General features: G+C 64.3%; 54 protein-coding genes and 1 pseudogene. 25 read left to right on the top strand and 30 right to left on the bottom strand.

What is annotated here, in order from left to right; genetic code table 11:
- Window positions 1–11: 11 nt before the first annotated feature.
- The 3 genes and pseudogenes from RBB42_RS22395 to RBB42_RS22400 form a co-directional block, all read right to left on the bottom strand.
- Window positions 12–455, bottom strand: a complete 444-nt coding sequence (locus RBB42_RS22395) for a MaoC family dehydratase (protein ID WP_305968835.1) — start codon at window positions 453–455, stop codon at window positions 12–14.
- On the bottom strand, window positions 445–825 hold the full coding sequence (locus tag RBB42_RS28165; protein ID WP_371932226.1) for an AMP-binding enzyme: 381 nt from the start codon (window positions 823–825) through the stop codon (window positions 445–447). Before RBB42_RS28165 ends, RBB42_RS22395 begins: the two co-directional genes overlap by 11 nt.
- Before the next feature lie 72 nt (window positions 826–897).
- Window positions 898–2265: pseudogene (locus RBB42_RS22400) on the bottom strand (AMP-binding protein); the annotation flags it as partial.
- Between RBB42_RS22400 and RBB42_RS22405 the strand changes: the two are divergent.
- Window positions 2177–3196 carry an NADP-dependent oxidoreductase gene (locus RBB42_RS22405; protein ID WP_305968833.1) on the top strand — a complete coding sequence of 340 codons (1020 nt, stop codon included), beginning with the start codon at window positions 2177–2179 and terminating at the stop codon, window positions 3194–3196. The pseudogene RBB42_RS22400 and the gene RBB42_RS22405 overlap by 89 nt on opposite strands.
- A gap of 53 nt (window positions 3197–3249) precedes the next feature.
- On the opposite strand, the gene RBB42_RS22410 is transcribed toward RBB42_RS22405, so the two are convergent.
- The 6 genes from RBB42_RS22410 to RBB42_RS22435 all read right to left on the bottom strand — a co-directional run bounded on the left by RBB42_RS22410 (window position 3250) and on the right by RBB42_RS22435 (window position 9666).
- Window positions 3250–4785 (bottom strand): ATP-dependent DNA helicase, encoded by a 1536-nt coding sequence (locus RBB42_RS22410; protein WP_305968832.1) that lies wholly within the window; start codon window positions 4783–4785, stop codon window positions 3250–3252.
- Between the two features lie 173 nt (window positions 4786–4958).
- Window positions 4959–5600 (bottom strand): acyl-homoserine-lactone synthase, encoded by a 642-nt coding sequence (locus tag RBB42_RS22415; RefSeq protein ID WP_305968831.1) that lies wholly within the window; start codon window positions 5598–5600, stop codon window positions 4959–4961.
- Window positions 5601–5712: 112 nt separating this feature from the next.
- Window positions 5713–6450 (bottom strand): helix-turn-helix transcriptional regulator, encoded by a 738-nt coding sequence (locus RBB42_RS22420; protein ID WP_305968830.1) that lies wholly within the window; start codon window positions 6448–6450, stop codon window positions 5713–5715.
- Window positions 6380–6589, bottom strand: coding sequence for a hypothetical protein (locus tag RBB42_RS22425; RefSeq protein ID WP_219512572.1), 210 nt, complete (start codon window positions 6587–6589; stop codon window positions 6380–6382). The genes RBB42_RS22420 and RBB42_RS22425 overlap by 71 nt, the downstream gene beginning before the upstream one ends.
- A 215-nt stretch (window positions 6590–6804) precedes the next feature.
- On the bottom strand, window positions 6805–8091 hold the full coding sequence (ccrA, locus tag RBB42_RS22430) for a crotonyl-CoA carboxylase/reductase (protein WP_305968829.1): 1287 nt from the start codon (window positions 8089–8091) through the stop codon (window positions 6805–6807).
- Between the two features lie 231 nt (window positions 8092–8322).
- The gene (locus RBB42_RS22435) at window positions 8323–9666 is read right to left on the bottom strand and encodes a 1-acyl-sn-glycerol-3-phosphate acyltransferase (RefSeq protein ID WP_305968828.1); all 1344 of its coding nucleotides are present in this window, start codon (window positions 9664–9666) and stop codon (window positions 8323–8325) included.
- A 296-nt stretch (window positions 9667–9962) separates the two neighbouring features.
- Here RBB42_RS22435 and RBB42_RS22440 point away from each other — a divergent pair, with 296 nt between their 5' ends.
- From RBB42_RS22440 to deoD, 3 genes are all read left to right on the top strand, one after another.
- Window positions 9963–11936 (top strand): protein meaA, encoded by a 1974-nt coding sequence (locus tag RBB42_RS22440; protein ID WP_305968827.1) that lies wholly within the window; start codon window positions 9963–9965, stop codon window positions 11934–11936.
- Between the two features lie 258 nt (window positions 11937–12194).
- A complete protein-coding gene (locus tag RBB42_RS22445; RefSeq protein WP_043136375.1) occupies window positions 12195–12503 on the top strand; it encodes an H-NS histone family protein in 309 nt (102 codons plus the stop codon).
- 1 nt (window position 12504) lies between these two features.
- Window positions 12505–13209 carry a purine-nucleoside phosphorylase gene (deoD, locus tag RBB42_RS22450; RefSeq protein ID WP_305968826.1) on the top strand — a complete coding sequence of 235 codons (705 nt, stop codon included), beginning with the start codon at window positions 12505–12507 and terminating at the stop codon, window positions 13207–13209.
- 114 nt (window positions 13210–13323) lie between these two features.
- Here deoD and RBB42_RS22455 read toward each other — a convergent pair whose 3' ends face one another.
- The gene (locus tag RBB42_RS22455; RefSeq protein WP_305968825.1) at window positions 13324–14172 is read right to left on the bottom strand and encodes an urea carboxylase-associated family protein; all 849 of its coding nucleotides are present in this window, start codon (window positions 14170–14172) and stop codon (window positions 13324–13326) included.
- A gap of 79 nt (window positions 14173–14251) precedes the next feature.
- Complete coding sequence (locus RBB42_RS22460) at window positions 14252–14461, bottom strand: hypothetical protein (protein WP_305968824.1); 210 nt, start codon at window positions 14459–14461, stop codon at window positions 14252–14254.
- A 287-nt stretch (window positions 14462–14748) separates the two neighbouring features.
- On the opposite strand from RBB42_RS22460, the gene RBB42_RS22465 reads away from it, so the two are divergent.
- Window positions 14749–15912, top strand: coding sequence for a type III PLP-dependent enzyme (locus RBB42_RS22465; protein WP_305968823.1), 1164 nt, complete (start codon window positions 14749–14751; stop codon window positions 15910–15912).
- Between the two features lie 94 nt (window positions 15913–16006).
- Here RBB42_RS22465 and RBB42_RS22470 read toward each other — a convergent pair whose 3' ends face one another.
- From RBB42_RS22470 to RBB42_RS22530, 13 genes are all read right to left on the bottom strand, one after another.
- On the bottom strand, window positions 16007–16162 hold the full coding sequence (locus tag RBB42_RS22470) for a hypothetical protein (protein WP_305968822.1): 156 nt from the start codon (window positions 16160–16162) through the stop codon (window positions 16007–16009).
- Window positions 16163–16320: 158 nt separating this feature from the next.
- On the bottom strand, window positions 16321–17100 hold the full coding sequence (locus RBB42_RS22475; RefSeq protein ID WP_305968821.1) for a succinate dehydrogenase iron-sulfur subunit: 780 nt from the start codon (window positions 17098–17100) through the stop codon (window positions 16321–16323).
- A 56-nt stretch (window positions 17101–17156) separates the two neighbouring features.
- Window positions 17157–17837 carry an FkbM family methyltransferase gene (locus RBB42_RS22480; RefSeq protein WP_305968820.1) on the bottom strand — a complete coding sequence of 227 codons (681 nt, stop codon included), beginning with the start codon at window positions 17835–17837 and terminating at the stop codon, window positions 17157–17159.
- Window positions 17838–17923: 86 nt separating this feature from the next.
- Entirely contained in the window at window positions 17924–18259 is a 336-nt protein-coding gene (locus RBB42_RS22485) for a hypothetical protein (RefSeq protein WP_306043833.1), read from the bottom strand.
- Window positions 18247–18552 carry a hypothetical protein gene (locus RBB42_RS22490; RefSeq protein ID WP_305968818.1) on the bottom strand — a complete coding sequence of 102 codons (306 nt, stop codon included), beginning with the start codon at window positions 18550–18552 and terminating at the stop codon, window positions 18247–18249. Before RBB42_RS22490 ends, RBB42_RS22485 begins: the two co-directional genes overlap by 13 nt.
- Window positions 18552–20354 carry a succinate dehydrogenase flavoprotein subunit gene (gene sdhA / locus RBB42_RS22495; protein ID WP_305968817.1) on the bottom strand — a complete coding sequence of 601 codons (1803 nt, stop codon included), beginning with the start codon at window positions 20352–20354 and terminating at the stop codon, window positions 18552–18554. The genes RBB42_RS22490 and sdhA overlap by 1 nt, the downstream gene beginning before the upstream one ends.
- Window positions 20355–20433: 79 nt before the next feature.
- On the bottom strand, window positions 20434–20805 hold the full coding sequence (sdhD, locus tag RBB42_RS22500) for a succinate dehydrogenase, hydrophobic membrane anchor protein (RefSeq protein ID WP_305968816.1): 372 nt from the start codon (window positions 20803–20805) through the stop codon (window positions 20434–20436).
- A gap of 13 nt (window positions 20806–20818) precedes the next feature.
- Window positions 20819–21202 (bottom strand): succinate dehydrogenase, cytochrome b556 subunit, encoded by a 384-nt coding sequence (gene sdhC / locus RBB42_RS22505; RefSeq protein WP_305968815.1) that lies wholly within the window; start codon window positions 21200–21202, stop codon window positions 20819–20821.
- A 429-nt stretch (window positions 21203–21631) separates the two neighbouring features.
- On the bottom strand, window positions 21632–21835 hold the full coding sequence (locus RBB42_RS22510) for a hypothetical protein (RefSeq protein ID WP_305968814.1): 204 nt from the start codon (window positions 21833–21835) through the stop codon (window positions 21632–21634).
- Window positions 21836–21996: 161 nt separating this feature from the next.
- Complete coding sequence (locus tag RBB42_RS22515; protein ID WP_305968813.1) at window positions 21997–23025, bottom strand: MaoC family dehydratase; 1029 nt, start codon at window positions 23023–23025, stop codon at window positions 21997–21999.
- Window positions 23026–23028: 3 nt separating this feature from the next.
- The gene (locus RBB42_RS22520; RefSeq protein ID WP_043136354.1) at window positions 23029–23232 is read right to left on the bottom strand and encodes a DUF1737 domain-containing protein; all 204 of its coding nucleotides are present in this window, start codon (window positions 23230–23232) and stop codon (window positions 23029–23031) included.
- Between the two features lie 4 nt (window positions 23233–23236).
- Window positions 23237–23782, bottom strand: a complete 546-nt coding sequence (locus RBB42_RS22525; RefSeq protein WP_305968812.1) for an NnrU family protein — start codon at window positions 23780–23782, stop codon at window positions 23237–23239.
- Window positions 23783–23818: 36 nt separating this feature from the next.
- The gene (locus RBB42_RS22530) at window positions 23819–24667 is read right to left on the bottom strand and encodes an HpcH/HpaI aldolase/citrate lyase family protein (protein ID WP_305968811.1); all 849 of its coding nucleotides are present in this window, start codon (window positions 24665–24667) and stop codon (window positions 23819–23821) included.
- Window positions 24668–25012: 345 nt separating this feature from the next.
- Between RBB42_RS22530 and RBB42_RS22535 the strand changes: the two genes are divergently transcribed.
- Window positions 25013–25306 (top strand): hypothetical protein, encoded by a 294-nt coding sequence (locus tag RBB42_RS22535; protein ID WP_305968920.1) that lies wholly within the window; start codon window positions 25013–25015, stop codon window positions 25304–25306.
- Window positions 25307–25353: 47 nt separating this feature from the next.
- Here the strand turns inward: RBB42_RS22535 and RBB42_RS22540 are convergent, their stop codons facing one another.
- On the bottom strand, window positions 25354–26109 hold the full coding sequence (locus RBB42_RS22540; protein WP_305968810.1) for a sulfite exporter TauE/SafE family protein: 756 nt from the start codon (window positions 26107–26109) through the stop codon (window positions 25354–25356).
- A 159-nt stretch (window positions 26110–26268) separates the two neighbouring features.
- On the opposite strand from RBB42_RS22540, the gene mdh reads away from it, so the two are divergent.
- The 18 genes from mdh to RBB42_RS22630 all read left to right on the top strand — a co-directional run bounded on the left by mdh (window position 26269) and on the right by RBB42_RS22630 (window position 42348).
- A complete protein-coding gene (mdh, locus tag RBB42_RS22545) occupies window positions 26269–27231 on the top strand; it encodes a malate dehydrogenase (protein ID WP_305968809.1) in 963 nt (320 codons plus the stop codon).
- Between the two features lie 321 nt (window positions 27232–27552).
- Window positions 27553–28746: an ADP-forming succinate--CoA ligase subunit beta gene (sucC, locus tag RBB42_RS22550; RefSeq protein WP_305968808.1), complete on the top strand. Its 1194-nt coding sequence runs from the start codon at window positions 27553–27555 to the stop codon at window positions 28744–28746.
- A gap of 124 nt (window positions 28747–28870) precedes the next feature.
- Window positions 28871–29743 carry a hypothetical protein gene (locus tag RBB42_RS22555; RefSeq protein ID WP_305968807.1) on the top strand — a complete coding sequence of 291 codons (873 nt, stop codon included), beginning with the start codon at window positions 28871–28873 and terminating at the stop codon, window positions 29741–29743.
- Window positions 29744–29787: 44 nt separating this feature from the next.
- Window positions 29788–30930, top strand: a complete 1143-nt coding sequence (locus RBB42_RS22560; RefSeq protein WP_305968806.1) for a hypothetical protein — start codon at window positions 29788–29790, stop codon at window positions 30928–30930.
- An 89-nt stretch (window positions 30931–31019) separates the two neighbouring features.
- Window positions 31020–31901 (top strand): succinate--CoA ligase subunit alpha, encoded by an 882-nt coding sequence (gene sucD, locus RBB42_RS22565; protein ID WP_305968805.1) that lies wholly within the window; start codon window positions 31020–31022, stop codon window positions 31899–31901.
- Window positions 31902–32018: 117 nt separating this feature from the next.
- Complete coding sequence (locus RBB42_RS22570) at window positions 32019–32663, top strand: hypothetical protein (RefSeq protein WP_305968804.1); 645 nt, start codon at window positions 32019–32021, stop codon at window positions 32661–32663.
- Window positions 32660–32863: a hypothetical protein gene (locus RBB42_RS22575; protein ID WP_305968803.1), complete on the top strand. Its 204-nt coding sequence runs from the start codon at window positions 32660–32662 to the stop codon at window positions 32861–32863. Before RBB42_RS22570 ends, RBB42_RS22575 begins: the two co-directional genes overlap by 4 nt.
- On the top strand, window positions 32860–35832 hold the full coding sequence (locus RBB42_RS22580; protein WP_305968802.1) for a 2-oxoglutarate dehydrogenase E1 component: 2973 nt from the start codon (window positions 32860–32862) through the stop codon (window positions 35830–35832). The genes RBB42_RS22575 and RBB42_RS22580 overlap by 4 nt, the downstream gene beginning before the upstream one ends.
- A 4-nt stretch (window positions 35833–35836) precedes the next feature.
- Complete coding sequence (odhB, locus tag RBB42_RS22585) at window positions 35837–37369, top strand: 2-oxoglutarate dehydrogenase complex dihydrolipoyllysine-residue succinyltransferase (RefSeq protein ID WP_305968801.1); 1533 nt, start codon at window positions 35837–35839, stop codon at window positions 37367–37369.
- 64 nt (window positions 37370–37433) lie between these two features.
- Window positions 37434–37955 (top strand): hypothetical protein, encoded by a 522-nt coding sequence (locus RBB42_RS22590; protein WP_305968800.1) that lies wholly within the window; start codon window positions 37434–37436, stop codon window positions 37953–37955.
- Window positions 37952–38914 carry a glycosyltransferase family 2 protein gene (locus tag RBB42_RS22595; RefSeq protein ID WP_306043834.1) on the top strand — a complete coding sequence of 321 codons (963 nt, stop codon included), beginning with the start codon at window positions 37952–37954 and terminating at the stop codon, window positions 38912–38914. The genes RBB42_RS22590 and RBB42_RS22595 overlap by 4 nt, the downstream gene beginning before the upstream one ends.
- Window positions 38915–38969: 55 nt before the next feature.
- Window positions 38970–39380 carry an MAPEG family protein gene (locus RBB42_RS22600; protein ID WP_305968798.1) on the top strand — a complete coding sequence of 137 codons (411 nt, stop codon included), beginning with the start codon at window positions 38970–38972 and terminating at the stop codon, window positions 39378–39380.
- A gap of 115 nt (window positions 39381–39495) precedes the next feature.
- Window positions 39496–40890, top strand: coding sequence for a dihydrolipoyl dehydrogenase (lpdA, locus tag RBB42_RS22605; RefSeq protein WP_305968797.1), 1395 nt, complete (start codon window positions 39496–39498; stop codon window positions 40888–40890).
- 164 nt (window positions 40891–41054) lie between these two features.
- Window positions 41055–41231 (top strand): hypothetical protein, encoded by a 177-nt coding sequence (locus tag RBB42_RS22610; RefSeq protein ID WP_305968796.1) that lies wholly within the window; start codon window positions 41055–41057, stop codon window positions 41229–41231.
- A gap of 14 nt (window positions 41232–41245) precedes the next feature.
- Complete coding sequence (locus RBB42_RS22615) at window positions 41246–41542, top strand: RebB family R body protein (RefSeq protein ID WP_305968795.1); 297 nt, start codon at window positions 41246–41248, stop codon at window positions 41540–41542.
- Complete coding sequence (locus RBB42_RS22620) at window positions 41539–41760, top strand: RebB family R body protein (RefSeq protein ID WP_305968794.1); 222 nt, start codon at window positions 41539–41541, stop codon at window positions 41758–41760. The genes RBB42_RS22615 and RBB42_RS22620 overlap by 4 nt, the downstream gene beginning before the upstream one ends.
- Window positions 41761–41771: 11 nt before the next feature.
- Window positions 41772–42017 carry a RebB family R body protein gene (locus tag RBB42_RS22625; protein ID WP_305968793.1) on the top strand — a complete coding sequence of 82 codons (246 nt, stop codon included), beginning with the start codon at window positions 41772–41774 and terminating at the stop codon, window positions 42015–42017.
- Window positions 42007–42348: a hypothetical protein gene (locus RBB42_RS22630; protein ID WP_305968792.1), complete on the top strand. Its 342-nt coding sequence runs from the start codon at window positions 42007–42009 to the stop codon at window positions 42346–42348. Before RBB42_RS22625 ends, RBB42_RS22630 begins: the two co-directional genes overlap by 11 nt.
- A 39-nt stretch (window positions 42349–42387) precedes the next feature.
- On the opposite strand, the gene RBB42_RS22635 is transcribed toward RBB42_RS22630, so the two are convergent.
- The 5 genes from RBB42_RS22635 to RBB42_RS22655 form a co-directional block, all read right to left on the bottom strand.
- A complete protein-coding gene (locus RBB42_RS22635) occupies window positions 42388–43098 on the bottom strand; it encodes an intradiol ring-cleavage dioxygenase (protein WP_305968791.1) in 711 nt (236 codons plus the stop codon).
- Window positions 43099–43208: 110 nt separating this feature from the next.
- Window positions 43209–43814: a pyridoxamine 5'-phosphate oxidase family protein gene (locus RBB42_RS22640; RefSeq protein ID WP_305968790.1), complete on the bottom strand. Its 606-nt coding sequence runs from the start codon at window positions 43812–43814 to the stop codon at window positions 43209–43211.
- Complete coding sequence (locus RBB42_RS22645; RefSeq protein WP_305968789.1) at window positions 43792–44523, bottom strand: lysophospholipid acyltransferase family protein; 732 nt, start codon at window positions 44521–44523, stop codon at window positions 43792–43794. Before RBB42_RS22645 ends, RBB42_RS22640 begins: the two co-directional genes overlap by 23 nt.
- Window positions 44523–45425 (bottom strand): cell division protein FtsX, encoded by a 903-nt coding sequence (locus RBB42_RS22650; RefSeq protein WP_305968788.1) that lies wholly within the window; start codon window positions 45423–45425, stop codon window positions 44523–44525. The genes RBB42_RS22645 and RBB42_RS22650 overlap by 1 nt, the downstream gene beginning before the upstream one ends.
- Complete coding sequence (locus RBB42_RS22655) at window positions 45422–46099, bottom strand: cell division ATP-binding protein FtsE (protein WP_305968787.1); 678 nt, start codon at window positions 46097–46099, stop codon at window positions 45422–45424. The genes RBB42_RS22650 and RBB42_RS22655 overlap by 4 nt, the downstream gene beginning before the upstream one ends.
- A 171-nt stretch (window positions 46100–46270) precedes the next feature.
- On the opposite strand from RBB42_RS22655, the gene RBB42_RS22660 reads away from it, so the two are divergent.
- Window positions 46271–47114 (top strand): zinc-ribbon domain-containing protein (locus tag RBB42_RS22660; protein ID WP_306043835.1); only part of this gene is annotated, 844 nt, incomplete at its 3' end.

The raw sequence follows: 47114 nt of genomic DNA on the forward strand, positions 1-47114 counted from the left end.
CACGGGCGGCGCTACCCCTCCAGGTACAACCGCGTGATCCAGTTGGCGACGAGGGCCGGCCGCTCGGCCCCCTCGATCTCGACTTCCACGTCCCAGTGCACGTCAAGACAGCCCTCGCGTTCGTCGACACTCGCCACGGTGAAACGCCCCCGGATCCGACGCCCCACCCGGACCGGCGAAACGAAGCGGATGCGGTCAAACCCGTAGTTCACGCTGGACCTGACGCCCTCGAGCTCCTCCATGACCTCGTAGGACATCTTGGACAGCATCGACAGCGTCAGGAACCCATGCGCAACACAGCCGCCAAAGGGCGTTTCCGCAGCTGATCGTTCCTCGTCCAGGTGGATGAACTGCCAGTCCTCGGTGGCATCGGCGAACAGCCTGACCCGCGCGTCATCCAGCGTCACCCAACCGCTTGCGCACGGCGCCATGTCCCTCAGGTCGTCAGCCAGCATCGGGCAGCACGTAGTCCGAAAACCGCTTGCGCAGGGTCAGTTTCGACACTTTTCCCGTCGCCGTCAGGGGCAGGTCATCGACGCACTCCATCGCGTCCGGCAATTGCCATTTTGCCAGATGCTCCAACATCATCTCGTGGATTTCCTCAAGGTTTGGCGGATCATCGGCCTGGCGCGGGACCACCACCAGCAAGGGGCGTTCCTCCCACTTGGGATGCGATACCGCGATCACCGCGCAACTGGCGACCTTGGGATGTCCCATCGCGATGTTCTCGAGGTCCAGCGAACTGATCCACTCGCCCCCCGACTTGATCAGGTCCTTGGCCCTGTCCTGGATGGCCAGGAAACCGCGGTCGTCGATCACCGCCACATCACCCGTGCCGAACCAGCCGTCGGCATCAAAGGCGCCCTCGGTCGCCTCCTCATCCCCGAAATAACCGGATATGATCGTGTTCCCCCGGACATGCAGCTCACCGGTGGACACCCCGTCATGGGGCAATGGCTTGCCATCCTCGCCGTCGATCCGCAATTCGACCCCAAAGACCCGCCGCCCCTGCTTGGCCTTTAGCGTCATACGCTCCTCGAAGGGCAGGTCCTGCATCGGTTTGGACAATTGCCCATGTGTGCCCACCGGGCTCATCTCTGTCATGCCTCAGGCGTGGCAGACATCCACCCCGCATTTCTCGAAGAACTCGATCATCGAACGCGGGGCCGCAGAGCCGCCGATCACCAGCTGGTCCAGAGCCGAGGGTGCCGCGTCGCGCTGTTCCACCTCGGCCCGCAGGCCCAGCCAGACGGTCGGCACGCCCCAGGAAGCCGTCACCCCTTCCTCTTCCATCAGGTCGAAGACAGAGGCGCCATCCAACTTGCCACCCGGCATGACCAGAGAGGCCCCCACCAGCGGTGCGGCATATGGCAGGCCCCATGAATTGACGTGGAACATCGGCACCACCGGCAGGATGCGCGCGCCCTCATGCAGCGATCGCGGCAACGTCACCGACAGAAAAAGCGCGTGCAGCACGGTGGAGCGATGCGAATACAACGCGCCCTTGGGGTTTCCCGTGGTGCCCGAGGTATAGCAAAGCCCGGCCGCGCTGTCCTCGGGCATCACCGGCCAGTCATAGGTTTGGGGCCGCCCTTCCAGCAAGTCCTCGTAGCACAGCCAGTCCAGCTTGCTGTCGGACATATGCGCTCGGTCCGTCATCGCCACCAGCGTCAGGTTCTCGGGCAAGTGTTCCGCGAGGGCCTCGACGATCGGCACAAAGGTCAGATCCACGCAAAGCACCCGGTCCGAAGCGTGCCCGATGATGTACAACATCTGCTCGGCAGAGAGGCGCGGATTGATCGTGTGACAGACCGCGCCCATGCCGCTGATCGCGTAGTAGAGTTCGAAGTGGCGGTAGCCGTTCCAGGCTAGTGTCGCCACGCGGTCGCCGTCGCCGATCCCCAATGCGGCCAGCCCATGCGCCAGCTGCGCGACGCGGGCATAGGCCTCTGCGTAGGTTTCACGGTGAATGTCACCCTCGGTCCGGACCGAGACGATCTCTCCGCCCGGGTGCGCCTGTGCCGCGTAGTCGAGAATTTCGATGATCCTCAACGGCAAATGCATCATCATGCCCTGCATCTGGCCCTCCCTTGCCGTCTGCCTGCGTCCGGTTAGACTGCGCGCGAGCATTGCCGCCGTGCAACCGTTTTTCCAGAAAGTGACGCAAGGAGTGCCCATGTCCAGCCAGATGCGCCGCATCGCCCTCGCCCGCCGCCCTTCCGGCCTGCCCGTGCCTGAAGATTTTGCAATGAAAGATGCGCCCATGCCGGCGCCCGGCGCCGGCGAGGTCCTTGTCGAGGTCTCGCACCTTTCGCTTGACCCCTACATGCGGGGCCGGATGGACGATGCCGGCAGCTATGCCGCCTCCGTCGACATTGACGGCACGATGGTGGGACAGGGTGTTGGCCGCGTTGTTGCCTCGCGGGCCGATGCCTTCGCCGATGGTGATCTGGTCACGGGCATGACCGGTTGGGCCAGCCACGCCATCCTGCCGGCCGACGGGCTGCGCAAGCTCGACGACCGCCTGCCGCCGACCACGGCACTGGGGGTTCTCGGCATGCCGGGCTTCACCGCCTGGACGGGCCTGCGAGAGTTCGGCCGTCCGAAGGCAGGCGAAACCCTGGCCGTCGCGGCCGCGACGGGGCCGGTCGGCTCACTGGTCGGCCAACTGGCGAAGGCCGCGGGCCTGCGCACGGTTGCCATTGCAGGCGGGGCAGAAAAATGCCGGCTGGCAACAGAGCGCTTCGGCTTTGACGCCGCAATCGATCACCGCGCCTGCGTCGGCGCCAGCGCCCTGCGCGAGGCCATCGCCGCCGAGGCCCCGGGTGGCATCGACGTCTACTGGGAGAACACGGGCGGCAAGGTGCTGGAGGCGGTCATGCCGCTGATGAACACACATGGCCGTATCCCGATCTGCGGCACCATCGCCTGGTACGGCGGCACCGACGGGACAGAGGACCGCCTGCCAAAGGTCTGGCGGTCGATTCTCGTCAAGCGCCTCTCGGTCAACGGGTTCATCATATTCGACCATTGGGACGGCTACCCGGCGTTCCTTGAAGAAATGACACCCAAAGTCGCCGCCGGAGAGATCAGCTTTCTCGAAGACGTGGCGCAGGGGTTGGAGAACGCTCCGTCTGCCTTCATCTCGATGCTGACGGGCGGCAATACCGGCAAGCAGATCGTGCAACTGACCTGACACGCGCGCCCCTGCGCAAGGATCCACGCGCGGGGGCGCAAATTTGCACCGGTTCAAAGCGCCGGGTCTTCTGCCGTCAGTTCCAATGGCGCTGCCGGGGCGCTCAGATCATCGACGCGCAGCGCACCCGACGGCCGGGACAGCCGGTTGCGCACAACCCAGTAAAGCCGCGATTGCGCGCGGGTGATCGCCACATAGGCCAGCCGCTTCCACAGCGGTTGCCCGGCCTCGTTCCGCCCGGCCCGCGCCGCCGCGTAGAGGTCGGGTGCAAAAACCTGCACGTCCTCCCACTGCGAGCCCTGGGCCTTGTGGATCGTCACCGCCGCACCGTGCAGGAAGGTCGCCCCCATCCGCGCGGCAAATGGAATGAAAGGCTCTTCCTCCTCGGGCTTCTCGATCTTGACGATCGAAGCCGCCGAAACCTGTGGTTCGATCGCGCCCACGACGTGCAGTCGCGAGAACCCCGGCTTTTTACCCGGGCCGAGATAGATCACCTGCGCGCCCTTGATCAGCCCTCGCGCCTCCAGGTCCAGCCGTTTGCGCCGATGCTTGAGGGGCAGTTCGATCCCGTCGCAGATCAACGGCTCGCCCGGCAGAAGACTGTCCTCGGGCGCGTCGTGCACGCGGCGAAACGCATTGATCAGCCGTATCCGTGTGGCATTGCGCCAGACCAGCACGGGCGAACGCGCCATCAGGTCCACCTCGACCCGGTTGGCGTAGACCACGCGGTCATCCTTGCGGGCGGCCTCTTCGATCATACGCTCAAAGTCTTCGAACCCCAGAGCAGGGTCCGCCAGCGCGTGGGCGAGGTCCAGAATCGGATTGTCCGCCTCCTGCCGGTGAATGCGATGCAGTTCCCGTTTCTGGCTGTCTTTCAATCCGTCAAAGACCATCTTGCCGGACTGGTTGACCGGCGCCAGCTGCGCCGGATCGCCAAACAGGACAAGGTTGGGAAAAATCTCGCAGAGGTCGTCGAACTGACGTTCGTCCAGCATCGAGGATTCATCGACGAACCCGATATCCAGCGGCTCTTCCCGCCGTTTCCAGCCGGTGATGAAATCGCTGCCGCGCAGACCCGCCGCCGCCAGCGCTGCCGGGATCGACTTGTGCTGTTCGTAGACCGCCAGCGCCCGGTCCAGGGCGATATCGGCAAGGCCCTCTATCTCGGGACGCTCTTCCTCGTTGCCCATCAGCCACTCGGCGACGCGTTCGTACTCGGGGTCGTAGACGGGGGTATAGATGATGCGGTGAATGGTGGTCGCGGGCACGCCGCGCATCCGCAACACACTGGCCGCCTTGTTGGTCGGCGCCAACACTGCAAGCGTCCGTTTCTCGCGGGCCCTGCGGCTTTCGTAGTCGCCCGAAACCGTCTCGACCCCCAACGCTTCCAGTGCCTTGACCAGCTCGGCCAAGAGCAATGTCTTGCCGCTGCCCGCCTTGCCCATCAACGCCATGACGCGCGACCGGCCCTCCTGCGCGGGCAGACACAGGCCTTCGTCTAGGTCGACGCCCGCGCCGCGCAAGAGCTCGGTCACGCTGTCATAAGCGGCGGCCTGGTCGTCAGAGAATACAAGCGCGGGAACTGTCATGCGGCGCACCCTATCCCGCGCCACGCGCGGCCACCAGAACCCTTTGCCGCATCTTCCCGCGGAAAGTTCAAGGCGTCGTGCTCGCCAGCCGTATCGGCGGTCCGAAAAAGGAAAAGCGCGCGCGGGTCATTGGCCCACGCGCGCCGTATGGACGCAGCAATGACGCTCGTGTGTCAGGCGGCCACAAGTTGCTTGGGCTGAACGATCTGACCAAAGGACAGGGCAAACCAGCGCTTGGACATTTCCGGCGTGATGCCCGCGCTCTTCGACACCTGTGCCTGGCCCTCGGGGGTGAATTCCCACAGGCCGACGCTGATCTGTTCGCGGCCTTGGCCCTGGCTGCCCAGAACCTCGGGCGAGGAGCCGATGCGGCGGTAGATCCGCACCATGCGGGCATCGAAGACGCCGACGTAGTGTTCCACGCCGAATTCCTGCATGACCTCACCCCCGGCCAGCATCAGGGCCGCAGCAACACCCGGTGTCGCACCGCGGGACAGGCAAAAGCGGGTGCATTCCCAGATCAGCGGCGACTGGATACGCACGCCGTCGGTCAGGTGGACAAAGTGATCGTTTACCATCGTGCGGCCCGTGGTGGGCAGCAGGCGCATGGACCCGCCATGCGTTCCGTCGGCGTTCTCCCAAATGACGTAGAGCGGGTTCTCGTCATCGTATTCGTCACGCTCGTAGCCGGTCTCTTCGTCGACGCTGACGTCCCAGCCCAGGCGCGTCTTGAACTGGTCCGCGCGGTCGCGGAACATGGTTTCGGCCAGCTTCGGGAATTTGTGCAGGTCGGTGCCGTAGATGTAGCGGATCATTTCGTTTCCCCTCGGAAAGTAAATTCGATGGGGAAAGATTGCCGTTGGAATGGTTAACGGGATTCAACCTGAGCGCGCGCTGCTGGAACGCACGCTTTACCATTGGGTTTCTTCAGACCACGATCACACCCCGGCTGAGGGCCCGGGCGACAGCGTGGGTCGTGTTCATTGCGCCCAGTTTGTGTCGGGCACTTTCGACATAGACCCGAAGGGTATGCTCGGAAATCGAAAGGGTATCAGCGGCTTGCGCCCGACTATAGCCCACGGCGAGGAGGGTCATGGCTTCGATCTCGCGCGGGGACAAAGGCTGAGCGGGCTCAGGCGTGCGCCCCGGTTCGAATTCTAGTGCCTTTTGGTTGAAGTAATGCGCCACCAGGATCAGGTCGCGCCGGTTGCTTATCGTGAAATCCTCCCATTCCCCGTCGCTGCAATTGTGGGTGAGAGTGAACAGGGCGAACTGGCCATTCGGCCCGCGCAGCGGAATCGAATAGCCCTGGTTGCCGATTCCATAGGCGATGGCATCCTGCATGAGCGCGCGCGCAGCCTTGCTGGACCAGTCCAGCCGCTTCCAGTCGACCGGATGGAACCTCTGGTAACACCCTGCGACCACCGGATCGACACGCAGATAGCCCTTTTCGAGATAGCGGTTGACCCATTCCAGGTCATATGTCCCGCATCCGTATTGTTCGCCATTGCTGTTGACCCAATGGTAGACAATGTGATCGACCCCATACCTGTCGCGCAGTTCCTCGATGAGGATCTGCAGATCCTCGAGTCCCTCAGCGGATTCGAGCCGCTCGATCAGCCCGTCCAGTCGCGGTGCGTTTCCCGACAAAAAGCCCAATGCCATTACCCTCGGCCTGGGACGCGATCTCCGCCTGTGCCACGAATGCGGCATCATCCAGTTGCGCGGCCAGCGACGGCATGCCGTTGGCCCGAGCGAATGTTTTCAGGTCGGTGAGAACGTCCAAAATCCAGTCATGTCCCATGATCAGCCTCGTGCATAGATGGTTAACGCTTCATTAAGACAACTTTAGCATGCCCCGGCAGGGCGCAAAATTCACGGAATCTAACTCCCCAGAAATAGCGAGGGGGCATCGCGCCAAGTCACTGAAAGCGTTGAGGGTCGATTTTGAACGCAAAACGCCCGCGATGCCGATGGCGATTCGCGGGCGTCGGAAGGTCTTTCTGACCGGTGAGATTCTTAACTGCGCGCGTCCAGGCAATCCTCAAGCGTGCGCAGCCCGGTCTTGGGCGCCTGAACCAGGACCGACATGTTGCCGGGCTTGTGCTCATTGTTCATCATCTTGGTGTGCGCAGCCGGGATCTCGTTCCACGGGAAGACCTCGGACATGCAAGGATCAAGGCGGCGCTCGATCATCAGGCGGTTGGCCGAGGCGGCTTGTTTGAGGTTGGCAAAGTGCGACCCCTGCAGGCGCTTCTGGTGCATCCACATGTAACGCACGTCGAAGGTGCAGTTGTAGCCCGAGGTGCCCGCGCAGATGACCACGATCCCGCCCTTCTTGACCACTAGGGTGGAGACCGGGAAGGTCGCCTCGCCTGGGTGCTCAAAGACCATGTCCACGCTCACGCCCTTGCCGGTGATATCCCAGATCGCCTTGCCGAACTTGCGCGCCTCTTTCAGCCAGGTGTTGTATTCCGGTGTGTTGACCGTGGGCAGTTGACCCCAGCAGTCAAAGTCCTTGCGGTTAATGACGCCCTTGGCCCCCTGGTCCATCACGAACTGGCGCTTGCTCTCGTCCGAGATCACGCCGATGGCGTTCGCGCCCGCGGTGTTGGCCAGCTGGATCGCGTAAGAGCCAAGACCGCCCGAGGCGCCCCAGACCAGCACGTTCTGGCCGGGCTTCAGCTCATGCGGATGGTGACCGAAGAGCATCCGGTACGCGGTGGCCAGCGTCAGCGTGTAGCAGGCGCTCTCTTCCCAGGTGAGGTGCTTGGGGCGCGGCATCAACTGCTGGGCCTGGACCTTGGTGAACTGGGCAAAGGAGCCGTCGCCGGTCTCGTAACCCCAGATCCGCTGCGTGGGCGAGAACATCGGATCGCCGCCGTTGCATTCCTCGTCGTTGCCGTCGTCCTGGTTGCAGTGGATGACAACTTCGTCGCCCACTTTCCAGTTCTTCACCTTGTCCCCGACTTTCCAGACGATGCCCGATGCATCAGAGCCCGCGACGTGAAAGTCCTGGCCGTGCACGTCAAACGGCGAGATCGGAACGCCCTTGCCGGCCCAGACGCCGTTGTAGTTGACGCCGGCCGCCATCACGAGAACCAACACCTCGTGGCTGTCGATGTCCCAGACGTCGACCACTTCCTGCTGAAAGCTCTGCTCCGGATCGCCATGACGGTCGCGGCGGATCGCCCAAGCGTACATCTTCTTGGGGACGTAACCCATCGGGGGCATTTCGCCGACTTCGTAGAGGTCTTTTTCCGGTGCATCGTACTGGGCGATGCCTGTTTGCGTGTCCAGAGCCATGACGGCCTCCTGTTAAGCCAGTGTTGATGTTCGGACCGGTTCTGCGGCGCAGAATCGCGGGGCTGACCTATGGAATATTCGCCGTCACGCAACATTGCAACATCATTTGCGTCGTTTTTGTAATTTTATGACCCAGCAAGCGCAGAAATTCCTGTGCGGGTGCAGCATGACACGCCTGCGAAACCCGCAGGCCAAACCCTGCAAGGCACGCGAATGCGGAACGGAGCCGGATCAGAGCAAGTGTTCGATGGAGCGCGCGTAGTAGCTGGCCAGGGCGGCCTCGTCTGGCACGATGGCAAAGACGCCATCCACCTCCTTCACGATGCCGCGTTCGATCAGCGCGCGCAGGCCAACCTCGACCACATAGTCTCTGCTGTTGCGGGGCAGATGGACATGCGCCTGCGGGATACTGTCGAGCGCGGAGGAACAAGCGGCTTCAAGTTCGGCGCGGCTTTGCGGGCCGCGCATCAGAAGGTTGGCGACAAGCGGCACGGGCAGAACCGGAACAATACCGGCGATCCGGGACATCAGTTCCTGCGCCAGTCCCGTCGCATCCCCGGCCAGCGAGGCGTTTGCCTTCAGCGAGACGGGAGCGCCGAAACTGACCGCTGCATATCCGAAGCGATGGAAGCGCCCTGTTATCCGCAACCAGATCTGGCGAAACAAGCCACGGATTACACGGGTGACTGAGGCGTCGAAGCGACGTGTCCCGCTTTGTCCGGCCTTCGTCAGAACCTTGTCCTCGAGCACGCGATCATAGTTCAGGCCGACCGGAACAAAGACGACATCACGCGCAGACAGGTCCAGATCGTCGAGAATATAGGACAGCAAGCCGACCTTCGGCTCTGCCAGGGCGCCATCCAGGCTCAACCCGCCTTCGGGGAAGATGGCCTGGGTAACACCACCACTTGTGGCCATCTGCACATAACGCCGCAAGACCTTGCGATACAGCGCGTCACGAGACCTGCGCCGGATGAAATAGGCCCCCATCGCGCGGATCAATTGTGACAGTGGCCAGACCTGTGCCCACTCTCCGACGGCATAAGACAAGGCCGACCGGTTGGCCGCCAGGTGAGTGACGAGCACGTAGTCCATGTTCGACCGGTGGTTCATGACGAAAACCACTGTCGCCTCCGGGTCGATGGTACTCAGGGCGTCGGCCTCGTGGTGGCCCAGGCGCACGCGGTACAGCGTGTTCGACAGCCAGCGCGCGCCGCGCAGACCCAGCCCGAAATAGGTGAAAGCCGAGAAAGACGGCACGATTTCACGGGCATAGCGGCGCGCCTTTTCAAAGGCCACGTCTTCGCGCAGCCCGTTCTCGGCGGCGTGCTCGACAATCGCCTGCGTCACTTCCGGATGATAGAGCAGGCGTTGGATCAGGTCATAGCGCCGCAACAGGCGGAAGGGCTCGATGGGCCGTTCCAGCCGCTCGTTCAGCCGCGCCACGGCCTTTTCCAGCCGCCTGCGCAGGAACCAGCGGACGGAGGGGAACAGGAAATGGGTTGCGAAACTCACCGCGGCAAAGGCGAAGATCAGGGCGAACAGCCAGAGCGGAAGGGTGACAGGTGCAGTCATTCCGAGGGACTTTTGCAGGCCGTGAGGTCCGCGACAAGCCCGGTCGAGGCTTTGTACGTTTTGTACAAAACGTACGCCGATTCCAGCATTTTGTACAAAACCCGTCAGCCCGCCCCTTCCGGGTGTCGGCAAGGCCGGCTCTGCGCGCGCAACGCGCTTCCCCGTGCCTAGGCGCCTCGCCTATGCTGCATCTGCTCGCGCTGCGACGCGGCGAATTGACAGCGACATAATCTTTCGCGTATCCCAATAGAGACGCAACAAGATTGCGAACAACGATTCACGCCACGGAGGCCCCGATGACCGAGACCCAGATGCCGCCCCGCGACAAGCCCTGGCTGATCCGCACCTATGCGGGCCACTCCACGGCACAGGCCTCGAACGCGCTATACCGCAACAATCTTGCGAAGGGGCAGACCGGGCTTTCCGTGGCTTTCGACCTGCCGACGCAGACGGGCTATGACAGCGACCATATCCTGGCCAAGGGCGAAGTGGGCAAGGTCGGCGTGCCGGTCTGTCACCTGGGCGACATGCGCACGCTCTTTGACGAGATCCCGCTGGAACAGATGAACACCTCGATGACGATCAATGCGACGGCGCCCTGGCTCTTGTCGCTTTACATCGCGGTGGCAGAGGAACAGGGCGCGGATGTGTCGAAGCTTCAAGGCACGGTGCAGAACGACCTGATCAAGGAGTATCTCAGCCGGGGCACCTATATCTGCCCGCCGAAGCCCAGCCTGAAACTGATCGGGGACGTGGCGGAATACTGCTATACCAACGTGCCCAAGTGGAACCCGATGAACGTCTGCTCCTACCACCTGCAGGAGGCGGGGGCGACGCCGGAGCAGGAACTGGCCTTTGCGCTGGCGACAGCGACGGCAGTGCTGGATGAACTCAAGACACGCGTGCCGGCAGAGGATTTCCCGCGGCTGGTGGGGCGGATCAGCTTTTTCGTAAACGCGGGCATCCGGTTCGTGACCGAGATGTGCAAGATGCGGGCCTTCGTCGATCTCTGGGACGAGATCTGCGCCACGCGCTACGGCGTCGAAGATCCGAAATACCGCCGCTTCCGATATGGCGTGCAGGTCAACAGCCTTGGCCTGACCGAGCAGCAGCCGGAAAACAACGTCTACCGCATCCTGATAGAGATGCTGGCCGTGACGCTGTCGAAAAAGGCCCGCGCCCGCGCCGTGCAGCTGCCTGCCTGGAACGAGGCGCTTGGCCTGCCGCGCCCCTGGGACCAGCAATGGTCGATGCGGATGCAGCAGATCATGGCCTACGAGACCGACCTTCTGGAATTCGACGATCTCTTTGACGGCAACCCGGCGGTGGATGCCAAGGTCGATGCGCTGAAAGAGGGCGCGCGGCACGAACTGGCGACCATCGACAGCATGGGCGGTGCTGTCGAGGCGATCGAGTACATGAAGGGGCGCCTGGTCGACAGCAATGCCGAGCGCCTGAACCGGATCGAACGCGGCGAGACCACTGTCGTGGGCGTCAACAAGTTCCAGCAGGGCGAACCCAGCCCCCTGATGGACGAGGACGGCGGCATCATGACAGTCGACCCGGCCGTGGAACAGGACCAGATCGGCCGGTTGAACGCCTGGCGGGCTGAACGCGACGACACGGCGGTCAAATCCGCACTGGCCGACCTGCGCGCCGCGGCGGCCGCGGGCGAGAATGTCATGCCGGCCTCGATCGCCTGCGCCAAGGCGGGCGTGACGACGGGCGAATGGGCGGCACAGATGCGCAGCGTCTTTGGCGAATACCGCGGCCCCACCGGCGTCTCGCGGTCGGTGTCGAACAAGACCGAGGGCCTGGACGACCTGCGCGCGGCCGTGGACGCGGTCAGCGACAAGCTGGGCAAGCGTCTGCGGTTCCTGGTGGGCAAGCCAGGGCTGGACGGCCATTCCAACGGCGCCGAGCAGATCGCATTCCGCGCCCGCGACTGCGGCATGGAGATCGATTACGAGGGCATCCGCCTGACGCCGGAACAGATTGTCGAGGCGGCCAAGGACGGCGCGCATGTGGTCGGCCTGTCTATCCTGTCCGGCAGCCATATCCCGCTGGTCGAGGATCTGATGAACCGGATGCGCGCCGAGGGGCTGGGCAATGTGCCGGTGATCGTCGGCGGAATCATTCCGGACGAAGACGCGCGGCGCCTGAAAAGCATGGGCGTGGCGCAGGTCTATACGCCCAAGGATTTCGAGTTGAACACCATCATGCACGATATTGTGACCCTGGTCGATCCGGCCTCTGTCGCCGCCGAATAGGCAAGCAGACCAGACAACCGAAGTCTTCATTTCCATAGGCCCCGCGCAACTCGCGGGGCCTTTTCCATTTGCACCTGTCGCTATATCGCGTCAGGCTTTCCTATACTTTCGCGATGGACAGAAAAGGCATCCGCTACCCTTTCGAGATATCGTTACGCTGCGGCAGAGGCTGTGTTCACTATATTTTGACACAAAAAAGCAGTTGAACGCTGTCAAAATCGGGGAGAGAAGCCATCAATCAAAAAATGGAGAAAAGACATGGATATCGATCTGGAAGCGCTTTCGCGTGACGAACTTCAGCAATTGATTTCCGACGCTCAAAAAGCCCTGAAATCCGTCGATGCGCGCCGCCGCGCAGAAGCGAAACGCGCGGCCGAAAAAGCCGCAAAGGAATTCGGATTCTCGCTGGACGAGGTTCTTGACGCCGGCCCGAAAGGCAGCAAGGGCGCGCCGAAATATGCGAACCCGGCCGACCCCTCGCAAACATGGACAGGCCGTGGCCGCAAACCCAACTGGGTGATTGCGGCACTCGAGGAAGGCAAGACGCTCGACGATCTCGCACTCTGAGATGACGATCCATATCGGGGCCGCGCCCGGCGACATCGCGGAAACGGTGCTGATGCCAGGAGACCCCCGCCGCGCGAAATGGGCGGCGGAAAACTTCCTGGAAAACGCCACCTGCATCAATGATGTCCGCGGCATGTCGGGATTCACCGGAACATGGCAAGGACACCGGGTCACGATACAGGGGTCGGGCATGGGAATGCCCAGCCTCTCGATCTACGCCAATGAACTCCTCCGCGACTACGGCGCAAAAACGCTGATCCGCATCGGATCATGTGGCGGGATGCAGGATCATGTCGGGCTGCGTGATATCGTGATCGCCATTACGGCGACAACGCTTTCGACTCCCTCCAGCGGTTTTTTCCGGGAATTGAATTACGCGCCCTGCGCGGATTTCGGATTGCTGGAAAAGGCGGTGGCGGCGGCGCGTGGGCATGGCGTGACGACGCATGTGGGCGGGATCTATTCCTCGGACGTGTTTTACGACGAGCGCCCGGACCTGAACGACCAGATGGTCCGTCACGGCGTCCTGGCGGTCGAAATGGAGGCGGCGGAACTTTACACCGTGGCCGCACGCTTTGGCGCGCGGGCGCTGGCGGTGTTGACGGTGTCCGACCATCTGCCGACCGGCGCGGCCCTGTCCTCGGACGAACGCGAAAGCTCGTTTGGCGAGATGGTGGAAATCGCGCTGGAAGCCGCCTTTGCATGACGGCCGGGCGGGGACGCCCCTGCCATGCGCGCCACAGATGAACAGCAGGAAATGCGAGGGATCAGCCCCTCGCGCTTTCCACGATGGCTTCAGCCCAAAGACGCAGGGCGCCGGTCAGCCGGTGCCATGTGTGCGGTCATAGCCGTTGACCGGCGGGCTTTGCCAGCCGTCCAATGCCCCGGCGGCCGGGGCCAGAACCTCGACCTTGAGCGGGAAACAGGCGGCCGTGTCGGAGCTGTGCTCTGACGAGCAGTCGCCGCCCGGGCAGGCGCTGAGCGCCCCCAGAAGGTCGATCTCGGCGAAAAACGTCAGGTGATCGCCGGGACGGACCGGGCTGGCCTTCATGAAATATTGCCCGGTGTCGCGGGTGAATCCGGTGCACATGAAGACGTTGAGCACGTCGTGAACGTGGCGCTCCGCCTCGTGCAGGGGCAGGTCGCGGGCCTCGGCAAGGGCACGGACCAGGTTGGAGTGACAGCAATGGTGGTACTGCGTGCCTGACAGCAGGTTGCCCGTGTAGGGGTCGCAGCGCGTGCCGATCACATCGTGGACGGAGCCCCCGAAGACGTCGATACCGTACCAGTCGAGGCTGTCCTCGACCACGGTGGCCATGGGGCGGAGGGTCGGAAAACCGGACCAGAGCCGATCGCCCGTGGTGACATGGGTACCGTGCAGGGCGCGGGTCTTGCCGGAATAGAACCGCTCTCCCAGGTCGTGCGCGTTCCAGAGGTTCAGGTCCCCGACCTGCGGCCCCTCGACCGAGGTGATGCGAAAAAACTGCCCCGCGGGCACGGTAAAGGTGCAGGCGTCACGCGGCGGGGCGTAGGTGGTCCTGGTGACCTCGGCCCCGGCGAGGGCCGCGCCGTAGAGCGACAAGTCCGGTTTCGGTAGGGTCTCGACGGGATAGCAGATCACCGGCGGGACGGCGCGGCGGGTATCGGCATCGGCCGGGGGCTTGGTCATCAGGCGGTTCCTTTCTGCGGTGAGTGAAGCGCCGCATGGTCCCATTGGCAAGGGCGGCGGAGGCGGGAGAGGCCCCTGATCAGGCCCGTGGCGGCGTTGCCCCCTGCCCCCGGTGGCAATCTGTTGGCGGTTGGCCCTGCGTGCCCTGCACCTGCGCGCCACAATGGATGCAAGTCCATGTGCTCCCGCTTTGCCCGCGCCGCTCGCGCCAGCGGCAATAGCGCGTGGCGCGGTTGGAAAAGACCGCGATCAGGATGAAGGCGACGATGAGACCTATGACGACGAACATGGGCCCCATGTAGCCGCCTCATGCCGGATGGGAAAGCCGGCGCCCCCTGTGCCAAGCCGGTTTTGCCCCATGCGCGCGCTGCTTGGAAAAATCTGCGACTGGCGCGAATTTTTCCTTGATCGACTCGATGCGCTGCCCCATATGCGCCGCCATAGACGCCAACGCACGCACCTCTGTCGAGGTGGGCAATAGCACCCACGCGGTTAAGTAGCGACGGTAACGTCTCCCTTGGAACTGAGCGGTCTGCGCCGGGAAACCGGAATGGCCGGGTCTGATTGGAGATGACCATGAACGCTTTTGCCGCCGGGCTGTCTGCCCGCGATACCCTGTCCCGTGCCGAGCGCTATATCCTCGCACATCGTTTCGACCGTCCGACGCTGGTCCTGGACACCGATGTGGTTGCCCGCCAGTACGCCGCCCTGGCACAGGGACTTGGCCGCGCGCGCATCCACTATGCTGTCAAGGCCAACCCGGCGCCGGAGATCCTGTCGACGCTCGTCGCCGCAGGCTCGCATTTCGATGCGGCCTCGCGGCCCGAGATCGAGATGTGCCTCGCCGCCGGTGCGCAGCCGCATGAGATCAGCTTTGGCAATACCGTGAAGCGCCCGGCGGATATCGCCTGGGCCTTTGAGGCCGGTGTCGATCTCTTCGCCGCGGATGCCGAGGAAGAGCTGGAAAAGATCGCGCGCAATGCCCCCGGCGCGCAGGTCTATATCCGCCTGCTCGTTCTCTCGACCGAGGCCGACTGGCCGCTTTCGCGGAAGTTCGGCTGCGCACCGGAAATGGCGCTGGAGCTGATGGGCCGTGCCCGCATGCTGGGCCTGCGCCCGGTGGGCGTCTCCTTTCACGTCGGCAGTCAGACCCGCCGCGCCGCGATGTGGGCGCCGGTTCTGGACGAGGTCGCAAAGGTCTGGCACGCGGCGCAGGACGCTGGTTTCGACCTGGACCTCTTGAACATCGGCGGCGGCTTTCCGGCCTACTATGGCCAGTCGGTGCAGGGCCCCGAGGCCTATGCCGCAGAGGTCATGCACCTGGTGCGCGCGCGTTTCGGCGACGTGGACCGGATCATGGCAGAGCCGGGCCGTGGCCTGGTGGCGGAATGCGGCGCGATTTCCGCCGAGGTGCTGTTGGTCTCGCGCAAGACCGAGAACGACCTGCACCGCTGGGTCTACCTGGACATCGGCAAGTTCTCGGGCCTGGCCGAGACGATGGACGAGGCGATCCGCTACCAGTTCGTGACCGACAAGGATTTCGAGCCGATGGGGTCGTGCATCCTTGCCGGGCCGAGCTGTGACAGCGCGGACGTTCTGTATGAAAAACAGCCGGTGCAGCTGCCCGTTGGCCTTGCCGCGGGCGACCGGATCGTGATCCGCTGCTGCGGGGCCTATACCTCGACCTATGCCTCGGTCGGTTTCAACGGTTTCCCGCCACTGGACGTGGTCGTGATCTGACACGACCTTGACCCTTGGCCAAACGCGAAACGCCCGGCCTGACGGTCGGGCGTTTGGGTCCAAGGGTGATGGGGCGAGCCCCTGTCACGCGGGGTCAGGCGGCCAGCGGCAGGTCCTCGTAGACCGGGGCCTGGCTCTCGACACGTTTTTCGGGGGTGAAATAGGCCCAGGCCTGATCGAGGGCTTCGAGGGCGCGTTGGGCGTCGGTTTTCTGCTGCTCTTGCATGGGGTTGCCTTTCCAGTACGACAAGTCCCCTCCCTGAGCGGCTAGATAATCCCGATCGGACACGATGACCTCCGCCAAGGTCGCATGGACGGCTTGCACAGCGTGCAAGGGAAGTCGCGTCACCCAAAGAAAAGCCCCGGCTGCACGGGCAACCGGGGCAAACTCTTGCGGTTGAAGACGGATCAGACCGCGCGGTCGACCATCATCTTCTTGATCTCGGCAATGGCCAGCGCCGGGTTCAGCCCCTTGGGGCAGGTCTTGGCGCAGTTCATGATGGTGTGGCAGCGGTACAGCTTGAAGGGGTCTTCGAGCTGATCCAGACGCTCGCCCGTGGCCTCGTCGCGGCTGTCGATGATCCAGCGGTAGGCGTGCAGCAGCGCGGCCGGTCCGAGGTAGCGATCACCGTTCCACCAGTAGGAGGGGCAGGCCGTCGAGCACGACGCGCACATCACGCATTCATAGAGCCCGTCGAGCTTCTTGCGGTCCTCGATGGACTGCTTCCACTCTTTCGCCGGGCGGTTCGTCTTGGTTTCCAGCCAGGGCATGATGCTTGCGTGCTGGGCATAGAAGTGCGTCAGGTCGGGGATCAGGTCCTTGACCACCGGCATGTGCGGCAGCGGATAGATCTTCACGTCGCCTTCGATCTCGTCCAGCCCGTAGATGCAGGCCAGCGTGTTGATCCCGTCGATGTTCATCGCGCAGGAGCCGCAGATCCCCTCGCGGCACGAGCGGCGGAAGGTCAGCGTGGGGTCGATCTCGTTCTTGATCTTGATCAGCGCGTCCAGGACCATCGGGCCGCAGCTGTCCATGTCGATGAAATAGGTGTCGACCTGCGGGTTCTTTCCGTCATCGGGGTTCCAGCGGTAGATCTGGAACTTGCGGACGTTCTTGGCGCCCTCGGGCTTGGGCCAGGTCTTGCCGGTCTTGATCTGCGAATTCTTGGGGAGGGTGAACTGTACCAAAGCTTGCTCCTATCTGGATCGGTGCATTGGGCGAATTAGAGACATACTGGATCCGGCTAATTGGACCAGCGGGTAAACAAGGCGTCAATATGGCGTGGAGGTGCGGTCTCTGAACCACCATTGGTGTCTAGGACGTCACGCATTTCCAAGCCCACCGCCGCCAGGCTTGCAATTACGTTTGAAGGAGCTTCAGTTTCGGCGAAGCGATGCGAAAGCGACAGTTCTAGAACCACGAACGCACAGCGCTGCAGGACTTGGCTTGCTCCGCGCAAGATCGCCGGCTCAGCTCCTTCCGCATCGAGTTTGAGACCGAACGGCCCGGCATCATCGCCCACGAGTTCATCTAGCGTTGTGACAGGCACGAGCCTGGTATCCCACCCGCTGATCTTCTCCACGTGCGCGTCGTCCCTGTTGAGCAAGCTTGCCATCGGCATATGCGTTGCCCCTTTCCAAATGGGGATCTTCAATTCGGCCATGCCGTTTTCTTCACCGAGAGCCGTCTCGAAAAACTTAGCTCTCAAATGAGGATACGCTGCCAGTACGTATTCTTGCGCTTCCGGCATTGGATCGATGAGAAGAAAGTTCTTGTCGGGGAATGCTTCGTACAGCCAAGGCGTTCCCCGCCCGACACCGACGTCGATTACTGTCTCGGGCGACACTACTAGATCGGGGAAGCGACCCGCATGCATCCGGTTGGGCTGAACTTCGTAGCCCTGTTGCGAGAGCCATCTGGCCATTCGCCGCCTGACATTTTTTTGCCAGCCCATCAACTATCCGCCCATTTTGAAATAAAATTCAGACGCCCTGTGTGTGTCGACATCCATCACGCCCCTACAGTCAACGCGACCGGCAGGCCTTTGACGGCCAAGCAGCGGAGAGTTTCGGGCTTTGACGCGATGTCCCGTGCGATCTGGACGGTGCTTTCGGTCGGGCCGATCACCGCGTCCGCCGCCAGCGCGCGGATCTGTTGCGCGTTGGCGTTGTCGATGAGGCAGTCCAGCGTGGGTTCCAGCGGCACGCCGGGGAAGGTATCGGCCACCACGGGCGTCAGGGCCGAGCGCGCGGCACTGCGCGCGATCTCGTCCTGGGCCTGCGGCGAGCAGGCGGACAGCATCCCGGCCAGGGCCAGGACGGCGATATGCCCGTTCAGTCGATACAATAAAGCGTGCCCCGGTACATGGTTGGCGCCCCAGGGTAACATCCCACGGGCGCAACCGGCGCCAGCGTGCCGATCCCCGGCAGCTGCGCCTGTTGGTGGCTGGGCCGGTAGCGGGTCATGCAGGCATCCAGCGCCATGTCGTAGCGCCTGTTGTACCCGTAATGCCCGCCCTGCGCGGCGATCTGCTCGGCCTCCGGCTTGCAGAGCCGGTAGGCCTCTGCCTGGTTGGCCGCGGCGGCCGAACCCAGGCCAAGACCGGCGATGAAGGGGAGAATTGGCAGCACCCCCCGCATCAGAACGTCCGGGCCTTGGGCGCGATCTTTTTCAGGCTGATGCCACCTTCGTCCTCGTTGGTCAGCGGATCGACGATGACCGGGCGATAGCTGAGGTCCACCTTGTTCCCTTCGACGCGGGCAACGCTGTGGACGCGCCAGTTCTCGTCGTCGCGCTCGGAGAAGTCCTCGTGCGCATGGGCGCCGCGGCTTTCCTTGCGTGCCTCCGCGCCGACGATGGTGGCCAGCGCGTTGGGCATCAGGTTGGTCAGCTCCAGCGTTTCCATCAGGTCCGAGTTCCAGACGAGGCTGCGGTCGGTGACCTTGAGATCGTCCATCTTGGCGGCGATGCCGGTCATGGCTTCGACGCCTTCGGCCATCGTCTTGGCGGTACGGAAGACGGCGGCGTCGCGCTGCATGGTCTTCTGCATTTCCAGCCGCAGTTCGGCGGTGGGCACGGTGCCGCTGGCGTTGCGGATGCCGTCAAACCGGTCAAAGGCCTTGTCGATTTCGGAGACCGGCGCCGCGGGGACGGCGGTTTCGGGGTTCACGACCTTGCCGGCGCGGATCGCGGCGGCGCGGCCAAAAACCACGAGGTCGATGAGCGAGTTGGAGCCGAGACGGTTGGCGCCGTGCACGCTGGCACAGCCCGCCTCGCCCACAGCCATGAGGCCCGGCACGACGGCGGTCGGATCATCCTCGGTCGGGTTCAGGACCTCGCCCCAGTAGTTCGTCGGGATGCCGCCCATGTTGTAGTGCACGGTGGGCAGGACCGGGATCGGTTCCTTGGTCACGTCGACACCGGCAAAGATCTTGGCTGATTCCGAGATGCCCGGCAGACGTTCGGCCAGCGCCTCTGCGGGCAGGTGGCTGAGGTTGAGGTGGATGTGATCGCCTTCGGCGCCCACGCCCCGACCTTCGCGGATTTCCATGGTCATGGAGCGCGAGACGTAGTCACGCGGCGCGAGGTCCTTGTAGGTCGGCGCGTAGCGTTCCATGAAGCGCTCGCCCTCGGAGTTGGTCAGGTAGCCGCCCTCGCCCCGTGCGCCTTCGGTGATGAGGCAACCCGAGCCGTAAATACCGGTGGGGTGGAACTGGACGAATTCCATGTCCTGCAGCGGCAGGCCCGCGCGGGCCACCATGCCGCCGCCGTCACCGGTGCAGGTATGGGCCGAGGTGGCCGAGAAGTAGGCACGGCCATAGCCGCCGGTGGCCAGAACGACCATCTTGGCGTTGAAGACGTGGAAGGTGCCGTCGTCCAGCTTCCAGCAGAGGACGCCCTTGCATTCGCCATTTTCCATCAGCAGGTCGATGGCGAAATACTCGATGTAGAACTCGGCGTTGTTCTTGAGCGACTGGCCATAGAGCGTGTGCAGGATGGCGTGGCCGGTGCGGTCGGCCGCGGCGCAGGTGCGCTGCACGGGCGGGCCTTCGCCGAATTCGGTGGTGTGGCCGCCGAAGGGACGCTGATAGATCTTGCCCTCTTCGGTCCGGCTGAAGGGCACGCCGTAGTGTTCCAACTCGTAGACCGCCTTGGGCGCCTCGCGGGCAAGGTATTCCATCGCGTCGGTGTCGCCCAGCCAGTCCGACCCCTTGACGGTGTCGTACATGTGCCACTGCCAGTTGTCGGGCCCCATGTTCGACAGCGAGGCGGCGATACCGCCCTGGGCTGCGACGGTGTGCGAGCGGGTCGGGAAAACCTTGGTCACGCAGGCGGTGCGCAGGCCCTGTTCGGCCATGCCGAGCGTGGCGCGCAAACCCGCGCCGCCAGCCCCGACAACCACGACGTCATAATCATGCGTCTCGTATTCGTATGCTGCCATTGGTGTTTACCTGTTCATCTGTGCGGGGGACGGCGATCCGTGAGAGCGCCGTCTCTGGCGGTAGGGGTCTGCGGGCGCCTCAGAGCGCGAGTCGCGCGATGGCGAAGAGGCCGACGGCGGCGGCGCCGTAGCTGAGGCAGGTCATGACAAGGATCAGGATCTTTTCCATCGCGCCATGAACGTAGTCCTCGATCAGCACCTGCACACCCATGTTGAAGTGATGAAAGCCCACCAGGATGGTCAGTGCCGCGATGATCGCCGGGAAGGGACGCGCGAAATAGGCGGTCACCTCTTCATAGGTGCCCCCCAGGGCGCCGCCGAAGGTGAAGATGAAGAGCGGGACAAGGATCAGCAGCGCCACCGAGCTTTTCTTCATCGCCCAGTGATGTTCGGTGCCTGTCTTGGCCGCGCCCCAGCCAATGGCGCGCTTGCGGTCGGTCAGAAATGCCATTGTGCGGGCCTCCTCAGACAACGATGATGGTGAAAAGGGTCAGGACAACAGAGCCGATGATCACGGCCCAGCCCAGCATCTCGGCCTTGTCCAGTTCGAGCATCTTCGCCTCGTCCCAGATGATGTGGCGCACGCCGGCGAGCAGGTGATACCAGAGTGCCCAGACCGATCCCAACATGACAAGGTCGCCGAACCACGAGGTCAGGACCGCATCGGCGGTGGCAAAGTAGGCTTCGGAAGTGGCGGCGGCCAGGAACCACCAGACCACCAGCAGCGCGCCGACCAGAAGGGCATTCCCGGTGATGCGCGTGAGGATCGAACTGATCGATGTCAGCTGGGGGCGGTAGACCTGCAGGTGCGGTGAGAGCGGGCGGTTGCCCCGGTTCACGTCGGCCATGAATGATGTCCTTTCGGTTCCGTCGCCTTCTGTTTAATGCTTTCAAGGGCCGTGTCACGAGGCCCGCTGTCGTATTTCTGCGGTTTTTTGGCGCAATCGGCGGGATTTCTTGACTTTGTGATCACACTTTTGGAGTGCGTGATCACATTTTTGCGCTAACGCGATCCCCGATCCCGCGCGCCCTGTTTGGCAAGTTCGCGCGGAAGATTATGACGGATTCGGTCGGGATAAGCATCAATTCATGGCCGCTGTCATGAAAAATGCCCGGTCCGAACCAATGCCCGGATCACGCGATGTCACGGGACGCATGCCCCGCAATACAGCGGAAAGATGTCAACGTAAGGACGCATCCCGGCAGGGAGGAGGATTTTTGCCCGCGCAGTCAGAACGAGGCGGCAACGATCCCGGTGATCGGACCGCGCGAATACGTCAGTCCGGGAACCCCAGGTGGCGCAGCGCAAGCCGGGCCTGTTCGCGCAGCTTTGGATCCGGCGCTGCCAGGTCTCCGTGGATATCCCGCAGGAGTGAGGAAAAGGATCGTGTGCTGAGCATGCCACGAATAACCCTGGGCACATCCCGTTGAGGCACCTTCAACATGTCCTGCGACGACTTCGGCAATCCGTTCAGGTGCATGGTCCGACCTCCACTCTGCGCCCCGATTCACATTCGTCCGAAGAAACCTGTAAACGAATTGTAACATTCCTCCCAAGAAAAAGACCCCGCAGCCGCCTGGCCGCGGGGTCCTTTGCTGTCTTTGTACTCGATCAGGGCGTGATGCGCCGCATACGGCCGGGTCAGACCGGCATCAGCGCCCAGTAATCGAGGTCAAGAAGCACGTCGGGCAGATACTTGCCATCCGGTCCCTTGAGTTCGAACGGCGCGCCGCCCTTGGTCGCCACCAGCCGCAGGCGAATGGCGCCCACACCGGGGGCCGAAGTTTTCGCCTTGTCCAGCACCTCGGACCAGGCCTTGACGGTATTGCCGGCAAGACAGGGGTTGGCATGGGCGCCGCCGTTCAGACCGGCGATGACCTGCGCATTGGCCAGACCGTTGAACGACAGCGCGCGGGCCATCGAGATGACGTGCCCGCCGTAGATCAGCCGTTGGTCGGGGCGCGCGGTGACGTCGAAATGCACCTTGGAAGTGTTCTGCCACAGGCGCGTAGCCATCATGTGTTCGGCTTCCTCGATGGTGACGCCATCGACATGGTCGATGGTCTCGCCGATCTCGTAGTCGGACAGACGGTGCTTTTCGCCCGCAAGGGTGAAGTCGTAGTTGGTGAAATCCAGGCCTTCTGGCACCACGAGATCCTCTGCCGCCAGACTTTTCTTTAGGTCCGGGATCACTGTCTCGGGCGCAGGCGCATCCAGGTCGCGTTTGCGCAGCATGACCCAACGGGCATATTCCATGACTGTCTCGTTGCGCTGGTTCAGCCCGCGCGAACGGACGTAGACCACGCCGGTACGCCCGTTCGAGTTCTGCTTGAGGCCGATGACCTCGGACTGCGAACGAAGGGTGTCGCCCGGCCAGACCGGTTTCAGCCAGCGGCCCTCGGCATAGCCGAGGTTCGCGACGGCGTTCAGCGAGACATCCGGGACCGTCTTGCCGAAGACGATGTGAAAGGCGGCCAGATCGTCGATCGGCGCCGCCGCCAGACCGCAGGACCGCGCGAATTCATCCGAGGAATAGAGCGCGTGGCGCATCGGATAGAGCGCGTGGTACAGCGCGCGCTCTCCCCCGGACACGGTGCGCGGCACGGCGTGGTCGATGACCTCGCCCACGGTGTAGTCTTCGAAGAAGCGGCCCGGATTGGTCTTGGCCATGTCTCAGTGATCTCCCAGCTTGGTGTCAGGGGTGTAGGTGCCGTCCACCTCCTTCACGACCGCCTGACCACAGCGCATGACGCCATTGGCGGCGTCAAAGGCATAGGTGGGCGCACCGTGCAGTTCCCAGCCCTTGTTCAGGGCGGCGGTGACCTTGTGGCAAAAGGCCGAGGTGTCGTCCTCGGAGAGAAAGCGATAGAGTTTCATGAGCTTATCCGAAGGGGTTGTAGCCAAGCCATTTGTGGATGTAGCCGATCACCATCAGGAGAACGATCGAGGCGACAAGGAAGATCACGTCTTTCTTGATCGGGCCCGGTGTGGGTGGTGTCCAGTTTGGCACGGCGCGGTTGATGACGATCATTTCGACGATGGCCCAGACGGCCAGACCACCGAAAAGGACAAGGCTGGGCACGTCGCCATTCACCAGGATGTGCGCCACGGCCCAGAGGAAAAAGCCGGTCAGCATCGGGTGGCGCATCCCCGCCAACAGGCGCCCCTTTTTCGGTGCGGGGCTCATCATGAAGATGGCCACGAGGATCAGCAGGTTGTTGATGCCGACACTCGCCGGATGACGGCCCCAGAAAAAGGCACCGTCGGCCATCCGGTAACCGAAGATCATCATCACCACGCTGACAAGCAGCGCCAGTGCGACCAGGCCCTTGCCCTTGTCGCCCATCGGTTCGCGAAGGCCGGGGGCCATCCGCTTGAAGAGATGCGCCGCCCACCAGAGCGCGACACCGAGAATCAATAGAAGCATGGCTGGTCTCCCTAGCTGTTCGCCGGGACCCTGCTGTTAATCGGCCAGGGCCGCAATGGCCTCGGCCTTGGCGAGGGTCTTGCGGGCGGTTTCGACATGCAGGTTCTCGACGATCTTGCCATCGACCACGGCAACCCCCTGCCCTGCCTTCTCGGCCTCCTCGAAGGCATCGATCTGGCGCCGGGCCAGGTCGATTTCCTCGGCGCCGGGGGCAAACGCGGCATTGGCGATGTCGACCTGGGCGGGATGGATCAGCGTCTTGCCATCCATGCCCATGTCGCGGCCCTGGGCGCATTCCTCTTGCAGGCCAGCGTCATCCTTGAAGGCATTGTAGACGCCATCGACGATGACCTTGCCATGCGCCTTGGCGGCCAGCACGCAAAGCCCGAGCCCGGTCAGCATCGGCAGCCGGTCGGTGCGAAAGCGGGAATTGAGTTCCTTGGCGAGATCGTTGGTGCCCATGACCATGCCCTGCAGGCGCGGATGGGCGGCAATCTGGTTCGCGGCCAACATGCCGGCCGGCGTTTCCATCATCGCCCAGAGCGGCTTGTCCGTCAGCTCTGCCAGGGCGTCAAGCTGGGCGGTGGATTCGACCTTGGGCAGCAGGATGGCGTCACAGTCCATCGCGGCGGCGGCCTTGGCATCGGCCTCGCCCCATTCCGTGTCGAACCCGTTGATGCGCACGATGCGCGTCCGGTTGCCATAGGGGCGGGTCAATGCCTCTGCCAGGGTCGCGCGGGCCGCAGGTTTCTCGGTGGGGGCGACAGCATCCTCGAGGTCGAAGATGATGGCGTCGATGGGCATGGCACGGGCCTTTTCCAACGCCCGCTCCTTGGAGCCGGGGATGTACAGAACGGAACGGTAAGGGCGCGCGCGCAGGTCCATCAGAGCCTCCTCGTGAAATAATGTTGCGCGGTAATGCGCATTTTTGGAGGGATAATTCAAGGCCGAATTCGCCGCATTGCAGCAATTCGGCATATTTTGGTGCACAATGGTGCCGAAAGCGGGGCGGACTCGACGCAACGCACGGTGCGTTAACCTGATTGTAGCGCGACCGGGTGGACGATGATCCCATGCCGTCAAAGCGGCAAGGCGGGTCGGGCCACAGGGGCGGCACGCCGAAACCGAGGGGACCTACCCTGTGCCGGGCGCGCGGCAAAGCCGCGTCATCATCCGCCCGGCGCGCAGCCGAAAGGTGACATTATGACTGAGAAATACATCAAGCTCGCGATGCTCTCGGCAGGTCTTGTGCTGGGCGCGGCCACTTATGTCGAGGCACAGAACCCGCGCCATTGCGCCCCGCGCGACCAGGTGATCGATCGCCTGTCCACGAAATACGGTGAAACCCGACAGAGCATGGGGTTGGGCGCCAACAACGCGGTGATGGAGGTCTTTGCCTCTCTCGAATCCGGCTCGTGGACGATCACGGTGACGATGGCCAACGGAATAACCTGCCTTGTCGCCAGCGGGCAATCCTTCGAGGAACTGGCCGAGGCCCTGCCGCCCAAGGGGGACGATGCGTGAAGCCAAGGGAACCGGGGGCCCGCGGGGCGTTCCGGTTCCATGACCGTTCAGGTCAGCGCATCGAAGACCAGTTTTGCGCCCGTCAGGGTCAATGCGACGTAGGCAATGCCGAAAAACAGCCGTTCGGGCAGCATGTGATGCGCCTTGACCCCCAACCATGTGCCAAGCAGCGCAAAGGGGATCAGGAACAGGTCCAGCTTCAGCATGTCCCAGGTGAAGATCCCCATGCCGGCATAGATGCCGGATTTCGACAGGTTCACCGCCCAGAAGATCAGCACGGTCGTTGACTGGAAGGTCGTCTTGCCCAGTTTCCGACCCAGCAGATAGACCGAGGCCGCCGGCCCGCCCGCGTGACTGACGAAACTGGTGAAGCCCAGCAAGCCCCCCAACGCCAGCCCCACCCCGGGAGAGAATTCGGTCTCGCCCAACCGGATCAGTCGCGTGGCCTGCGCCATCCGCCAGGCCACGAAAAGCAGCGCGATCGATCCGATCAGCAACCGGATCGCATCTGGGTCGGTCCATGCATAGAAGAGCGCGCCGAGAATCGTGCCCGGGAGCGAACCGATCAGCAGCACCCGCACCGACTCCCAGTCCCACTTGCGCCAGTAGGCCGGCAGGCTGGCCACGTCGATCAGCATCAAGAGCGGCAACATCAGCCCCAGCGCAACGCCCGGATCCAGCACGATCGCCAGAATCGAGGCGCTGGCAAAGGCCACGCCAGAGCCGAAACCACCCTTGGAAATGCCTGCGAAGATCACTGCCGGGATCGCCACCGCGAAAACGGAAGGCGTGAAGAGTTCCATGCTTGCCTCGGCGAAATTTTCCCCGGTGACAGGTTCTTATCGTGCCTTTAGCGCTACCTACAAGGCCTCCGGACCAAGCGCCGCAACGCAGCACCCTTGCGAAGCGGCGCGTCTGCGCGTACGCAAAGCGCCAAATTCACGCAAGGCGGAGATGAATTCATGGCCAGACCCAAGATTGCCCTGATCGGCGCGGGACAGATCGGTGGCACGCTTGCCCACCTCGCAGCAATGAAGGAACTGGGCGACGTCGTCCTGTTCGACATCGCCGAGGGCACGCCCGAGGGCAAGGCGCTCGACATCGCCGAGTCCGGCCCCTCGGAAGGCTTCGACGCCGCGCTGAAAGGCACGCAGGACTACGCCGACATCGCCGGTGCGGATGTCTGCATCGTGACCGCCGGCGTGCCGCGCAAGCCGGGCATGAGCCGCGACGACCTGCTGGGCATCAACCTCAAGGTCATGAAGTCGGTCGGCGAGGGCATCGCCGAGCACGCGCCCAACGCCTTCGTCATCTGCATCACCAACCCGCTGGACGCGATGGTCTGGGCGCTGCAGCAATTCTCGGGCCTGCCCGCGAACAAGGTCTGCGGCATGGCCGGCGTGCTGGATTCGGCCCGCTTCCGCCACTTCCTGAGCCTCGAATTCGGCGTTTCGATGAAGGATGTCACCGCCTTTGTCCTGGGCGGTCACGGCGACACCATGGTGCCCTCGGTCCGCTACTCGACCGTTGCCGGCATCCCCCTGCCCGACCTGATCGACATGGGTTGGACCACCAAGGACAAGATCGACGCCATCGTGCAGCGCACCCGTGATGGCGGCGCCGAGATCGTCGGCCTGCTGAAAACCGGCTCGGCCTTTTACGCGCCGGCCACTTCGGCCATCGAGATGGCAGAGGCCTATCTCAAGGACCAGAAGCGCGTCCTGCCCTGCGCCGCATACTGCGATGGCGAATTCGGTCTGAACGGCATGTATGTCGGCGTGCCCACGGTGATCGGCGCCAGCGGCATCGAGCGGATCGTGAACATCAAGCTGACCAAGGAAGAGCAGGAAATGTTCGACACCTCGGTCAAGGCGGTTCAGGGCCTGGTCGAGGCCTGCAAGGGCATCGACAGCTCGCTGGCGTAACCCGCACAGCAGATCGGACTTTCGGAACGCCCGGGCCCCGCGCCCGGGCGTTCCTGCGTTCAGGCCCCCGGATGACGCAAGGACAACAGGGGGCCAACTATCCGGATGGATTGTTTCCCGCATCACGCGACATGGTAGCGCTCGCTGCGAATCACCTGTCCGATAAGGGGTTGCGAATATGTGATCACAGCTTTCGGGGCTGTGATCACAAATGCGGGAAAACCGGCCTTATCTCGCCGATGTGGGAAAATTTCGGTTCTAACCGCCCCCGTAGACTGCCTAGGTAGGGAAAATCCGCAGCAACACGGGGACAGACGACCCATGAACATCCACGAATACCAGGCCAAGGCCCTCCTGCGCAGCTACGGGGCGCCTGTCTCGGACGGCCGCGTTGTTCTGAAAGCCGAAGAAGCCAAGACCGCCGCCGGCGCGCTGGACGGTCCGCTCTGGGTCGTCAAGGCACAGATCCACGCGGGTGGCCGCGGCAAAGGCTCCTTCAAGGAGGCCGACGCCGGCGAGAAAGGCGGCGTGCGCCTGGCCAAATCCGTGGAAGAGGCCGAGATGGAGGCCAAGCGGATGCTGGGCCGTACCCTGGTGACCAAGCAGACCGGCGATGCCGGCAAGCAGGTCAACCGCATCTACATCGAGGACGGCTCGGGTATCGAGACCGAGATGTACCTGGCGCTGCTCGTCGATCGTCAGACCAGCCGCGTGTCCTTTGTCGCCTCGACCGAGGGCGGCATGGACATCGAGGAAGTGGCCGAAAGCACCCCGGAAAAGATCCTGTCGTTCAGCGTCGACCCGGCCACCGGCTACCAGGCCTTCCACGGTCGCCGCATCGCCTTCAACCTTGGCCTGACCGGCAAGCAGGTGAAGCAGTGCGTCGCGCTCATGGGCACGCTCTACAAGCTCTTCCTCGAGAAGGACATGGAGATGCTGGAGATCAACCCGCTGATCGTGACCGACGCGGGCGATCTGAAATGCCTCGACGCCAAGATGGGCTTTGACGGCAACGCGGTCTACCGCCACGCCGACATCGCCGAGCTGCGCGACACCACCGAGGAGGACCCAAAGGAACTGGAGGCCTCCAAGTACGACCTGAACTACATCGCGCTGGACGGCGAGATCGGCTGCATGGTCAACGGTGCCGGCCTTGCGATGGCCACGATGGACATCATCAAGCTCTACGGCGCGGAACCGGCCAACTTCCTCGACGTGGGTGGCGGCGCCACCAAGGAGAAAGTGACCGAGGCCTTCAAGATCATCACCAGCGACCCGAACGTGAAGGGCATCCTGGTCAACATCTTCGGCGGCATCATGCGCTGCGACGTCATCGCCGAGGGCGTGATCGCCGCGGTGAAAGAGGTGGGCCTGCAGGTTCCGCTGGTCGTGCGCCTTGAAGGCACCAACGTCGAGAAAGGCAAGGAGATCATCTCGAACTCCGGCCTCGACGTGATCGCCGCGGACGACCTCAAGGACGGCGCCGAGAAGATCGTGAAAGCGGTCAAGGGCTGATCAACGGATCCCCCCCGGTGCCTTTCGGGGCACCGGGGGTCCTTGCGCGAGAGTGGCGGGACGCCCGCCGCGATCCGCACTGTCCCGGCCCGATCCAGAACTGAGAGCCTATCCAGACATCGTCATGCCCGACGCCATCCTTCATATCGGCTTCAACAAATGCGGCTCGACCGCCCTGCAGCAATGGCTGGGCGATCAGGCCTCGGCATTGGCCGACCAGGGCATCTGGTATCGCCGGATGGACCCGCGCACAGACGTTGTCTGCACCAATCCGCAGTTGCAGGTCCTGGCCTGTACGCTGGCCGGCGAAGACGTGCCCGCGCGCCCGATGAACGACGTTCTGGGCATCACCGATCGTGCCAGCCAGGATCGCGTGGCAGAGGACTTCCGCCGCGACTTCGAGGCACGGGTGGCCAGCGGCGGTTTCGACACCTGGGTCGGATCGAGCGAGGCGCTGGTGGGTCGGAACATGACGCCCGCCGCGATGCAGGCCCTGGCCGGCTGGCTGTCCTCGCTGTTCGGCCGTGTCCGCTACGTGGCCTATATCCGCCATCCCGAACCCTGGCTTGTGAGCCTGTACGGCCACCACAAGCGCAGAAGCGGTCAGGGCGAATCCCTCGCGGACTTCGCGCAACGCATCGGCCAGGCGCCCTTTGCCCGGCTTCTGGGCATGTGGCAGCAGGCCGTGGGCCCCGAGGCGCTGGACGTGCGGCTATTCCGCGAAGACTGGCTGCGCGGAAACGGCCTGATCGAGGATTTCGCGCGTGTTCTGGGCCTCCCGGCAGGCGCGGTCGAGACGCGCGCAAAGCGGCTCAACACCTCTTTCCGGGACGGGCTGCGCGGGCTGATGCCACTGGCGCGTGCTCCCAAACGGCCCAGCCTTTCCGCGGAGACCCGCAGCGCCATTGCCGCCCGCAACGCCGAGACGATGGCCTGGATCGAAGGTCACTGCTTTGCAGACCGACGCGCCGAGTTCCGGACCTGGGCCGCACAGTAGACACGCAACACAGACACGACACAGAACGAGAGCCCGCCAGCAAGATGACCGAAACCGCCGCACAGAGCCCCTTCGCCCCCCGTTCCGACGGGACACGGCGCTGTGTCGTGCATATCGGCCTGTCCAAGACGGGCACGACCGCGATCCAGTCGGTGCTGCATGCCAACTGGGGTCTGCTCAAGTCGCGCGGGCTGTTCTTTCCCAATCTCTACGGCGAGCGTTACGCGCAGATTTCTTTGTCGGCCTACGTCCAGCTCGACTCTGGGGAGACGCTGCCACAGTATATCGCCCGCCGCCTGCCGCTGGACACGCCAGAGAAACGCGCGGCCTTCGTGCAGGGTTTCCCGGCCCGGCTGCACAACGCGATCAACGAGGTCGCCAACCTGCAAGGCCCCGGCACGGTGTTGTTGTCCTGCGAGGACCTGTCGCTGAGCGTGCGCACGGATGAACAATTCCGCATCCTGCGCGAACTGATCGAACCGCGGTTCGACGAGGTAACCTATCTCGTCTACATCCGCCGCCAGGAAGACCGCATCCTCAGCCGCTATTCCCAGACCCTGCGCGGGGGCGTGTCGCACACGCTGGACGAGTTCATGCAAAGCCCGGCCCTCTATGACACACGCGCGGTGCTGGACCGCTGGGCGGCCCATGTGGGGCGCGACCGCCTGCATGTGCGCCTGTTCGACCGCAGCACCCTGGTGGGCGGCGACCTGATGCAGGATTTCTTCGGCCTCTTCGGGGTGAACCCGGCCGAACTGTCGATCTCGGAACGCAGCAACGAGGCCTACTGGCCCGAGGCCGTGCCCTTTCTTGTCCGGATGAACAGACTGCTGCCGGAACTCGAGGAACGCCTGCCCGCCGGCTTTCGCGCGCGCCTGGTCCAGGCCCTGGACGGGGCCGCCGCCGGCCGCGAGAAACTGCGCCTGACGCCGGAACAGGCGCAGGAGATCCGCCGCCGCAACGCCCCGCACGAGAAGGCGATCCTGGAAACCTATTTCCCCGAGCGGGAGACGCTGTTCCCCGAGCGTCCATTGCCCGCGCCCCAAGCGCAGGACGCGGACGACGAGGCCGATGCCGTCGCCCGTGTCGCCATCGAGGTCCTGCTGGACTGGTGGGACGAGATGACGGTGGCGAAACGCACCGAAGACGCCGCAAGACAGGAGGTCGATCACATTGAGACTTTCTGACCAGTGGCCCCTTTCATCGCCTGCTTGCAGGCCCAACCCGACGCCGCGCAGCCGCGCTGCTTGATCATCACCCAAAGACAGGAAAGCACATGGCCGTCCTCATCGATGAAAACACCAAAGTGATCTGCCAGGGCCTCACCGGCTCGCAAGGCACCTTCCACACCGAGCAGGCGATTGCCTACGGCACCAAGATGGTCGGCGGCGTGACCCCGGGCAAAGGCGGCCAGACCCACCTGGACCTGCCGGTCTTCAACTCGGTCCACGAGGCCAAGCATGTGACCGAGGCCAATGCCTCGGTGATCTATGTCCCGCCGCCCTTCGCCGCGGATTCGATCCTAGAGGCGATCGACGCCGAGATGGAGTTGATCGTCTGCATCACCGAAGGCATCCCGGTGCTGGACATGATGCGGGTCAAGCGTGCGCTGGAAACCTCGAACTCGGTGCTGATCGGCCCGAACTGCCCCGGTGTCATCACGCCCGACGCCTGCAAGATCGGCATCATGCCCGGCCACATCCACAAGCGCGGCAAGGTGGGCGTGGTCTCACGCTCGGGCACGCTGACCTACGAGGCGGTCAAGCAGACCACCGACGTGGGCCTGGGCCAGTCGACCTGCGTCGGCATCGGCGGCGACCCGATCAAGGGCACCGAGCATATCGACGTGCTGGAGTGGTTCCTGGCCGATGACGAGACCGAGGCTATCATCATGATCGGCGAGATCGGCGGCTCCGCCGAGGAAGAAGCGGCGCAGTTCCTCAAGGACGAGGCCAAGAAGGGCCGTTCCAAGCCGACCGCCGGTTTCATCGCCGGCCGCACGGCGCCTCCGGGACGCCGCATGGGCCACGCGGGCGCGATCGTCGCCGGCGGCAAGGGCGGCGCCGACGACAAGATCGAGGCGATGAATTCCGCGGGCATCGTGGTGGCCGACAGCCCCGCGACCCTCGGCGAGGCCGTGCTGAAAGCCATCGGCTGATCGCGGCGCCGGGCGCCCTGCCCGGCATGACCTGAACAAACGCCCCGGCCCGGAGAACTCCGGACCGGGCACCACAGCAGAAGGCCCCGGATCAGCCCAGGGGCGGTGGAGAGCGAGATGGCACGCAGTGTCACAACAAGGCCGGCAATGGCAGGTTGCCAGGGCGCGCTGGTGGCTTTTGCCCTGATCGCGTTGGCAGAGCCGGTCTCGGCCATGACGCCCGCCGAGGCGCTGGCGTTTTTCGATCGCTACTGCGGTGCCCCCAGTGCAGAAAATGCCAACCCCTTCACGGGCCTGCCCGACGGCTGGACCGAAACCACCGACGCCGAAGGCCTGCGCATTCTGGCGGAATGGCATGTGGCCCGTCGCCTGGCCGATGGCCAGTTGCCGCCCGAGGAAACGCAGGAGGAACTTGCGTTCCAGCGCGACATCATGGCCGGCAGGATCGCCCGCGACGGCATTTTCACGATGACCGATGGCGCGGGCGGTTGGATGTTCATCGCTGACGGGCTGCACCCCGAGTTCAAGGACCGGACTTGCCTTGCCGTCCTGCCCGATGACAACAGCGCCGCCGAAGGGATCGCGGCCGCGCTGCCATTCGTTGCGAAAGGGCAGATGGACGACACAACCGTGTGGCGGTTCGATGCGGGGTACGGCTCTGGCGAAAGCCGCGAGAGTTACCACCGCGCCGCATTTGTCTTCACGGCGACCGATGGCGTGGCATACTGGGGTCTGGACTGGCGCGCGGAGACGTTGCGATGACAGGAACACCCCCGCAAGACGGACAGGGCCGCATGTGGCGTCTGGTGAACCTGCTGACCGGCGCCGCCCTTCTGACGCTCTGCCTTGCCGGTTGGGCCTCCGCCGCCCTGACCCCGGATGATCCCGCCAGATTTACAGACTTGTCCATTCACCCCGGTCCCAACGAATACGGTCCCAACCCCAACGAGGTGCCTCAATGACCGACCAAAGCCCCAATGACCTCTTCCATGCCTCCAGCTTCATGCAGGGGCACAACGCGGAGTACCTCGAACAGATGTACGCCCGCTATGCCGCCGATCCGAACGCGGTCGACGACGCCTGGGCCGAGTTCTTTCGCCAGTTGGGCGATGCAGAGGTGGACGTGCGCAAGGAGGCCAGCGGTCCCAGCTGGGCCCGCACGGACTGGCCGCCCGCGCCCGAGGACGACCTGACCGGGGCACTGACCGGCGAATGGCCCATGCCCGCCGTTCCCGCCGAGGCCAAGAGCGCCGGCAAGAAGATCAAGGACAAGGCCGAGGAACAGGGCGTCAAGGTCACTGACGATCAGGTCCAGCGCGCCGTGCTGGACAGCATTCGCGCCCTGATGATCATCCGCGCCTACCGGATCCGGGGCCACCTGGCCGCCGACCTTGACCCGCTGGGCCTGCGCGACACCTCGAACCACCCCGAGCTGGACCCGAAGTCCTATGGCTTCACCGAGGGCGACATGGATCGCCCGATCTTCATCGACAATGTTCTGGGCCTGCAGATCGCATCGCTGCGCGAGATCCTGTCGATCATCAAGCGCACCTATTGCGGCACCTTCGCCCTGCAGTACATGCACATCTCGGACCCCGAGCAGGCCAGCTGGCTCAAGGAGCGGATCGAGGGCTTTGGCAAGGAGGTCAAGTTCACCCGCGAGGGGCGCAAGGCGATCCTGAACAAGATGGTCGAGGCCGAGGGTTTCGAGAAGTTCCTGCACGTCAAGTACATGGGCACCAAGCGGTTCGGCCTCGATGGTGGCGAAAGCCTGATCCCCGCGATGGAGCAGATCATCAAGCGCGGCGGCAACCTGGGCGTCAAGGAAATCGTCATCGGGATGCCGCACCGTGGCCGTCTGTCGGTGCTCGCCAACGTGATGAACAAGCCCTACAAGGCGATCTTCAACGAATTCCAGGGCGGCAGCTTCAAGCCCGAGGACGTGGATGGATCGGGCGACGTGAAATACCACCTCGGTGCCTCCTCTGACCGCACCTTTGACGGCCACCCCGTCCACCTGTCTCTGACCGCCAACCCCTCGCACCTCGAGGCGGTGAACCCGGTTGTCCTGGGCAAGGTCCGCGCCAAGCAGGACCAGTACCACGACCATGACCGTATCCAGGTCATGCCGATCCTGCTGCACGGCGACGCGGCCTTTGCCGGCCAGGGCGTCGTCGCGGAATGTTTCGCGCTTTCCGGTCTGCGCGGGCACCGCACCGGCGGCACGATCCATATCGTCGTGAACAACCAGATCGGCTTTACCACGGCGCCGCACTTCTCGCGCTCGTCGCCCTATCCCACCGACAACGCGCTGGTGGTCGAGGCGCCGATCTTCCACGTCAACGGCGACGACCCCGAGGCCGTGGTGCATGCCGCCAAGGTCGCGACCGAGTTCCGCCAGAAGTTCGGCAAGGACGTGGTCATCGACATCTTCTGCTATCGCCGGTTCGGTCACAACGAGGGCGACGAGCCCATGTTCACCAACCCGATCATGTACAACAAGATCAAGAAGCAGAAGACCACGCTGACGCTGTATACCGAACGGCTGGTCAAGGACGGGCTGATCCCCGAGGGCGAGATCGAGGACATGAAGGCCGCCTTCCAGGCGCTGCTGAACGAGGAATTCGAGGCCGGCAAGGTCTATCGCCCGAACAAGGCGGACTGGCTGGATGGCCGGTGGAGCCACCTCGACAAGCAGAAAGAGGGCAAGTACCAGCGCGGCCAGACCTCGATCTCCGAGAAGGATCTGGCCGACGTCGGCAAGGCCCTGACCCATCTGCCCGACGGTTTCCCGGTGCACCGCACGGTGGGCCGCCTGCTGGAAAGCCGCGCCAAGATGTTCGAGACCGGCAAAGGGTTCGACTGGGCCACCGCAGAGGCGCTGGCCTTCGGCTCGCTGCAGCTCGAGGGCTACCCGGTGCGCCTGGCGGGCCAGGACTCGACCCGCGGTACCTTCTCGCAGCGCCATTCGGGCATCGTGAACCAGGAAACGGAAGAGCGCTACTACCCGCTGAACAACATCCGCGAAGGGCAGGCCCGGTTCGAAGTGATCGACAGCGCCCTGTCGGAATACGCGGTGCTTGGGTTCGAATACGGCTATTCGCTGGCCGAACCCAATGCGCTGACCCTCTGGGAGGCGCAGTTCGGCGACTTTGCCAATGGCGCGCAGATCATGTTCGACCAGTTCATCAGCTCGGGTGAATCGAAATGGCTGCGGATGTCGGGCCTTGTCTGCCTGCTGCCGCACGGCTTCGAAGGCCAGGGCCCGGAACACTCCTCGGCGCGCCTGGAACGTTTCCTGCAGATGTGCGGACAGGACAACTGGATCGTGGCGAACTGTTCGACACCCGCGAACTATTTCCACATCCTGCGCCGTCAGCTGCACCGGACATTCCGCAAGCCGCTGATCCTGATGACACCGAAATCGCTGCTGCGGCACAAGCTCTGCGTTTCGAACGCCGACATGTTCACCACCAATTCCTCGTTCCACCGGGTTCTCTGGGACAGCGCGGAATCCGGCGAGAGCGAAACCAAGCTGGTGGCGGACGACAAGATCAAGCGCGTGGTATTGTGTTCCGGCAAGGTCTACTACGACCTGCTCGAGGAACGCGACGCGCGCGGCATCGACGACATCTACCTGCTCAGGATCGAACAGTTCTATCCCTTCCCGGCGATTTCGCTGGTCAAGGAACTGGAACGGTTCAAGGGGGCCGAGATACTCTGGTGCCAGGAAGAGCCCAAGAACCAGGGCGCCTGGAGTTTCATCGAACCCAATATCGAATGGGTGCTGGGCCGCATCGGCGCCACGCATCCGCGCCCGCGCTACGTGGGCCGCGCCACATCGGCCAGCCCCGCCACGGGCCTGGCCAGCCAGCACAAAGCACAGCAAGAGGCGCTTGTTGACGAAGCGCTGACAGTGGAAGGAAAGTAAGACCATGACCGAAGTGCGTGTTCCCACGCTTGGGGAATCGGTGACCGAAGCAACGGTCGCAACCTGGTTCAAGAAGCCCGGCGATGCCGTGGCGGTGGACGAAATGCTCTGCGAGCTTGAAACAGACAAGGTCACGGTCGAGGTGCCCTCGCCCGTCGCCGGGACGCTGAGCGACATTGTCGCCGCCGAAGGCGAGACAGTTGGCGTCGATGCCCTCCTGGCCAATATCTCGGAAGGGGCTGGAGGTGCCGAAAGCGCACCTGCGGCCAAGCCCGAGCCAGCAGCCGAGGCCAAGGAAAGCACCGGTGGCGGAGAGAATGTCGACGTCATGGTGCCGACGCTGGGCGAAAGCGTGTCCGAGGCGACCGTTTCGACCTGGTTCAAGAAGGTCGGCGACACGGTCGCGCAGGACGAGATGCTGTGCGAGCTGGAAACCGACAAGGTCTCGGTCGAGGTGCCCGCCCCCGCCGCAGGCACGCTGACAGAGATCGTCGCCGAGGAAGGCACCACCGTGCAGGCGGACGCCAAGCTGGCGGTCCTGTCCTCGGGCGGGGCTGCCGTGGCCGCCGCCCCGGCACCGGACGAGGCCGCGCAGGGCAAGCAGTACCAGACCCCGCCCGCCGGCGACGCGGGGCCGGGCAAGGACATCAAGGACGGCCCCGCCGCCGAAAAGGCCATGGCCGAGGCCGGGATCAAGCGCGAGCAGGTGCAGGGCACCGGCCGTGACGGTCGCGCCACCAAAGCCGACGTTGCCGCCGCCGTGGCCGCCGCTTCGGCCGCGCCCGCCGCATCGGCCCCCGCCGCCGCGCCGCGCGCGCCTGTTCCGGCCGAGGACGCGGGCCGCGAGGAACGGGTCAAGATGACCCGGCTGCGCCAGACCATCGCCCGCCGTCTCAAGGACGCGCAGAACACCGCCGCGATCCTCACCACTTACAACGAGGTGGACATGACGGAAACGATGGCACTGCGGAAGGAATACAAGGACCTCTTCGAGAAAAAGCACGGCGTGCGCCTGGGCTTCATGTCGTTCTTCACCAAGGCCTGCTGCCACGCGCTGAAGGAGGTGCCCGAAGTCAACGCAGAGATCGACGGCAACGAGATCGTCTACAAGAACTTCGTGCACATGGGCATCGCCGCGGGCACGCCGCAGGGCCTCGTAGTTCCTGTCATCCGCGACGCCGACCAGATGAGCTTTGCCGAGATCGAGAAGGCGATCGGCGAGAAAGGCCGCCGCGCCCGCGACGGCAAGCTGTCGATGGCGGAAATGCAGGGCGGCACCTTCACCATCTCGAACGGTGGTGTCTATGGCTCGCTCATGTCCTCGCCGATCCTGAACCCCCCGCAGTCGGGCATTCTCGGCATGCACAAGATCCAGGACCGCCCGATGGTCATCAACGGCGAAATCAAGATCCGCCCGATGATGTACCTCGCCCTGTCCTACGACCACCGCATCGTCGACGGCAAGGGCGCGGTGACCTTCCTTGTCCGCGTCAAGGAAGCGCTGGAAGATCCGCGCCGCCTGCTGATGGATCTGTGATCCATTCCGCGGTCCCGCACTGCCCTGCGGGACCGCGTCGCCCTGTCGCAAAGTGCCCATTCCCATGGCTCAGAACAGCACCAAAGCGGACTTGCGCCCGGCCGTCATACGCCTTGCGCGCGGTGTCGACCTGTACCGCGAATGGCGCATCCGGATTCACAGAGAGGCCTTCGGCACCGAGCCGGACCTGAATGAAATTGTCGTGCCAGGCAGCGAATTCATCACTTTCTTCGACATGACGCGCGATGCGCGTGGAGCCCGATCTATCCTGCGCGATCTTCAATCGTGGTATTCGGTCACGGCCAGCGAGTTGCGCAGCCACTTGCAACAGGGCAACGCCGACCTCACCGAGGCGGTTCAGGGGTTTCTGGCGCATTTTCGGACAACGCTCGGCTTTGACCTGATGGCCGAGAGTGGGCTGCTGCGCGATCTGGCGACCCAAGCGATTGCGCGCGGCCACCTGAGAACCGAAGAAGAATGGCACCTGCTGAAGGATCTGCGGGACGCTACCGACCAGACCGTTCTGGAGCCTGCCGAAATGGCCGAAATCTCGCGGCTCATGGATGAATTCGAGGCGGCGCAATGATCGCTCTCGCCGCCTGTATGCGCAACGAAGGCATCTTCGTGCTGGAATGGCTGGCGCATCACCGGGCGCTTGGCTTTGACCGGGTGATCGTGGTGACGAACAATTGCACCGATGGTTCGGACGCGCTGCTGGATGCGCTGGCGGCCAAGGGGCTTGTCACGCATATCGCGCAGGAGGTGCCCGCAGGGGCCTCGCCGCAGGACAGCGGCATGGACCTGGTCCTGGCGCGTGCGCGCGATCACGGCATCACCCATGTTTTGCACATCGACAGCGACGAATTCCTCGCCCTGCTGGACGGCACGCTGGAAGATCTGCTGGCCCGCACCGAACGGGCGGATTGCGTCGCAATCCCCTGGCGCGCTTTTGGCGACAGCGGCGTGACGGACTGGACGCCCGGTGATCTGGTGACCGAGAGCAACACGATGGCCGAGCCGCGCCCCATCCCGCGCGAGACCAAGACCAAGTGCCTGTTCAAACTGGCCAGCTTTGCCCGCGCCACGGATCACAACCCGCTGGACCCGCAGATATCGGATCCCGTGGTGATGACCCCGGATGGGGAATTTCTGGACAATCGCACGCTCTACAATGCGAAAAGCGCCCGGTTCCGCCCGCATTACATCGCCGCCCGCGCGAGGACCGCGCAATTGTTTCACTATGCGATACGGTCCGAGGACTGTTTCCTGATGAAGAACGATCGCGGCGATGGCCAGGGCAAGCAAGGCGCCGGCAAATACCACCTGAACAGCGCGTGGCATCGTGCCGCCAACCGAAACGAGGTCGAGGAACGACGCCTTGCCGACCGCGCCCCGGCCCTGCGCGCAACCCTGGCCGATTGGCGACGCGATCCGGCCATTGCAGAGGCCGAGGCCGCCTGCCACGCGTGGTTCCGGGACACCCGCGCCCGGTTGCTGACCTCGGAGAACCGCGTGGCCTGGACGCGCAGAAAGGCATCGGCATGATCGAAACGCCCCGCCTGTCAGAGATCCCGGGACACGGCCGGGACGGGGGGAGGCGATGACCCCCGAACTCACCGCTCTCACCCTCGCCGCGCTGTTGCAAGTGGTGCAGTACGTCCTGATGTCCGTGCCCGCCAACCGCGAACTGGGCATGGGCAAGACCACGAGTCCTCGTGATCGCGACCGGCTGGGCGGATCGCTGGAGGACCAGCTGTCGGTCAAGACCGGCCGGCTGAAACGCGCGCTCGACAATCATTTCGAGGGGCTGATCCTGTTCGCCATCGCGGTCTTCGTCACGACCTGGTCGGACCAGGGCAACGGGATCACGGCGGCGCTTTCCGGTATCTACCTGCTCGCACGCATTCTCTATGTCCCGGCCTACTACTACGGCTGGGCGCCCTGGCGATCGCTGATCTGGCTGGCGGGCTTCGGCGCCACGGTCCTGATGTTGCTGAACGCCCTGATATGACCGATCCAACCCGCACACCCCTGCCCTGCTTCGGGCAGCAAATACCCCCGGGGAACCTGCCGCAGGCAGGTGGGGCAGCCCCCCTTTCCCCGGTAGACAACGAAAGGAAAACGACATGGCACAATACGACGTCATCGTGATCGGCGCGGGCCCCGGCGGCTACGTCGCCGCGATCCGCTGCGCGCAACTGGGGCTGAAGACCGCCTGCGTCGAGGGGCGCGAGACCCTGGGCGGCACCTGCCTGAACGTGGGCTGCATCCCCTCCAAGGCGCTCTTGCACGCCAGCCACCAGTTGCACGAGGCAGAGCACAACTTTGCCAAGATGGGCCTCAAGGGCAAGGCGCCCTCGGTCGACTGGAAACAGATGCTGGCCTACAAGGACGACGTCATCGGCCAGAACACCAAGGGCATCGAATTCCTGTTCAAGAAGAACAAGATCGACTGGCTCAAGGGCTGGGGCTCGATCCCCGAGGCGGGCAAGGTCAAGGTCGGTGACGAAGTCCACGAGGCCAAGAACATCATCATCGCCTCCGGCTCCGAGGCCTCGCCCGTGCCGGGCGCCGATGTGACCGTCGACGAAAAGATTGTCGTGACCTCGACCGGCGCGCTGGAGCTGGGCAAGGTGCCGAAAAAGATGATCGTCATCGGGGCCGGTGTCATCGGGCTGGAGATGGGCTCGGTCTATGCCCGTCTGGGCACCGAGGTGCAGGTGATCGAGTTCCTCGACGCCATCACGCCCGGCATGGATACCGAGGTCCAGCGCCAGTTCAAGAAGATCCTCGAAAAGCAGGGGATGAGCTTTGTCATGGGCGCGGCAGTGCAAAAGGTCGAGGCGACCAAGACCAAGGCCAAGGTGACCTACAAGCTGCGCAAGGACGACAGCGAGGAAACCGTGGACGCCGACGTGGTGCTGTGCGCGACCGGGCGGCGCCCCTTCACCGAAGGGCTGGGACTGGACAAGCTGGGCGTCGAGATGAGCGAGCGCGGTCAGATCAAGACCGACAAGCAGTGGCGCACAAACGTTGCGGGCGTCTATGCCATCGGCGACGTGATCGACGGCCCGATGCTGGCACACAAGGCCGAGGACGAAGGCATGGCCTGCGCCGAGGTGATCGCGGGCAAGCACGGCCACGTCAATTATGGCGTGATCCCGGGCGTGATCTATACCGCACCCGAGGTGGCCTCGGTCGGCAAGACCGAGCAGGAGCTGAAGGACGAGGGCCGCGCCTACAAGGTCGGCAAGTTCTCCTTCATGGGCAATGGACGGGCCAAGGCCGTGTTCCAGGGCGACGGGTTCGTGAAGCTGTTGGCGGACAAGGAAACCGACCGCGTGCTGGGCTGCCACATCATCGGACCGAGCGCGGGTGACCTGATCCACGAGATCTGCGTGGCGATGGAGTTCGGCGCCTCGGCCGAGGACGTCGCACTGACCTGCCATGCGCACCCGACCTTCTCGGAGGCGGTGCGCGAAGCGGCGCTGGCCTGTGGCGACGGTCCGATCCACATGTGAACGTCTCAACACCAAGGGACGCCCCGGCTGCGTCCCTTCTTTGGACCCGCGCCCCCTCTGGCCGCGGGTCTTTTTTGTTCCGACAGTATCTGCGGGACACAACCCAGATAATTCTTTTCAGAAGATCGTCTCCCTCTTAACGTTAACTGACGCAGGGGAAGCAAATGTCCGAAAACGATCACCACTCTGCAGAGGCCGTGGCCCTTGCCGGTTTGCGTACCGCCGAAAACATCTCTCGGATGATGTTCGAGGCGGTCGAGGCCCAACAGGTGCATCAACAGGCGCAACTGCAGGAAACCGCAGCGGCCATCGCGAAGATTCTGGCCCCAGGAAAAGATTGAAAGGGAATGCCATCATGGTCGAAACCGTCAATCCGCAAGTGACCGACGCGGTAACGCAATCCAACGTCAAGGTTGTCAGCGAGGCACCTGCGATGGCCCTCGGGTCGCTGTACCAGGCGATGTCGCACAGCACGGGCATCCTGTTCGAGAACGCCGTGAACGCACAGCAACAGGCCCAGATTCTGGCACAGGCCGCCACGAACCAGGGCGTGATGCAGATCTACAGCCTGAAGGACAATACCAACAGCCTGCGGAACAGCGTCGAAACGGCGGAACCGCCCAGCGCCACACCAGCCACGGGAGGCGCATGACCATGCCCGAAACCGCGAATCCCCAGATCACGGATGCCGTCAGTCAGAGCAACCTGTCGGTCTTGGGACAGGCAGCGGCACAGGCCGTCGCCGCCAGTTTCCAGGCATCGTCCAACGCGGCGGGACTGCGAGTTGTGGCGCTCCAGAGCGGATCGTCCAACATGACGCTCTTGCGGCAGGCCGTCGTCGTACGGGCCACTGCCGGACTGACACCGTAGGGGGGATCACTATGGCGAACATGGCAAATAGCCAGGTCACCGATACTGTCAGCCAGACCGCGCTGATGACGCTGGGCACGGCAGGCTCCGTGGCGCAGGCGCTCATGGCGCAGGGGTTCGTGGCCGCCCTGGCCAGCAGCACGCAGGCCGCCGCCGCGCAGCAGGAGGCAACGCAAGTCCTTGCCGACGCGGCTCTGGCCGCTGCGCTGAAACGCATGGGGCAGCATTCGGGATCGGAGGCCTCTCATGGGGGCTGAGTCCGGCGCGGCTGCCCCCGGCGGGACCGAGGTCAACAGCCAGATAGCAGACACCGTTTCCAAGTTGCGTCAGTTGGCCCCGGCCGAGGCGACGGCCCTGGCCAAGAGCGCCGAGGAAGAGGCCCGCGCCCTGGCGCTCAACATGGCGCTGCAGGACGCCGTCGCGCACCTGCGCCGGATGCAGGTCCTGAGCGAGGCGGCCTTCTCGCTGGCGGTATCGAAACATGCAGAGGGCAACGTGGAAGCGGGCCAGGCCATTATGGACGCGGCCAGTTCGGCCGTGGACCGCGCCCGCTCGATGCTGGCCGATGCCGAAAAGGCCCTGGCCTGAGCCCCTGCACGATACTGCCCCCTGTGAGGGTTGATCCGGTCACGCCTTGCCCGGGTCGATCCCGACAACCAGCGCCGCGTCATATCCCGACACCTGTTCGCGGATCGCGGCAAAGGCGCCCTCGCCCGCGCGTCGCGCGATCCAGTCGTCCCGGTTCTTGGTGTCGCGCGGATCCTCGCGCTCGTTGTAGGGGGGAACCGCCTGGAACAGGTATTCGCTCAGCGCATCGGGAAAGAAGATCTGGCTGGTCAGAACGCTGCTTTCGTCCAGGAAGACCTTGTAGTGAATGTGCGTCGTGCGGCCCGGGTACCAACCGGGATAGATCGTATCGAATGTCGCCACGCCACGCGGGCCGGTGGATTGGGTGCCGCGCAGGAACGTCTCTCCCCGTGCATCGACATCGGTGCCCCTGTTCCGATAGCCCGAGTAGATGCCCCGCGCATCGCAATGCCAGATGTCGACGCGCGCGCCCTCGATCGGCTGGCAATCCGCATCAACCACCTGCAACTGCAGGCGCATCGCTTCGCCTTGGCGCCCCTCGGTGATGTCGCGACGTACAAGCTCGGGATCGAAGTAGTAGGGGCCCTCGGTCGTCTCTGGAAGCACCATGCAGACATTGGGCGTGATCAGCCCCGCCGCCTGGGCCTGGGCCCGCGCCGCGCGGGGAAAGGCGCCCACCCCGGCCACGGCGATGGGTGAGGCGGCAAATCCGGCCAGAAGGGCGCGGCGCGTCGTTGAAGGTGTGCTCATGCGGATGTCCTTTCGATCCCGTTCACAGGGTGAAACGGATCAGGACGCGGTTTCGCTCTTGGTGCTGGTGAACACCGCCTGTGCAACGGCGCACCAAGCGGCGCGCTGCGTCACCACATCCGCGGCTTGGCGTAGTCCGGGTAGGTCCGGTCATAGTCGCTGCCGCCATGCTCGCCGTCCGACATGTCGGCTAGGATCTCTCCGGTGGTCGGCAGGCCCACCGACATATCGCCGCTGGTCCAGAGGCCAGAGCGCATCAGAGCCTTGGCGCATTGGGTATAGACTTCTGCCACCTCCATCACGATCACCGTGGCGGGCAGGCGGTCGCCCTTGGCAAAGCTGCGGCGCAGGTCCTCGTCATCGGTCAGATACGCCCGCCCGTTGACCCGCACGGTGGTATTCGTCCCCGGCACCAGGAACAGCAGCGCCGCGCGCCCGTCCTGCACGATGTCGCGCAGGCAATCGAGCCGGTTGTTCCCCCACCAGTCCGGCATCATCAGGGTGGTCTCGTCAGCGACCCGCACGACGGGGCCGTCGTCGCCGCGCGGCGAGCCATGAACACCCTCCGGCCCGGCGGTCGACAGGATGGCAAAGCGCGCGCCCTCGATCCAGCGGCGATAGAGCGGGGTCAGGCGCGGCGCCACCTTGGACAGCGCCGCGGGCACCGGCGCGCCATACCGGGCGTGCAGATCCTCAAGCGTCGTGATTTTCCGCATCGAAGCCCGCCTCCTTCATCAGCGCGTTGGAGGCGGTTTCCACCTCTTTCTCCAACCTTTCCAGGAAGGCGTATTTTTCCAGTCCCGGCTGGATCACCGGCAGGAATTCCACCACCGCCAGCCCCGGCTTGCGATAGATGCCCTTGCGCGGCCAGAACAGGCCGACATTCGTTGCCGCAGGCACGCAGGGCTGGCCTGTCTGTTCGTAGAGAATCGCCGTGCCGACCTTGTAGGGCGCCTTGACGCCCGGCGCGATGCGGGTTCCCTGCGGGTAGATGATGAGCTGGCCGGGAACGGCGGCACCGCGCGCCACGTCCTTGACCATGCGCGCGATGGCCTGTCCGCGCTTGCCGCGCTCGACCGGGACACAGCCGATGCGCAGGGCGTACTGGCCGATCACCGGCGCCCACATCAGCTCGCGCTTCATGATGAACTTGCCCGCGGGCACAGCGCCGAAGATCAGGATGATGTCCAGGAAACTCTGATGCTTGGAGGCGATCAGGACCTCGCCCTGCGGAACCTCGCCGCGCACCTCGGTGCGCAGTCCCACCATGATCCTTGCCGTCAGGCGGACCCAGCGACAGTAGGTCCGGCAGGCAAAGCGCGCGCCACCGCGCGAAGCCAGGGCGAGCGGCAGAAAGACGATCCCCATGATCGCCATCATGGCGTACATCTGGATCACGAAAAGGAACGACATCACCCAGCGCATCAGGCCAGCTCTCCCAGAACACGGCGCGCGGCCAGTTCGGTTGCAAAAAAGGCCACCACGGCGGCCAAAGGCGGGACAAGCAGCGGCCAGAGCCATTGCAGCCCGGCAAAACGCAGCCCCGTCAGGATGCCGCCCGTGTCCCCGCCCGCCGGCACGACCAGCAGCGCCAGCAAGCCGATCGCGGTGCCCGCCGCCGCCCCGACAAGCGTGCGCAGGGCAAAGCGACGCACGAAGGCCCCCGCGATGTAGCCGTCGGTGGCCCCGACCAGCCGCAGAACCGCGATGACCTGCGCATTTGCCGCCAACGCGGCATGGGCGGCGAGGGTCACCATGGCCCCGGTGGCCGCCCCGATCAGCAGGATCGCCGTCCAGCCCAGCAGGCGCAGCCGTCCGGCAGCCGCGACCAGCGGGCGCCTCCAGCGGCTGTGTTCGTCCAGCACCGCACCCGGCGCCTCGGCCTGCAGGCGAAGGCGCAGGCCATCGGCATCGTAGCCGTCACCCGATTCCTGCAGTTCGACAAGTTGCGGCATGGGCAGGCTCTCGATCGGGAGGTCGGGACCGAACCAGGGTTCCAACAGGGCGCGCTGTTCTTCGGCAGTCATGGCGCGGGCCGAGGCGACGCCGGGCGTTTGGTCCAGCACCCGCAATACGGCGGCGGTCTGCGCCGCAAGCTGCCCTTCGGGCGCCGAGATGCGAATGGTCGAGGCACGGGCCAAATCCTCGCCCCAACTGGTGGCAAGACGTCCCGCCGCCAGCGACAGCGCCAGCGCAAACACCGTCAGAAAGGCCATCGCCGCGGCGGTGAACAGGGTCAGCCGCACGGTAAAGCCCGCCGGGGGCACCACCCGGTCGGCGCCCGCGTCCCGGGCGGCCAGGGTCTTGATCCGGTCCAGCACGGTCATAGGTCCGCCCCCGCGGCCTGCAGGCTGCCGCCAGCGATGCGCAAATTGCGCGCGTTCACAACGCTCTTGGCCGCGCGGATCAACATCAGGTCATGGGTGGCGATCATCACGGTCTTGCCCATCCGGTTGAGTTCGACCAGCAGGCGCAGCAAGCGCTGGGACATTTCCCAGTCGACGTTGCCGGTCGGTTCATCGGCCAGGATCACATCCGGCGACAGGATCAGTGCCCGCGCCAGGGCTGCGCGCTGGCGTTCGCCCCCCGACAATTCCGGCGGCAGGGCCTCGAATTTCTCGGTCAGGCCGACCCATGTCATCAGCTCGCGCAGGTTGTCGGCCTGATCGGGCGAGGCCTGCCCCGAGACCGTCAGCGGCAGGGCCACGTTTTCGGCCACCGGCAGATGGTCCAGGAACTGGCAATCCTGGTGCACGACGCCGATCCGGCGGCGGGCCATCGCCACCGCGTCCCGGTCCATCGCGGCCAGGTCCTCGCCAAAGATCGAGACCTGCCCCTCTGTCGGGCGCAGGGCACCGTAGCAGAGTTTCAGGAAGGTGGTCTTGCCCGAGCCGGACGGCCCGGTCAGAAAATGGAACGATCCCGGAGCAAGCTGCAGGCTGACCCCGGAGAGGATCGCCGCGCCGCTGTAGGAATAGGCCACGTTGTCCAGCTCGATCACGGGCGGTTCTGCCTCTGCCTTGTCAGTTTCGCCGGCAGTTTTGCCCGAGCCATCGGGCCGTTGCAACGCAAGCCACGCAGAATTGGACTTTTCCCGCCGATACGGGCAGCTTAAGGTTCACGCGGGGCGCCAATGCCCCGCAAGGGACGGAAAAGACAGGGACAAGGCGGAATGCGGCTGGTTTGCCCAAATTGCGGCGCTCAATACGACGTACCCCTCGAGGTCATCCCCGAGGCGGGCCGCGACGTGCAGTGTTCAAACTGCGGGCACACCTGGTTCCAGAAGCGGGTGACACAGGATGCCGCCGCGCGACCCGAGCCAGCGCCCAGGCCCACGCCGGAACCGGTGCCGGAGCCGACGCCTCAGGCCGAACTTGCCCCGGACCTCGAGCCGGACCTAGATCCCGACGAAGGCACGGACGAGGACACGGACGGCGGACCTATTCCGGCAGAGATCCCGCCGCGCAGCAGCATCGACCCGGAAATGGCCGAACTGTTCCGTGAGGAACGCGAATTCGAGGCGCGACAGCGCGCCGCGGACGGGTTGGAAACCCAGCCCGATCTCGGATTGGAACCGCCGGCGGAATCCGAACAGTCCCGGCGCACCCGCGAAAGCCGCGAGCGCATGGCACGGCTCAAGGGCGAGGACGTTGCAGAGTCGCCAAGACATCCCGATCCGGAATCAGAGCCGGAACCGGAAAAGGACGATTCCGAATTGCACGCCGCTGCAGCGGCTGCGGCGGCCGCGTCCCGGCGCGACATGCTGCCGGATGTCGAAGAGATCAACCAGACCCTGCGCTCGGCCTCGGAACCGCGCGTGGTCGACCGCGACGCCGGTCGCCCGTCACAGACCTCGCCGCGCGAGACCGGCAGCCCGTTTGCACGTGGGTTCATGGTCGTGGTGATGGTGGCCGCGCTTGGCCTTGGGCTTTACGTTGCCACCCCGCGCCTCTCGGCGCAGTTCCCGCCGATCGCCCCCTACCTGCAAAGCTACGTCGAAACGGTCAACGCAGGCC

The organism is Mameliella sp. MMSF_3455 (assembly GCF_030733205.1).
Taxonomy (GTDB): Bacteria; Pseudomonadota; Alphaproteobacteria; order Rhodobacterales; family Rhodobacteraceae; genus Antarctobacter.

Excerpts from the sequence above, each read along its gene's own strand:
- RBB42_RS22395 (WP_305968835.1), bottom strand. The coding sequence starts at position 455 with ATGCTGGCTGACGACCTGAGGGACATGGCGCCGTGCGCAAGCGGTTGG.
- RBB42_RS22405 (WP_305968833.1), top strand. The coding sequence starts at position 2,177 with ATGTCCAGCCAGATGCGCCGCATCGCCCTCGCCCGCCGCCCTTCCGGC.
- RBB42_RS22410 (WP_305968832.1), bottom strand. The coding sequence starts at position 4,785 with ATGACAGTTCCCGCGCTTGTATTCTCTGACGACCAGGCCGCCGCTTAT.
- RBB42_RS22415 (WP_305968831.1), bottom strand. The coding sequence starts at position 5,600 with ATGATCCGCTACATCTACGGCACCGACCTGCACAAATTCCCGAAGCTG.
- RBB42_RS22420 (WP_305968830.1), bottom strand. The coding sequence starts at position 6,450 with ATGGCATTGGGCTTTTTGTCGGGAAACGCACCGCGACTGGACGGGCTG.
- RBB42_RS22425 (WP_219512572.1), bottom strand. The coding sequence starts at position 6,589 with ATGGGACATGACTGGATTTTGGACGTTCTCACCGACCTGAAAACATTC.
- ccrA (WP_305968829.1), bottom strand. The coding sequence starts at position 8,091 with ATGGCTCTGGACACGCAAACAGGCATCGCCCAGTACGATGCACCGGAA.
- RBB42_RS22435 (WP_305968828.1), bottom strand. The coding sequence starts at position 9,666 with ATGACTGCACCTGTCACCCTTCCGCTCTGGCTGTTCGCCCTGATCTTC.
- RBB42_RS22440 (WP_305968827.1), top strand. The coding sequence starts at position 9,963 with ATGACCGAGACCCAGATGCCGCCCCGCGACAAGCCCTGGCTGATCCGC.
- RBB42_RS22445 (WP_043136375.1), top strand. The coding sequence starts at position 12,195 with ATGGATATCGATCTGGAAGCGCTTTCGCGTGACGAACTTCAGCAATTG.
- deoD (WP_305968826.1), top strand. The coding sequence starts at position 12,505 with ATGACGATCCATATCGGGGCCGCGCCCGGCGACATCGCGGAAACGGTG.
- RBB42_RS22455 (WP_305968825.1), bottom strand. The coding sequence starts at position 14,172 with ATGACCAAGCCCCCGGCCGATGCCGATACCCGCCGCGCCGTCCCGCCG.
- RBB42_RS22460 (WP_305968824.1), bottom strand. The coding sequence starts at position 14,461 with ATGTTCGTCGTCATAGGTCTCATCGTCGCCTTCATCCTGATCGCGGTC.
- RBB42_RS22465 (WP_305968823.1), top strand. The coding sequence starts at position 14,749 with ATGAACGCTTTTGCCGCCGGGCTGTCTGCCCGCGATACCCTGTCCCGT.
- RBB42_RS22480 (WP_305968820.1), bottom strand. The coding sequence starts at position 17,837 with ATGGCCAGATGGCTCTCGCAACAGGGCTACGAAGTTCAGCCCAACCGG.
- RBB42_RS22490 (WP_305968818.1), bottom strand. The coding sequence starts at position 18,552 with ATGCGGGGGGTGCTGCCAATTCTCCCCTTCATCGCCGGTCTTGGCCTG.
- sdhA (WP_305968817.1), bottom strand. The coding sequence starts at position 20,354 with ATGGCAGCATACGAATACGAGACGCATGATTATGACGTCGTGGTTGTC.
- sdhD (WP_305968816.1), bottom strand. The coding sequence starts at position 20,805 with ATGGCATTTCTGACCGACCGCAAGCGCGCCATTGGCTGGGGCGCGGCC.
- sdhC (WP_305968815.1), bottom strand. The coding sequence starts at position 21,202 with ATGGCCGACGTGAACCGGGGCAACCGCCCGCTCTCACCGCACCTGCAG.
- RBB42_RS22510 (WP_305968814.1), bottom strand. The coding sequence starts at position 21,835 with ATGCACCTGAACGGATTGCCGAAGTCGTCGCAGGACATGTTGAAGGTG.
- RBB42_RS22515 (WP_305968813.1), bottom strand. The coding sequence starts at position 23,025 with ATGGCCAAGACCAATCCGGGCCGCTTCTTCGAAGACTACACCGTGGGC.
- RBB42_RS22520 (WP_043136354.1), bottom strand. The coding sequence starts at position 23,232 with ATGAAACTCTATCGCTTTCTCTCCGAGGACGACACCTCGGCCTTTTGC.
- RBB42_RS22525 (WP_305968812.1), bottom strand. The coding sequence starts at position 23,782 with ATGCTTCTATTGATTCTCGGTGTCGCGCTCTGGTGGGCGGCGCATCTC.
- RBB42_RS22530 (WP_305968811.1), bottom strand. The coding sequence starts at position 24,667 with ATGGACCTGCGCGCGCGCCCTTACCGTTCCGTTCTGTACATCCCCGGC.
- RBB42_RS22535 (WP_305968920.1), top strand. The coding sequence starts at position 25,013 with ATGCTCTCGGCAGGTCTTGTGCTGGGCGCGGCCACTTATGTCGAGGCA.
- RBB42_RS22540 (WP_305968810.1), bottom strand. The coding sequence starts at position 26,109 with ATGGAACTCTTCACGCCTTCCGTTTTCGCGGTGGCGATCCCGGCAGTG.
- mdh (WP_305968809.1), top strand. The coding sequence starts at position 26,269 with ATGGCCAGACCCAAGATTGCCCTGATCGGCGCGGGACAGATCGGTGGC.
- sucC (WP_305968808.1), top strand. The coding sequence starts at position 27,553 with ATGAACATCCACGAATACCAGGCCAAGGCCCTCCTGCGCAGCTACGGG.
- RBB42_RS22555 (WP_305968807.1), top strand. The coding sequence starts at position 28,871 with ATGCCCGACGCCATCCTTCATATCGGCTTCAACAAATGCGGCTCGACC.
- RBB42_RS22560 (WP_305968806.1), top strand. The coding sequence starts at position 29,788 with ATGACCGAAACCGCCGCACAGAGCCCCTTCGCCCCCCGTTCCGACGGG.
- sucD (WP_305968805.1), top strand. The coding sequence starts at position 31,020 with ATGGCCGTCCTCATCGATGAAAACACCAAAGTGATCTGCCAGGGCCTC.
- RBB42_RS22570 (WP_305968804.1), top strand. The coding sequence starts at position 32,019 with ATGGCACGCAGTGTCACAACAAGGCCGGCAATGGCAGGTTGCCAGGGC.
- RBB42_RS22575 (WP_305968803.1), top strand. The coding sequence starts at position 32,660 with ATGACAGGAACACCCCCGCAAGACGGACAGGGCCGCATGTGGCGTCTG.
- RBB42_RS22580 (WP_305968802.1), top strand. The coding sequence starts at position 32,860 with ATGACCGACCAAAGCCCCAATGACCTCTTCCATGCCTCCAGCTTCATG.
- odhB (WP_305968801.1), top strand. The coding sequence starts at position 35,837 with ATGACCGAAGTGCGTGTTCCCACGCTTGGGGAATCGGTGACCGAAGCA.
- RBB42_RS22590 (WP_305968800.1), top strand. The coding sequence starts at position 37,434 with ATGGCTCAGAACAGCACCAAAGCGGACTTGCGCCCGGCCGTCATACGC.
- RBB42_RS22595 (WP_306043834.1), top strand. The coding sequence starts at position 37,952 with ATGATCGCTCTCGCCGCCTGTATGCGCAACGAAGGCATCTTCGTGCTG.
- RBB42_RS22600 (WP_305968798.1), top strand. The coding sequence starts at position 38,970 with ATGACCCCCGAACTCACCGCTCTCACCCTCGCCGCGCTGTTGCAAGTG.
- lpdA (WP_305968797.1), top strand. The coding sequence starts at position 39,496 with ATGGCACAATACGACGTCATCGTGATCGGCGCGGGCCCCGGCGGCTAC.
- RBB42_RS22610 (WP_305968796.1), top strand. The coding sequence starts at position 41,055 with ATGTCCGAAAACGATCACCACTCTGCAGAGGCCGTGGCCCTTGCCGGT.
- RBB42_RS22615 (WP_305968795.1), top strand. The coding sequence starts at position 41,246 with ATGGTCGAAACCGTCAATCCGCAAGTGACCGACGCGGTAACGCAATCC.
- RBB42_RS22620 (WP_305968794.1), top strand. The coding sequence starts at position 41,539 with ATGACCATGCCCGAAACCGCGAATCCCCAGATCACGGATGCCGTCAGT.
- RBB42_RS22625 (WP_305968793.1), top strand. The coding sequence starts at position 41,772 with ATGGCGAACATGGCAAATAGCCAGGTCACCGATACTGTCAGCCAGACC.
- RBB42_RS22630 (WP_305968792.1), top strand. The coding sequence starts at position 42,007 with ATGGGGGCTGAGTCCGGCGCGGCTGCCCCCGGCGGGACCGAGGTCAAC.
- RBB42_RS22635 (WP_305968791.1), bottom strand. The coding sequence starts at position 43,098 with ATGAGCACACCTTCAACGACGCGCCGCGCCCTTCTGGCCGGATTTGCC.
- RBB42_RS22640 (WP_305968790.1), bottom strand. The coding sequence starts at position 43,814 with ATGCGGAAAATCACGACGCTTGAGGATCTGCACGCCCGGTATGGCGCG.
- RBB42_RS22645 (WP_305968789.1), bottom strand. The coding sequence starts at position 44,523 with ATGCGCTGGGTGATGTCGTTCCTTTTCGTGATCCAGATGTACGCCATG.
- RBB42_RS22650 (WP_305968788.1), bottom strand. The coding sequence starts at position 45,425 with ATGACCGTGCTGGACCGGATCAAGACCCTGGCCGCCCGGGACGCGGGC.